The following is a 56,290-nucleotide window of genomic DNA, read 5'->3' as shown; positions in this document are numbered from 1 at the left end:
TACTGGTTATCTCCAGATTCAGCGGCAAACCGGCTTCGGCCAGTTGGGTTTGCGCGCGCAAATCCATGTCGACCGGACCGGAAAGGTTCACGCCAACGTCGAGTTGCTTACGCATTTCGCCGCCGACTTTCAGTTTCACCTTCTCGCCTTTCAGCGGATCGATATTCAGCGTGGTATTGAGCGTAATATCCACCGGCCAGGTATCACGCAACTGGGCGCTACCGGTGGCGCGCACCTGCCCCTGGTTGGAATCCACATCCAGCGCATCGAGCTTCATCTGTCCGTCGATACTGCTCACTTTCAGCAATAAGCTGCGCACCAGAATGTCGGTATCGCCGGTGAGACGCAGTTGTTCGCCGCGAAACTCTTCAATATTGAGGTTGAGCGGCAGGTGAACATCGGTCATTTCCGGCAGCAGCGGCTTTTCAAACAGCGCTTTCAGCGTTTCGCCGAGCGGTTTTTCCTGCGGCTGCGGATTCTGGATTTTCGGTTCAACGACCTCTTTTTGCGCCACATCGGCCACTTTCGGCAGGGCAATCAGCAGCCCTTGTAGCAACGTCGGTTTCAGCGTCAGGTTTTTCTCCTGCCAGTTCAAACCGGTGGTGAAATCCATTACCGAGACGGTGGTGTCGTCGATTTTGATGTTTACATTGTTGAGCGCCACCCGGCTAAGCGTTATCGGGTAGGGTGTAGAGAGGTTCAGCTGCCCGCTTTCTTCCTCTTTTACCGGTGCGGCGGGCGGCATTTTTTTGCTGTCGATAACGACATTGATATCTTTCAACGACAGATCATTCACGCACAGGCTGCTGTCGCGCAGGCAGCCGAGCTTAACCGCCAGATGTACTTCGCCGGCGTTAACCGCTACGCCCGGCTGGGTAAAACGGATATTTTTTAGCGTGAGATCGCGCCAGCCGCCGGTCACCTGGCTAATTTCCAGCCCCGGCACCCAGCGGTTGGCCGCTTTAAATAACAGATGCAACCCACTGGTGGTACCCACCAGAAAGACTACGGTGCCCAGCACCAGCAGGATAAACACCAGGACGCCGAGGCTGATTTTCTTCCATAAACTCATAATTCCGGCCCCAACCCGATGTAAAACTGTAATCCGTGCTCTTCTTTATCGCCGACCGGCACCGCGAAATCGAGCTTAATGGGCCCAACCGGCGATTCCCAGCGTACGCCGACGCCCGCGCCGGTTTTCACATTACTGCGGCGGATATCGCTCACCGCTTCGCCGCTATCAACAAATGCCGCGCCCCACCATTTGCCGGTAACGTTGTATTGATACTCCAGCGAACCGGTAGCCAGCTTGGACGCACCAATCAGCTTGCCGCTGTCATTTTTAGGGGCGATAGATTTGTATTTGTAGCCGCGAATACTGCGATCGCCCCCGGCGAAGAAGCGCAGATCCGGTGGCACGCGATCAAAATCCCCGGTTTCGATCCAGCCCAGATTGCCGCGCATCACAAAACGGTGGCGATCATAAAGGGTGCGGATCCAGACGTTTTGCGCCTGCAACACCAGGAAGTCGACATCCGATCCCCAGGCGGTGTTGGAGTAATCCACCGAGTAGCGCTGCGAATCACCCCAGGTGGGCATCAGACCGCCGCGCGAGCGGGTACGGCTGATCATCACGCCAGGGTAAAGCAGCATGGTGGTGTTGGTGACATTCGCCTGCGTAAAGTGATCGAGGCTCCAGCGCAGATTGATAGCGCGCTGCCAGCCGCTGGAGAGATCCCAATAGCGCGACAGCGCGAGCGTGGTGGAATCCGCTTCGGTGTCGTTCAGATCGGTACGTTTAAAGCCGCCCTGCACCAGGTAATATTGTTCAAGTGGGTTTTTCAGCAGCGGCATCTTATAGCTGAAATCGAGCTGCTGTTCCGGCGCGGAGATACTGGTGCTGGTGGTCAGGCTGTGACCGTAGGAGTTCATCCACGGCTTTTTCCATGTAGCCTTGACGCGCGGCCCGACGTCGGTCGAGTAACCCACCCCGGTTTCAATGGTGTTTTCCGTGCGCGGTGACACCACGCCTTTAAGCGGCAACACTTTGGTTTTTCGCGCTTTATCGAACTCTGGCGCAACAACCACCGAATTAAACCAGCCGGTGGCAGAAAGGCGGCGATTCAGCTCTGCCAGATCCTGCGTCTGGTAATAATCCCCTTCGTGGAAAGGCACCAGGTTTTGCAGATATTCGTCGCGGATTTGCGAGCCTTCAAACGTCACCGTACCAAAGCGGTAACGCTGGCCGCTGTCGTAATCGATATCCCAAAACGCCTGGCGGCGCTCAAGCGCGATACCCAACTGGCTTTTAATGAATTGACTGTCGAAGTAGCCTTTACGCAGCGCCACGCTGGTGAGCGATTTTTTGAAATTGTCGTAATCGTTATGGTGCAACACCGTGCCGATAGCGGGGCGTTTTTTGAGTAAGTCGAGGTAATCACTGTCCGTACGCGCGCCGCCGCGCAGGATCACGCTATTGCCGCCAATGCGCACCGGCTCACCGGCTTGCACACGCGCAATCAGCACCTGACGCCCTTTCGCCGGCGGTGGGCGCAGTTCGAAATCGATGGTGGGTTCGTAGTAGCCTAAGGCTTTTAACCCTTCACGAATGGCGTCATCCACACGCGCCTGGAAACGGCGGTCCGGGGTGACTTCATCGCTTTCAATGGTGGACAACTGGGCGCGCACATTTTTTTGTAGCTCCCCGGTGAGCCCTTCCAGTTGCAATCGCACATTGGCGGCGAAAGCCGTTTCACTCACCAGCAACAAAGCAGCAAAACATAACAGACGGATCTTTGGCACGTTCTCTCCTGAATATCCTTGTTCCCACCCCTGGAAGGAAACGTAAGCGCAGCTCCGCGCTGAGCCAGGTTTTGCCTTGCGACAGAACACAAGCCGATAAAAACCCGTTAACACAGGTTGAAAAGCAGACGACTACCCCAAAATTTCTTATGTTTAAATCTAGTCTGATTTATGGCGTTTATTGTGTTAAAACACAGGCCGCAACACAACCCTAACCGCAATTAGCCCCTCCGGGAGGTATTACCGTGAGTCTGTTCGATAAAAAAGAGCTTGTTTCTCAGTCAGATGCTTTGCCCGGACGCAACACGCCAATGCCGGTAGCCAGTTTACATGCTGTTAACGAGCATTCAATGAGTCATGTTCCGGAAGGGATGGAAGTCGCCTTGTTTGCCATGGGCTGTTTCTGGGGCGTGGAGCGCCTGTTCTGGCAACGAGAAGGCGTCTACAGTACTGCCGCTGGTTATACCGGGGGTTACACGCCGAACCCGACCTACCGCGAAGTGTGCTCCGGTCTGACCGGTCACGCGGAGGCGGTGCGCGTGGTATATGACCCGAATGTCGTGAGTTATGAAAAACTGCTGCAGGTTTTCTGGGAAAACCACGATCCGGCGCAGGGCATGCGCCAGGGCAATGATTCGGGTACCCAGTACCGTTCGGGGATTTACCCGCTGACGCAGGAACAAAGCGACGCCGCACAAGCCAGCCTCGCACGCTTCCAGGAGGCGATGCGCAGCGCAGGCGACGCGCGCCAGGTAACGACTGAGATCAAAACCGCGACGCCGTTTTATTACGCGGAAGATGAGCATCAACAATATCTGTATAAAAACCCGCACGGCTACTGCGGTATCGGCGGGATTGGTGTTTGTTTGCCACCGCAGCTTAACCTTTAAAAAGCAGCTGAGTTTATCACCGAAAAACGGCGCAAATTAAGCCTCTGGTAGCCTGCAACAGGCTTACGCTATACTACCCCTCGAAATTGCCGGTCCACTGCTTCGGGCCGGCTTTCATTGTGTTTACCACATGGATTTTCAAAAACCCTTCCGAGGATCCGGTTAATAACTGGATAAATTATGTTAAACAGTATCTTAGTCATACTCTGTCTGATCGCGGTAAGTGCGTTTTTCTCGTTGTCCGAGATCTCACTCGCCGCATCGCGAAAAATTAAACTCAAACTGCTTGCCGATGAAGGCAACATCAACGCCCAACGTATTTTGAAAATGCAGGAAACACCTGGCATGTTCTTTACGGTGGTGCAAATTGGCCTTAACGCCGTCGCCATCCTTGGCGGTATCGTCGGCGACGCGGCATTCTCCCCTGTTTTTCACAACATATTGATCAATGTGGTTTCCGCGGAGCTTGCCGAACAACTCAGCTTTATTATCTCTTTCTCGCTGGTGACCGGGTTATTCATTCTTTTCGCCGACCTGACACCGAAACGCATCGGTATGATTGCGCCTGAAGCCGTGGCTTTGCGTATCATCAACCCGATGCGCTTCTGCTTATTTGTTTTCCGCCCGCTGGTCTGGTTTTTCAACGGCCTGGCCAACGTCATTTTCCGCATCTTCAAACTGCCGATGGCGCGTAAAGATGACATCACCTCTGACGATATTTACGCGGTTGTGGAAGCCGGTGCGTTAGCCGGGGTGCTGCGTAAGCAGGAACACGAACTGATTGAGAACGTGTTTGAACTGGAATCGCGCACGGTGCCGTCGTCAATGACCTCGCGCGAAAACGTCATTTGGTTCGATCTGCATGAAGATGAGCAGAGCCTGAAAAATAAAGTGTCGGAGCATCCGCATTCGAAGTTTCTGGTCTGTAAAGATGATATCGACCATATCGTTGGCTATGTCGATTCCAAAGATCTGCTGAACCGCGTGCTGGCAAACCAGAGCATGGCACTTAACAGCGGCGTGCAGATCCGCAATACGCTGATTGTCCCGGACACGTTAACGCTCTCTGAAGCGCTGGAAAGTTTCAAAGCTGCCGGTGAAGACTTCGCGGTGATCATGAACGAATACGCGCTGGTAGTAGGCGTTATCACGCTTAACGATGTGATGACCACGCTGATGGGCGATCTGATCGGTCAGGGCCTGGAAGAGATGATCGTCGCGCGTGATGAAAACTCATGGCTAATTGATGGCGGTACGCCGATTGATGACGTGATGCGCGTGCTGGATATTGATGAATTCCCGCAGTCTGGCAATTATGAAACCATCGGCGGCTTTATGATGTTTATGCTGCGTAAAATCCCGAAACGCACCGATGCGGTGAAGTTTTCCGGCTACAAATTCGAAGTGGTGGACATTGATAACTACCGCATCGATCAGTTGCTGGTGACCCGTATTGATACCCGCGCTACGGTGCTGACACCGAAGCTGCCGGATGCCGACAATAAAGGCGCGGCGTAATCTGCTGCAGAAATGTCAACGGCCCCTTTGGGGCCGTTTTTTATAGTATTTAAACTACTGCATAGCACAACTATTAAGCCATCTCGGTTTGCAGACGCAGAACCTGGCGGTTAACTTCAGACATGACAGACAGATGCTGTTTGTCTTTCACTTTCGGGATAAGGATTTTGCCCTTGTCGAACTCGAAAGCGCCAACGTCCTTGATATACAACCGTCCACGAAACAGGATTTTTACGTATTTAGCCACCTGAAGTGGGTTGTAACGCTGGAAAATTTTCATTCTTGTATCTCCTGTGAAACATTACGCTCTTGCGGTTCCACAATCGGACCAACGTAGATGAGCGCAAATTTTAATGCCCAATGACTATAGTTCAGAACCTAACCGATACATAGTGTGAATAACTTTATTTACCTTTTGATGACAATTATTCAGAATATTCTTTTAAACACCTTACTCTGCGCAGTATAAGCCCACATTTTTTCACGGTTATGTGCGTTCGCCCGCAAACTGGCATCCAGATTGCGGGAAAAACGTATTGATCGCATTTATGATTAAAACGCGAGCCCAAGTGGTCGGATCACCTGCACAAACACAAGAGATAATAAGGAAACGCTATGACCCTACGTAACATCCTGGCAGCGACATGCCTGTTACTGCCGCTGGTTGCTTCAGCCCATAATTTTGAAAACAACCAACGCGTGCCGCCTGTGGGCATAGCCGACAGAGGGGAGTTGATACTGGATAACGACAAGTTTAGCTATAAAAAATGGAATAGCGCCCAACTTCCAGGCAAAGTGCGAGTGGTGCAGCATATTGCCGGTCGAACCTCGGCAAAAGAGAAGAATGCCGCGCTGATTGAAGCGATCAAATCCGCGAAACTGCCGCACGATAAGTACCAAACCACCACCATCGTTAACACCGACGACGCGATTCCCGGCAGCGCGATGTTTGTGCGCAGCAGCATCGAAAGCAATAAGAAGCTCTACCCGTGGTCACAATTTATTGTGGATAGCGAAGGCGTAACGCGTAAAGCCTGGAAACTGGACGAGGAGAGCTCGGCGATTGTAGTGCTGGATAAAGACGGGCGCGTACAGTACGCAAAAGATGGCGGTTTGAGTCAGCAAGAGGTGCAGCAGGTAATCGACCTGCTGCACAAGCTGCTCAATCAGTAGAGCGAAACCCGAAAGCCGGGGTTGAGGAAGGATTCACGCGGGGTGTAATCCAGTGTGCGCCCCTGCCAGTCGTGAACATGCGCCCCGGCGGCGACCGCCACCGCGTGGCCTGCGGCGGTGTCCCAGACGTTGGTCGGCCCAAAGCGCGGGTAAAGCTGCGCTTTGCCTTCCGCCACCAGACAAAACTTCAGCGAGGAGCCAATCGCGGTGGTCTGGTGTTCGCCAAGATGCTGCAAATACTCTTTCAGTTCATCGTCCGCATGCGAACGGCTGACGACCACCAGCGGCGGGCGCGCATCTCGCACCTGAATTTGCTGGTGATGACCTGCTTCCTCTTTCCAGGCTTTGCCTTCTGCGGCGGAATACATCACTTGCAGCACCGGGGCGTAAACCACGCCGAGCACCGGTTTTCCGTTCTCAACCAAGGCAATATTGACGGTAAACTCACCATTGCGCTTAATAAACTCTTTGGTGCCATCCAGCGGATCCACCAGCCAGTAACGCCCCCATGTTTGGCGAACCTCCCAGCCGGGTGGATCTTCTTCCGATAGCACCGGAATCTCCGGCGTCAGCGCCTGTAAGCCGCGCACAATCACTCCGTGCGCGGCAATATCTGCGGCCGTCACCGGCGAGTCATCGACTTTGCTGGTGACCTCCATCGGTTTATGACCATCATAAACCTGCATAATGGCGTCGCCCGCTTCGCGCGCGAGTTGGCAAATTGCATCTAACATTTTCCACCTCTTCTGTTCAGTGGTTTGTAACTCATTGTTTTACTTATATCGTATTGCTGCGGAATCTGCCATCTGTGATAGCGATTGCGTTTTCTTTGCGCGCTTTTATGGCAGTATTCACAATTCTGTAAGCAACAAAATGTACATAACACTTTCTTTTGTGGCTTAGATCGAAAAAGGATGCCTCTGATGATTAAGTTTAGTGCAACGCTTCTGGCCACGCTGATTGCGGCCAGCGTGCAGGCTGCAACGGTGGATTTACGTATTCTGGAAACCACTGATTTGCATAGCAACATGATGGATTTTGATTACTACAAAGACACGGCGACGGAAAAATTCGGACTGGTACGCACCGCCAGCTTAATCAACGCCGCCCGTCATGAAGTCAAAAACAGCGTGCTGGTGGATAACGGAGACTTAATCCAGGGCAGCCCGCTGGGCGATTATATGGCGGCGAAAGGGCTGAAAGCCGGGGAAGTTCACCCGGTCTATAAAGCGATGAACACCCTTGATTACGCCGTCGGTAACCTGGGCAACCACGAATTCAATTACGGTCTGGATTACCTGCACAAAGCACTGGCGGGCGCGAAATTCCCGTATGTGAACGCCAATATTATTGATGCGAAAAGCAAAAAGCCGCTGTTCACACCTTACTTAATCAAAGAGACGCCAGTCACCGACAGCGAAGGCAAAACGCACACGCTGCGCATCGGTTATATCGGCTTTGTGCCGCCGCAAATCATGGTCTGGGATAAAGCTAACCTGAGCGGCAAAGTGACGGTGAACGACATCACCGAAACCGCACGTAAATATGTGCCGGAAATGCGCGCCAAAGGGGCGGATTTGGTGGTCGTTGTCGCACACTCCGGGCTGTCGGCGGAGCCATATCAGTCGATGGCGGAAAACTCCGTTTATTACCTCAGCGAAGTGCCAGGCGTGGACGCGATCCTGTTTGGTCACGCCCATGCCGTCTTCCCGAGTAAAGATTTCGCATCGATAAAAGGCGCAGATATCAAAAAAGGAACATTGAATGGCATTCCTTCAGTGATGCCGGGCATGTGGGGCGATCATCTTGGCGTGGTCGATCTGGTGCTGAACAATGATTCTGGCAAATGGCAGGTGCGCGAATCCAAAGCCGAAGCGCGCCCTATTTATGACGCGGCGGCGAAAAAAGCTCTCGTTGGCGAAGACAGCAAGCTGGTGCAGATCCTCAAACACGATCATGACGCCACCCGAGAATTTGTCGGCAAACCGATCGGCAAATCCGCCGACAACATGTACAGCTATCTGGCGCTGGTGCAGGACGATCCGACCGTGCAAGTGGTGAACAACGCGCAGAAAGCCTATGTTGAACACTTTATTCAGGGCGATCCGGATCTGGCAAAACTGCCGGTGCTTTCCGCCGCCGCGCCGTTTAAAGTGGGTGGTCGCAAGAATGATCCCGCCAGTTATGTCGAAGTGGAAAAAGGCCAGCTCACCTTCCGCAATGCCGCCGATTTGTACCTCTACCCGAACACGCTGGTGGTGGTGAAAGCAACGGGCAAAGAGGTAAAAGAGTGGCTGGAGTGCTCCGCCGGTCAGTTTAACCAGATCGATCCACACAGCGACAAGCCGCAAAGCCTGATCAACTGGGATGGCTTTCGCACCTATAACTTCGATGTGATTGACGGCGTGAACTACCAGATTGATGTCACGCAGCCAGCGCGCTACGACGGCGAATGCCAGAGCGTTAACCCGCAGGCTGAGCGTATTAAAAATCTGACCTTTAACGGCAAACCGATTGATCCGAACGCGGTGTTCCTCGTTGCGACCAATAACTACCGCGCCTACGGCGGCAAATTTGCCGGTACGGGCGACAGCCATATTGCCTTTGCCTCGCCGGATGAAAACCGGGCCGTGCTGGCGAAATGGATAAGCGATGAAACCCAACGCGCGGGCGAAATTCATCCTGCCGCCGACAATAACTGGCAACTGGCACCGATCCACAGCGACACGAAGCTGGATATTCGTTTTGAAACTGCGCCTACAGACAAAGCCGCCGCGTTTATCAAAGACAAAGCCCGCTACCCGATGGCGAAAGTCGCTACCGACGAGATCGGATTTGCTATCTATAACCTTCAGTTAAACAAGTAGTTATTCAACCAACGCCTGCTGGCCTTCCCGTTCATCGCGGAAGGCCAGCACCTGCGGAATATTCAGTTCTATCCAGTCCGCCAGTGCGGCGACCTTCTCGCTCACCTGTTCACCCAGCGGGGTCAGGCTATACTCGACATGCGGCGGCACAACCGGGTAAGCGACGCGGTTGATAAAGCCATCCTGCTCCAGCCATTGCAGGCTCTGCGCCAGCATCTTTTCACTGACGCCACCCATTTTGCGGCGCAGATCGCTAAAACGGTGGGTGCCATCACGCAGCGCCACCAGGATCAATACGCCCCAGCGGCTGGTGACGTGTTTCAGAACATCCCGCGAGGGACACTGCTCGGCAAACAGGTTGCCGTTGCGAACCTGTTCACTCAATGTTTGCGGCCGGGATTGCGTTTTCATACTTACCTTTTTGTACGTACTTACTAAAAGTTAGTTAAGGTGTTAGCGTACCACAACACTCATCGAGCACCGAAGGAGAATACCCATGATCGCACTCACCGGCGCAACCGGCCAACTGGGCCAGTTTGTGGTAGAAGAACTGCTGAAAACCGTGGCGGCAAAAGAAATTGTCGCGATCGTTCGTAACCCGGCGAAAGCCGAAGCGCTCAGCAAACAAGGCGTGCTGGTACGCCAGGCTGATTATGGCGACCAGGCAGCGTTAACCCAGGCGCTGGCGGGCGTGAACAAACTGCTGCTGATCTCCAGCAGCGAAGTGGGCCAGCGCGCCACGCAACACCGCAATGTGATTAACGCCACCAAAGCCGCCGGAGTGAAATTCATCGCTTACACCAGCCTGCTGCACGCGGATAAATCCCCGCTTGGTCTGCATGTTGAGCACGTTGAAACCGAGAAAATGCTCGCCGATTCCGGCATTCCTTATGCTCTGCTGCGTAACGGCTGGTACAGCGAAAACTACCTGGCAAGCGCGCCAGCGGCACTGGCGCACGGGGTATTTATTGGCGCAGCCGGTGACGGCAAAATCGCCTCCGCCACCCGCGCCGATTACGCTGCCGCTGCCGCACGCGTGATAAGCGAAGAGGGGCATGCAGGTAAAGTCTATGAACTGGCCGGTGATAACGGCTGGACGCTCACTGAACTGGCCGCGCTACTCAGCAAAGCCAGCGGTAAAAACGTGGTTTACCAGAACCTGAGCGAAGACGATTTCGCCGCCGCGCTGAAAGAAGTTGGTCTGCCAGACTGGCTCGCCAACATGCTGGCGGATTCCGACGCGGGCGCCGCCAAAGGTGGCCTGTTTGATGACAGCAAAACGCTCAGCAAATTGATTGGTCGCCCGACGACGTCGATTGAGAAGAGCGTCAACGACCTTCTGTAAAGGTTACAAAGTGGTTAATTTTTGTAGCCTCCCGCCGGGCCATCCCTAATAATGAAGGGATGACCGGTGTGGAGAGAGACAGTGGAAGGCGTACCCGAGCAGTTTACTGATGAGCGAGATTGCGCGCGCTTTCGCCACCTGGCGTTACTGCCAGGGGTTGAGTTGTATCACGCGCATATCTCCCGCTATGCCTTTGAACCGCACACCCATGAAGCGTTTGGCATTGGCGCGATCGAAGCCGGAGCTGAACGCTTTCGTTATCGCGGCACACAGTATGTCGCGCCGGTGCATTCTGTGGTCACCATGAACCCTGACGAGCTGCACACCGGCGAAGCGGAAACCGCCGACGGCTGGCGCTATCGCATGGTCTATCTCGAACCGGATTTGCTGGAAGAGGTCACCGGGATCCGCCACTGGTGGTTTAGCGATGTCATGCGTCACGATCCGTTGCGCACCCGGCAAATCTGCACGCAGATCCACGGCTTGTGGCACACCGACGATCCGCTGGCGCAACAAGGGATTTTGCTGGATCTTATCGATACATTTCGCCCGCTGGCCCACCATGCGCCGCAGCGCCCGGAAGGCGCACACCGGTTTGAGCGCGTACGCGATTACCTGCATGACAACTATATGCACAGCCTGACGCTCGACGAACTGGCGAAAGTGGCGGCGCTCAGCCCGTACCATTTTCAACGCCAGTTCAAGGCGCATTTTCATGTCACCCCGCACCAGATGCTGATGGCGATCCGCCTGTGGCGCGCCAAATCATTCCTGACCCAGGGCATGCCCGCTGCCGATGTCGCCGCCGTTACCGGCCTTACCGATCAGTCACATCTGACCCGCGCGTTTACGCACCGCTACGGCATCACGCCGGTGCGCTACCAAAAGCAGGTCACGCGCCGTTAATGCGCAATCTCATACAATATTCCCACGCGTTGCTCTCCTACACTGTCCGCTGCCAATGTAAACGTAGGTGAAAAGATGATTAGTGGCGTGTTGTATGCCCTGCTTGCCGGGCTGTTGTGGGGGCTTATTTTTGTCGGCCCGTTAATCGTGCCGGATTACCCGGCGGCGCTGCAATCCACCGGGCGCTATCTGGCGCTGGGGATTATCGCCTTGCCGCTGGCGTGGCTGGGCCGCGCACGGCTGCGCCAGCTTACGCGCAGCGACTGGTTCACAGCCTTATGGCTGACAGTCATGGGTAACCTTATCTATTACGTCTGCCTGGCAAGCGCCATTCAGCGCACGGGCGCGCCGGTGTCGACGATGATTATCGCCACGCTGCCGGTGGTGATCCCGGTGTGCGCCAACCTGCTCTACAGCCAGCGTGACGGCAAACTCGCATGGCGAAAGCTTGCTCCCGCGTTACTGTGCATTGCGCTTGGCTTAGGCTGCGTGAATATCGTCGAACTACGCCAGGGCCTGCCCAATTTCAGCGGGTGGCGCTACGGTTCCGGTATTGTGCTGGCTTTCACCTCGGTCGCTTGCTGGGCCTGGTATGCGCTGCGCAATGCCCGCTGGCTGCGGGAAAACCCCGACAAAAACCCGATGATGTGGGCCACGGCGCAAGCGCTGGTGACGCTACCGGTTTCACTGGTGGGTTACCTTGCGGCGTGTCTGTGGCTTGGTGTGCAGCAACCCGATTTCACCCTGCCCTTCGGCCCACGTCCGCTGGTGTTTATCACGCTGATGTTCACCATTGCGGTGCTCTGCTCGTGGGTGGGTGCATTGTGCTGGAACATTGCCTGTCAGCGGCTTCCAACGGTAATTGTTGGCCCACTGATCGTCTTTGAAACGCTGGCCGGGCTGCTCTATACCTTTCTGCTGCGCCAAAGTCTGCCGCCGCTACTCACCTTCTGCGGCATTGTCTTATTGGTTGGCGGCGTGCTAATGGCAGTGCTGTCGAAGCCGGAAAAAGCCAGCGTCACCGCGCTGAGTGCAGAGTAAAAGCCGCCTTCACATGCGTTTCGCACCGACAAGTATGACAAAAACCGTAAAAAAGCGTCTACCCGTGCCGTGAGAGTGAATACTAAGACACCCAGACACAACCAAAACCCGCGAGAAAAACGTTTCAACATATGGTGTTCAGTGAGCCGTAAAAAACCATCTACATAGCAGATGGCAATGTCTGCGCCCGGCGAACGAAAAGCCTTAATAAACTGTCCAGGCCTGTTCTGAACGATTTAAATCCAAAGACAACAAAACCTGTTGCTGACCACCTCCACCGGAGGTGGTGTTCAAATGGGTATAAAAAAACCCGGCTTATGCCGGGTTTCAAGAGATCGGTTCAACCGTTATCAGAACGTTTCCCAGTTGGCTTCGCTGATGTTCTCGGTTGCTTTGGTCTGCGGTTTGCTGGCTGGCGTTATCAGCGCAGGACGGCGTGCGCTGCGCGTACGGTTGACCTTAAATACCGCCACCGTTTCAGTCAGGCGTGCGGCCTGCTCTTCCAGTGCCGCAGCCGCAGCGGCGGACTCTTCCACCAGTGAGGCGTTCTGCTGAGTAACGCGGTCCATCTCAGCAACGGCCTGGCCTACCTGATCGATACCACGGCTCTGCTCGTCAGACGCGGAAGAGATTTCGCCCATGATGTCGGTCACGCGCGTGACTGCGCTGACGATTTCAGCCATGGTTTCCCCGGCTTCATGCACCAGTGCTGCCCCTGCATTGACGCGATTACTTGAATCTTCAATCAGCCCTTTAATCTCTTTTGCTGCCTGCGCACTGCGCTGCGCCAGGGTACGCACTTCGCCCGCGACGACTGCAAAGCCACGGCCTTGTTCGCCCGCGCGTGCCGCTTCAACAGCGGCGTTCAGCGCCAGAATGTTGGTCTGGAAAGCGATACCGTCAATCACGTTAGTGATCTGCGCGATTTTGCTGGAACTGTTGGCAATCTCATCCATGGTACGCACCACACCATCAACCACGTCACCGCCTTTCTTCGCAGTACCGGATGCATTCAGTGCCAGTTGTGTCGCCTGGCGGGCGTTGTCGGCGTTCTGTTTCACCGTGGCGGTGAGCTGTTCCATGCTGGCGGCGGTCTCTTCCAGAGAAGCGGCCTGCTGCTCAGTGCGCGAAGAGAGATCGTTGCTGCCAGCGGAAATTTCACCCGCACCGGTGTAAATGGTGTCTGCGCCATCGCGCACTACACTCACGGTTTTCACCAGCGACTGCTGCATTTCCTGTACATTCTGCGCCAGCAGCGCCATTTCATTTTTGCCTTCAGCATCTATGTCATGCGTCAAATCACCGGTCGCGATATGACGAATATGCCCCATCACCTCATGCAACGGCTTCAACAGGACGCGCTGCATTGCAACCCAGCTCATGATAATCACCACCAGCACGACCAGCATCACGGTGCCGAGGATCCATAAAATACGCTGATAATCCTGTTCGTTCTGGCTGATCCCTTCGCTCGCCAGGACGGTTTGCGCATCACGCCACGCACGATAACTTTTCTGCATGGCAACTTGTTTCGCTTCGGCATTCTGACGGAACATATCTTCCAGGTTGCCCGCCAGCAGCAGGCGGTTCATTTCCGTCAACGTGGCATGGTAAACGCCGTACTGGGTTTCCAGATCTTTAGACAAGTTCGGATCCAACCCCGGTGTGTCCGGGATCGCTTTGTACTTCTCGAAATGCTTTTGCGCCTCGTTGAGCAAGTTGGTCGCATTGCTTGCCAGCTCGCTGAGTTGCCCACCATTAATCTGGCTGGCGGTGCTGCTTTGCAGACGTAACATGCCGCGGTTGAGCGTCACACGCGCCTGGTTGAGGCTGATCCAGGCATCGGTAAATTCGGAAACGTTCTGGCTGGAAACCTGGGAAACATTGAAGTTGTTTTTATCGTTATTAAGCGCACTGATGAACACGCCAGCGGAGATCAGCTGCATTGCACCAAGTACCAGTAAAACCATGATTAATAAAGTAATAACTTTTATTCTTTTAAACATTGTAAGCCTTTATAGCGTGCAGGATATTGTCTGGAGTTTTGGTATCGGCAGCAGCGCGGAGTTGTTTAATTGTGATGCAGGTCGCAATCCAGTAATTTCCAATAAAAACACCTGTATTCAACATGTTAAATCCGTAAGATTTTTTGTGATGAATATCACATTTTTTCGCAAAAGAAAGGAATAAGGCAATTCCCGCTGCCCCAAAAGGGGTATATCATCGCCTTAAAGATGTATTTAAAATACAACTTATAAATTCTACATGAGGTAACTGCTATGGCTTTCCGCGATCAACCCCTGGGTGAGCTGGCGCTCTCTATCCCCCGCGCCTCCGCACTGTTCCGTAAATATGATATGGATTACTGCTGCGGCGGTAAGCAGACACTGGGACGTTCTGCGGCACGCAAGGAGCTGGATATTGACGTCATCGAAGCCGAGCTGGCGACGCTTGCCGAGCAGCCGATTGAAAAAGACTGGCGCGTGGCGGGGCTGGCGGAAATCATTGACCACATTATCGTGCGTTACCATGACCGCCACCGCGAACAACTGCCGGAACTGATCCTGCAAGCCACCAAAGTTGAGCGCGTCCACGCCGATAAACCGAACGTGCCGCGCGGCCTAACCAAATACCTGACCATGCTGCACCAGGAGCTTTCCAGCCATATGATGAAAGAGGAGCAGATCCTGTTCCCGATGATCAAACAGGGCATGGGTTCGCAGGCAATGGGGCCGATAAGCGTCATGGAGAGTGAGCATGATGAAGCAGGCGAACTGCTGGAAGTGATCAAACACATCACCAATAACGTCACGCCGCCACCAGAAGCCTGCACCACCTGGAAGGCGATGTATAACGGTATCAATACGTTGATTGACGATCTAATGGAGCACATCAGTCTGGAAAACAACAATCTGTTCCCGCGTGCCCTCGCTGGTGAATAAATAAAGGCGCCCGAGAGCGCCTTGATTCATGGAAGTTTAGAGCCGCCGCGCGGCTCTTTTTTTATGGCTGGCGGTTAGCCAAACGCTTTTTGCCGGCGTACAGCCAACCTGCGCCCAACACCACAAACCACAACGGCGTCACGATCAGTGCCTGGCGGGTATCCGCTTCCAGCGTCAGCAGCACCAACACAAAGGCGAAGAACGCCATGCACACCCAGCACATCATTTTACCCAGCGGCATTTTATAGTTCGACTTTTCATGCAACTGCGGGCGCTGCTTACGGTACACCAGGTACGAGCAGAGGATGATCGTCCAGACGAACATAAACAGGATCGCCGACACGGTGGTGATCATGGTGAACGCAGCAATCGCGCTCGGATTGACGTACAGCATCACCACGCCACCCAGCAGGCAGATGCAGGAGAAGGTCAGCCCTTTTGCCGGTACCGCGCGTTTAGAGAGCTTGGCAAACGCTTTTGGCGCCACGCCATCCTGCGCCAGACCGAACAGCATCCGGCTGGTAGAGAATACGCCGCTGTTGGCGGAAGAAGCCGCCGATGTCAGCACCACGAAGTTAATAATGCTCGCCGCCGCCGGAATGCCAACCAGCACGAACAGCTCAACAAATGGGCTCTTATCCGGCACCACAGAGCGCCATGGCGTCACTGACATGATCACAATCAGCGCGAAAACGTAGAACATAATGATGCGCACCGGAATCGAGTTGATGGCGCGCGGCAGGGATTTCTCCGGATCTTTGGTCTCCGCTGCGGTCGTACCGACCAGCTCAATCCCCACAAAGGCAAACACCGCAATCTGGAAGCCAGCAAAGAACCCACTGATACCTTTCGGGAACCAGCCGCCGTCATTCCACAGATGCGAGAAAGAGGCCTCAACACCGGTCGGGGATTTAAAGTGCATCAACACCATCACCACACCCACGATAATCAGCGCGACAATAGCGACGATTTTGATCATCGCAAACCAGAACTCCATCTCGCCGAACATTTTTACCGTCGCGAGATTGAGGCTCAGCAGCACGACGACAACGGCCAGCGCCGCTACCCAATCGGCAAGTCCAGGGAACCAGAACTGCGCGTAAGCCGTGATGGCGACGACATCCGCCATACCGGTTACCACCCAGCAAAACCAGTATGTCCAGCCGGTAAAATACCCCGCCCACGGCCCTAACAGGTCGGCGGCGAAGTCGCTAAAGGATTTGTATTCGAGATTCGACAGCAGTAATTCACCCATGGCGCGCATGACGAAAAACAGCATAAAGCCGATGATCATATAAACAAAAATGATCGACGGACCGGCGAGGCTGATGGTTTTCCCGGAGCCCATAAACAACCCGGTACCGATGGCGCCGCCAATGGCGATGAGCTGAATATGCCGGTTTGTGAGATTTCGCCGTAGCGACTGTTCAGTCGAAGCCTGTTCGTCGGCCACGACTTTAACCTGATCTACCATGTTGTATTCCTGTCTGTGTTGTTGGGGCTCTACTGGCCTTTTTTAGTTGCGTGTTCCGCCCTTGTATGGACGCAAAGATATTAGGTAAGAATCGGCGGGATGAATACTCGGAATTAAAAACAATGTTAAATATTTGTTTAAAGTGAGTGTCATATCACTCAGGTAACGCGAAATAGCTCACAAAAATACACCCGATTGCGCCATTTGCAAGATAATCTATTGGTATTGGTTTTATTAACAAACGATCAGCGCAGCGGGCACAGCCTCTTCCCTGACGGGAAGAGGCATTCATGCGGGAAATTACAGGATTTCCAGCAGTTCCACTTCAAATACCAGCGTGCTGAACGGCGGAATAGATGCACCAGCGCCGCGCTCGCCATACGCGAGGTTATGAGGAATCGTCAGTTCCCATTTGGAACCCACCGGCATCAGCGTCAGGGCTTCGATCCAGCCAGCAATCACGCCGTTAACCGGGAACTCAGCCGGTTCGCCGCGCGCGACGGAGCTGTCGAACACGCTGCCATCAATCAGTTTACCGGTGTAATGCACGCGCACACGGTCGGTACGTGCCGGGATAGCGCCTTCGCCCTGGGTGATAACGCGGAATTGCAGACCGGATTCGGTGCTGTTCACGCCTTCACGCTCGCGGTTTTCTTCCAGATATTTCACGCCTTCCGCCGCCATCTCTTCGAAACGGGAACGACGCACTGCGTCGGCACGCTCGTGAATTTCACGCAGCGCGCGGTGGACAACATCTACCGGAACAGCGGGTTGTTTGCCTTCCAGTGCATCTGCAATACCTGCGACCAGCGCTTCCGGTAACAGCCCCTCTAACCCGGATTCGCTCAGCTGCTGTCCTACCTGCAAACCAATGCCGTAGCTGGCTTGCGCTTCGATCGTGTCAAAAGTTGGGGTTGTCATGGGTTTTCCTTTCATCGCTTTTTAAGGTAGCGCGCAGCATAACAGCCGCACTGCACCGGGTAAAACTTTGTCGCAGGAAAGATGACAAATCGCAGGGAAAGGGAAAGAATACAGCAAGTAAGATTTATCCCGAATTGCGGTCACAAAATGCAGCTTTTTGTCGACTTTCAGGCAGTTAAAAACAGCGCTCGCCGCGGTTGCGGGATAAAGTGTATATACTCAACGAGACAGGACTTTAAATGACGCGGAGCAGGAGGAAAGCCATGCCCGGGCGATTTGAACTGAAACCTACCCTGGTGAAAATCTGGCATGCCCCGGAGCATTTTCGCCTGATGGACCCGCTCCCGCCATTGCACCGTCGCGGCCTGATCCTCGCGACTTTGCTGGTGATTATCGGTTTTCTGTTACCGTCAACTGACGACAGCAACCGTTCAACAGCGCCAACCGGTACACGTGAAGCGCAACTCAATCTTCCCACCGCTTCACAGCCGCAACCTTCCGCAACTGAGCCAACGCCGCCGCAGGTGGTGAGTGAGCCGCAGCAGACCGCGCCGAGTGCGGAAGAGTCCGTACAACAGCAGCAACCAGTAGAGCAACAGCAACCGCGCCAGCATGTAGCGCAGAACACGCTGCCCTCTTCCAGCGGAATCGAACAGCAGTGGCGCGCTTACCGCGTTGAAGAGGGGAAAACGCTGGCGCAACTGTTCCGCGACCACAACCTGCCGCCAACCGATGTCTATGCAATGGCAAAAGTGGAAGGTGATGGTAAACCGCTCAGCAGCCTGCAAAGCGGCCAGATGGTGAAAATCCGCCAGAACGCCAACGGCGTAGTGACCGGGTTAACCATTGAAACCGGCGGTCAGCCGGTGCTGTTTACCCGCCAGCCGGACGGCAGCTTTATCCGCGCGCGTTGATGCACTGTGCCGGGTACACGTTACCCGGCTCGTTTGTTAACCCACCAGATCCCTGAGCAGACCAGCACCAGTGCGACCGCGTATTTGATATCGAGGATGTTCTCCCCAAGGAAAATAGCGGAGAGCACCGTACCGGCAACTGGTATCACGAAATTGAACGGCGCAATCATACTCACGCGATTCACTTTCAACAGCATGCTCCACAGGGCGAACGCCACCGACGACAGCAGCGTAAGATAGCCGAGGATCGCCACTGCGCTGAGGCTATGCACTTCCAGCGTTCCGCCCGATAGATAGCCGCCAACCAGCAGAGCAACACCGCCGATAGCCAGCTGCCAACCGGTCATCACCGTGGGATCGACCGTCTGGGAAATACGTTTGCCATACAGCGTGGCGGCAGAGAGGATAAACGCCGCCAGCACAATGAAACCGTCGCCGTTCCAGACAAAAACAAAATCACGCATACCGCTGTGGAAGTTCACCAGCATGACGCCGGCAAAGCCCAAAATGCAGCCGAGGCTTTTGTTGTAGCTGAGCTTGTCGTTTTGATAGATGAAATGCGCCAACAGCACGCTAAAGAAGGTGCCGGTCGCATTCATGATCGACCCGTTTACGCCAGTGGTATAAGCAAGACCGATATAGAAGAAGGTGTATTGCAGGGTCGTTTGCGTTAACCCGAGCACCGTCAGTTGCCCAAACTGCATAGCCGATAGTCTGCCGATCGGTTTGCGCTGCGCCAACGCGAACAGCAGCAACAACACGCCTGCGAACAGGAAACGATAACCGGCAAATACCACTTTTGAGGGGATGTCGTCGGTGGCAATGTGAAAGAGTTCGTAGCCGTTTTTAATGGCCGGGTAGGAGCTACCCCAGAGCAGACAACAGAGCGTGGCGCAGGCGTAAGCCACATTTCGGCGGGCAAAAACGGGTGTGGGCAAAGCGGTTTCCATGACAAATCTCAAAGATAAAATTGCGTTTCAATTATTATCTGAGGATGCCTAAGAAATATCCACCCTGCAAGGAACAATGACCATTTCTGGTAGTGCTAAAAAGCAAAACGCCGGCACAAAGCCGGCGTTTCATTTCCCGTCGTATTTCGAGTTACAGATGCGTTGGCTGCATTCGCTCATCCCAGTCACTTAGTTATCTAAGCTCCTGGGATTCACTCACTTGCCGCCTTCCTGCAAGCCCGAACTACTTAGGGACATCGCTGTGAGTAACGAATTACTCAGCAACAACGTTTACAGTCAGTTTAGCGAATACTTCGCTGTGAACCTGGAAGTCCACTTCGTGCTCACCGGTAGTACGCAGAACGCCGTTCGGCAGACGAACTTCGCTCTTCGCCACTTTAACGCCAGCTGCAGTTACAGCGTCAGCGATATCGCGGGTACCGATGGAACCGAACAGTTTACCTTCGTCGCCTGCTTTAGACGCGATGGTAACAGAGCCCAGTGCATTGATGCTTTCAGCGCGAGCGTTAGCAGCCGCCAGAACGTCAGCCAGTTTGGCTTCCAGTTCAGCGCGACGTGCTTCGAAATATTCAACGTTTTTCTTGGTAGCTGGAACAGCTTTGCCCTGCGGTACCAGGAAGTTACGAGCGTAACCCGCTTTAACGTTAACCTGATCGCCCAGGCTACCCAGGTTTGCTACTTTATCAAGCAGAATAACTTGCATTACCTTATCCTCTTAAAGTCGTTAATAGACAGCGGCCAATTACTGATGACGATCAGTGTATGGCAGCAGGGACAGGTAGCGAGCGCGCTTGATGCAGCGAGCCAGCTGACGCTGGTATTTCGCACGAGTACCGGTAATACGGCTCGGGACGATTTTACCGCTTTCGGTAATGTAGTTTTTCAACGTTGCGATATCTTTGTAATCAATCTCAACAACGCCTTCCGCTGTGAAACGGCAGAACTTGCGACGACGGAAATAACGTGCCATTTGGCTAGTCTCCAGAATCTATCAATTCAATCTGCTCGGCATGCAGAACCATTTTGCTCAAGCCGTTCTTTGCCTTGTGGCAACTGATGAACCCCTGAACAGTTACTGCGCTGCCGACCGTTATACTGTGAGTAATGGCCTGGTTCTCCTGCCCGCTGATTATTACAGGCATTTGGCACCACGCCTGCCGGTGAAAACCGGCTTCCTCCTGCACAGAACGGTGCTCAAGCACGAACTGGCAGTGAGGAATTCCTGACGGGCTGACCTTACGAAGCGGCGCCCTGCACACTGTGCCGGACAACACCAGGCGGTTGGCCATCAGTAATTACTCTTCAGAATCCCCAGCATCTGCATCATCTGAGGTTTCATTTGCGAAATCATCGCGACGTTCACGACGCTCGTCTTTCGCTTTAACCATCGGAGATGCTTCAGTAACAGCGTGTTTAGTACGCATAACCATGCTGCGGATAACGGCATCGTTGAAGCGGAAGTTTGTTTCCAGCTCATCGATAACTTCCTGCGGAGCTTCAACGTTCAGCAGAACGTAGTGTGCTTTGTGCAGTTTGTTAATCGGGTAAGCCAGCTGACGGCGGCCCCAGTCTTCCAGACGGTGGATCGTACCTTCTGCTGCAGTGATTGCACCAGTGTAACGTTCGATCATACCCGGAACCTGTTCGCTCTGGTCAGGATGGACCATAAAAACGATTTCGTAATGACGCATCGAATTGCTCCTTACGGATTATTCAGCCTCCTGTCTGGGTCAGCCGAATCCCGGGGAGGCAAGGAACGTGATTAAAGGTCGGCTGAAAAATTGACGCGCCATAATACTGGTCTACCCAAACAAACTCAAGGCTATTACGCAAATAATTCGCACTAAGCGCAAAGATAAGTGAGTAAGGCGAATTAAAATTAATCACAACGCATTACGGCATTTTTTTGAATGACTGCATCAGAAATGGTCGCGATACCTTCTCGGGCTAACGCGTAAACTTTAAACAGGCCTCAAATATAAGGAGGAGAGATGTTGAGAAATTAAAAAATGACGCATTATCGGAGCATAACATCATGAAATACATCGCAATATTATTAACAACCTTGCTGCTTAGCGCCAATGCCGCAGCGGCAATTAAACTCAACAACCAGCAAGCCCGCAACATGGACGATGTGCATAGCTTAGGCGTTATCTATATCAATCATAACTTCGCCACCGAGCATGAAGCGGACGAGGCGCTCAATGACGAGGCCGACGCGCGCAGCGCAAAATATTACCGTGCAGAACTTACTCATGAGCCGGGGAGCAACGGCAACCTGCACGTCAGCGCGTTTATCTACCGCTAATTACACGTTTTACAGGCCAGTCCCTCTTGCAATTGCGGCCCCGGCATTGGGGCCGCACTCCGACGTGAGAATTCTTTTCTTATTCCCCTTATCAAACTCCTTTCCGGCAGGTTTAATAGCGCTCTGGCTGCGGTGATGGAAAGTTACGAGGAAAGTCATGCTCAAGCGGTTTTCAACGTTAGGTCGCATACCTGCGGGGGTCTGGGTATTAGGCGGCGTCAGTATGTTGATGGATATTTCATCGGAGATGATCCACAGCCTGCTGCCGCTGTTTATGGCAACGACGCTCGGCACAAGCGTCGTGATTATTGGCCTGATTGAAGGGCTGGCGGAAGCGACGGCGCTAATGGTGAAAGTCTTTTCCGGCATGGTCAGCGACTACATCGGCAAACGTAAAGGGCTGGCGCTGCTGGGTTATGGCATGGGCGCATTAAGCAAGCCGCTGTTTGCGCTGGCCTCGACATCCGGCCTGGTGTTTGGCGCTCGCATGATGGACCGGCTTGGCAAAGGCATTCGCGGCGCGCCGCGCGATGCGCTGGTTGCCGATGTCACCCCGGCTGAAATCCGCGGTGCGGCGTTTGGGCTACGTCAGTCGCTGGACACCATTGGTGCATTCCTCGGGCCATTGCTGGCGGTCGCATTGATGCTGCTATGGAATGACAACTTCCAGGCCGTGTTCTGGATCGCGGTGATCCCCGGTGTTCTGGCGGTCGCGTTGCTGTTCTTTGGCCTGCACGAGCCGAAAACACCCATCACCCAAAAGCGCACCAATCCCATTCGCCGTGAAAATCTCAAACAGCTAAGCCGTGCATATTGGTGGGTGGTGGCGCTCGGCTTTATCTTCACCCTTGCCCGCTTTAGCGAAGCATTTTTGGTGCTGCGCGCCCAGCAGATGGAAATCCCACTGGCCACCATTCCGCTGGTGATGGTTGCCATGAACCTGGTCTACTCGGTCACCGCGTATCCGTTTGGCAAATTGTCGGACCGTATCAGCCATAGCCGGTTATTACAGTTAGGCCTGGTGGTGCTGATCTTCGCAGATATAGCGCTGGCGCTCAGCCAGCACTGGAGCACGCTGCTGCTCGGTGTCGCCTTGTGGGGCGTGCATATGGGCATGACGCAAGGCTTACTCGCGACCATGGTTGCCGATACCGCACCGGCAGAACTGCGCGGCACAGCATTCGGCATGTTCAATCTGATTAGCGGCGTTGCGCTGCTGCTGGCGAGCCTCGGCGCCGGGTTTTTGTGGGAAAGCCACGGCGCGGCGTCAACCTTCTGGGCGGGTGCCATCATCTGCGTTCTTGCGCTGGTGATTATCCGCCTTCGCCGAACGGCTTAAAGGTAACGACTAAAAAAGTCCGTTGTCGCACTCAAGGCTTGCGGGGTAATACGATGCGTTACCCCGGCTTCCCACTGATAAGTGAGATGCGCGTCCAGCCCCTCTTCTTGCAAAGCTTGCTGTAAACGGAACGATTCCGCCGCTGGCACCACATCATCCTGCTCGCCGTGCCACAGCAGCAGGGGGCGATCGGCAATGTGCGCCAGTTGCGTACTGACATCCCACCGTGAGAGCGGAGCAATTATTGTGTCGAATTCACGCTGCTGTTCCGGCGTCGTCACGGCCAACGGCGGGAAAAGCGTGCGCGCAAGCGAGGTGAAATAGCCGGACCCCATCAGGCTTGCGACGCAGCGCACTTCCGGATGCTGGGTCATAATGCCCAGCGCAGTCATTGCGCCCATCGACGCGCCGCCGACCGCCAGCCGCTGATTATCAATTAATTCAAGGTGCTCCAGCGCGTCGCGCAGCACGGTGAATTCTTCAATATTGCCCTGCAAAATTTGCCAAAACTGGTGTAAACGCCGTTCCACATCACCACTAAAGCGCGCGCCATGATCCGGTGCGTCTGGCATAACCACGCGAAAACCGGCTTGCGCCAGCGCCACGGCAAAGTAGCTGTAGACCAGCTTTGACGAGGTGAAGCCGTGATAAAACACGACACAAGGCAGCGGTTTGGCGCGTTTTCCCGCCGGGAAGGCATGCAGCGTTTCGACACCTGCAAATTGTTCAACCTGAAGTTCAATCATCACTCCCTCCTTGATCTATAGTGCTGGTATGCCACTGGCGACAAGGTGGCGCAAGTCCGATTTCGCATGAGCATCTGACGACGGTGAGAGATAGATTACGCTTTCAAAACACTTTCATTCGAAATTAGTGCTCGGGATAACATTTCGGGAACATTCCCCCAAACGGAAATTCACCAGGAACTACACTATGGCAATCAGGAGAGATGAGAAAACCATGCGTGCTTTACCGTGCTTACTGTTCGCCTTGTTATTAAGCGGCTGCGCAGTGCTGGAAGGTAAGCCGCAATCTGCACCGCCGGTTAGCGACCATCCGCAGGAAATCCGCCGTAATCAAACGCAGGATCTTCGCGAGATTGGTGCCGTTAGCGTAACGGTACTGGGTTCTCCCATGGACGTGGAAGACGCAATCAAAGCCAAAGCCGTGGCCGCCGGCGCCAATTATTACGTCATCATCATGATGGATGACACCATAATTCCCGGTCGTTGGTTCGGACGCGCCCTGCTGTACAAACAGTAGCGAGGCGTTGATTTTCAGGACATTTACATTGCTTTGCGTCCATTGATGTTCTCCTGTGCACAATAGGATTTTTCGAATCCGTTGCGCGAAAGGAAGCCCTGCAAACAATCGGGGTAACGTAAAATGGAGCTGACTATGAAACGATCTCTTGCCTTAAACTCACTGTTGCTTTCTACCGGTTTGCTAAATACAACAGCGCAGCCTGCAGAGTTCGCCAGCGCTGACTGCGTGACGGGATTAAACGAAATCGGTCTCATCTCCGTCAATAATGTCTCAGGGAGCCTACAGGATGTGGAGCGGGTTATCGCGTTAAAAGCAGATGAACAGGGAGCCTCCTGGTATCGCATTGTGCGAATGCAGGAAGATCAACAAGTTGACAACTGGCGAGTGCAGGCCATTTTGTACGCCTGAGCCGCTGGAAAAAGCCACCTAAATTGGGTGGCTTTTTTATGCCCCTACAATCATTAAGATTATGTTATCGTAAGGATACACCAATGTAACATTTTGTTACATTGACAAACTAAATGTTATCGTAATTGTGCCGTTGAAGGAGCCTCATACACAGAACAACGGACAAATTATGAGCGCCTTTTTTCGTCGCGCCGGTCTCGGTGCAAAATTGTCACTTCTGACTGGCGCAAGCGTTGCAACGCTTTTCCTTTTATTCACTTTTCTGATGAGCAATAAAGCCAGCCAACAGCTGGAAACGCTGGCCATGGAAGACTTGCACAGCCAATCCAGCGGAGTGGTGGATATGGTTGAAATGTTCAACAGTAGTCTCAGTGATGAGGTGGAGAGCTACACGCGCTTGTTCAGCAGTTTTCTGCCACAGCCGCTCGCGGTTGATCCCCAGCAGCGCCGTGAGATTAACGGTATTGATGTACCGCTCTTCAAAGGCGGCGATACCGAACTGCATAACAACAATGCTATCCCGGACGATTTCCTCAACCGTACAGGTGCTATCGCTACGCTATTCGTGCGCGGCGGTGACGACTTTGTGCGCGTCGCCACATCACTGCGCAAAGAGAATGGCGATCGCGCCATCGGCACTAAGCTGGATAAAGCCAGCCCGGCATTTGCGCCAGTAATGAAAGGTGAAGTCTATCGCGGGCTGGCGATGCTGTTTGGCAAACGCTACATCACCCAATACCAACCGGTAAAAGACGCCAGCGGCAACACCATTGCCATTCTGTTTGTTGGCGTCGATATCACCCGTTCGTGGGAGGTGATGCGCAATAAAATTCTGGGTCGAAAGCTGGGTGAAAGCGGCCATTTCTTCGTGCTTGATCGCAACGAAGGCAAGAACTACGGCAACTATCTGTTCCACGATACCGAGGAAGGCAAACGCCCGCAGTGGGATGAAAAAGATCTGCAAACCCTGCTGACAAACAACAGCGGTACGCTGGCGCGCCAGAGCGCAGACGGCCGCGAACTGCTGATGTCTTACACCGCACTGCCCGGCTGGAACTGGACAGTAGTGGGCGAAGTCGACAAAGCCGTACTGCTGCGCGATGTCACCACCATGCGTAACCAGTTCCTGCTGGCTGGCGTGGTAGTTTCCCTGCTGTTCGCCGTGCTGTTTGTCGTTATCATTCGCCGCTGGCTCAGCCGCCCGCTGCGTAACGTTATTGAACTCGCTCAGCAGTATTCGGCAGGCGACCTGCGCGCCACGCTGGTGGTTGATCGTCATGATGAAGTGGGTCAGTTGATCGAGGCCATTAACGGCATTGGCGATGGGTTACACAAGATTGTGTTACAGGTGCGCGAATCCGCCGCCGAAATTAACCTCGGCACCAACGCGTTGGCCGCTGACAGCGGCGAGATCAGCGAGCAGATCAATAAGCAGGCCAGCAGCGTGGAGGAAACCTCCGCCAGCATGGAGCAGCTTGCCGCCACCGTGCAGCAAAACGCAGCCAACATGGAACAGACGCAAAGCCTGGTGAATGAAACTACCGACGCGGTGCAAAAAGGCGGCAAAACCGTCGATCACTCAGTGGCGACAATGGAAGACATTCGCGCAGCATCGCAGCGTATTGCCGACATTACCCACGTGATTGAATCCATCGCTTTCCAGACCAATATCCTCGCGCTGAACGCCGCGGTGGAAGCTGCGCGTGCGGGCGAACACGGCAAAGGGTTTGCCGTGGTTGCTCAGGAAGTTCGTGCCCTGGCCGCGCGCAGTGCCAACGCGGTAAAAGAGATTGAAGCGCTGATTGGCGATACGCTGAAAAAAGTGGGCGAAGGACATTCCCAGTCAGAAGCCACGCGCGTTGCCATGCAATCGATCATCAGCCACATGGATCAGATCAACCAGTTGGTGCATGAAATCAACCATGCTTCCCGCGAACAATCAGCGGGAATCAACCAGGTTAACCTTGCGATGACGCACATTGGCGATGCCACGCATGTCAACGCCGGGCGCGTTTCGCAAAGTGAGGAAACCGCCCGCACGCTGCGGGAAAAAGGCGCACACCTGAGTGAGCTGGTAAGCCTGTTCCGCCTGAAGATGGATTAATTTGCCGCACCCGTGGCGCGTAGCAGCAGGTCGTTTTGTACCTGCTCGCCAATCGGCGACGTGCCACGGGTATCCAGCATCATCTGGCACCACGCCTGCGCCATCGGCGGCGACGCGTGGCGCAGCATTTGCGCCCCTGTTCCCAGCCGCCAGAGCAGCTGCGTTATCTCCCTTCCCTGCGTTTCATCTGGTCTGCGTAGCCGCTGTTGTAGCTGCCGCCATGCGCGATCAAAATGGCGATCCTGCCCTTTCACCGCCGCAAAATCGTTACTGAGCAAATCCACTATGCCCGGCTGTTTGCCCAGCACGCGCAGCACGTCCAGGCACATGACGTTGCCGGAGCCTTCCCAGATGCTATTGACCGGCATCTCGCGGTACAGGCGCGGTAATTCGCTCTCTTCGCAATAACCGATACCGCCAAGCACTTCCATCGCTTCGCCGACAAACGGGATCCCGCCCTTACAAACTGCAAATTTAGCCACCGGCGTAAACAGGCGTGCAAAGAGCGCTTCTTGCTCATTGCGGCGGCTGTCCCATGCGCGGGCAAGGCGAAACAGCATGGCGGTTTGCCCCTCCAGTTCCAGCGCCATCCGGCTCAGAACATGACGCATAAGCGGCTGATCGACCAGATTTTTGCCAAACGCCTGTCGCCGGTGCGCATGATACAGCGCAACGGAGAAAGCCCGGCGCATCAGCCCATGGCTCCCCAGCGCACAATCAAAGCGCGTCAGCCCGCCCATTTTGAGGATCTGCCGCACGCCATCGCCCTCTTCGCCAAGCAACCAGCCGCTGGCATCGCAAAACTCCGCTTCGCTACTGGCATTGGAGCGGTTACCGAGTTTCTCTTTCAGGCGTTCAAGCCGCACACCATTACGTTGGCCGTCAGGCAGAAAACGCGGCACAAAAAAGCAAGAGAGTCCGCCTTTGGCCTGCGCCAGCACCAAATGCGCATCGCTTTGCGGCACGGAAAAGAACCATTTGTGCCCCACCAGCCGATATTCATCACCGTTTTTTTCCGCTCGGGTGGTGTTGCTCAATACATCCGTTCCGCCCTGTTTTTCGGTCATTCCCATACCGATGAGCAGGCCGCGTTTCTGATTGCCCGGCGCTAAATGAGGATCGTAACGATCGCTTAGCAGCGGTTTTAACCATTCATGAAAAGGTTTCGGCAATGCCTGTTGCAGCAGTGGCGTCGCGGCGAAGGTCATGGTGATGGGGCACAGCGTGCCGGATTCTACCTGGGCGTGCAGCACAAACCGGGCTGCACGCGCGACAAAAGAACCGACGCGCGCCTCCTCTTCCCAGGCCAGGTTATGTACCCGGTTGGCGCACAACCCCTGCATCAACAAGTGCCAGGCAGGGTGGAAACGCACATCATCCAGCCGTTCGCCGGTGGTGTCATAGCGCAGCAGCTCCGGAGGATTGGCGTTGGCTAATCTTCCCAGCTCCAGCGATTCCGCCGCACCCAATTGTTGGCCAATGCTGGCGAGCAGCTCGGCGTCCCAGGCCGCGCCTTCGCGCATTACCGCCTCACACAGGGGACGATCAGAGAGAAAAAGATTGCTGTTTTTTAACGGGATCGGTTGGTTAAAAACGGTATGAGTCTGCCAGTGCATCGTGTGTCCCTCCTTCAATGGCAATGAAGATAAGTATGGACAGCCTGCGCGAACGCTGCATGGGAGTGGGCTCACAAGGCCGCGATTTGGCGACAATCATTCGTGAAACGGCTCACACAATATAAGAATAATATATTTCATGAATAAGATTATTGATGAATAATTTATTCTCACCTTGCCAAAGAGAATCCCAATGCCAGCTTCCCAACGTGCACCGAATGCGCACAAGCGCGCTTTAATTGCAGGCTCGATCGGCAACTTTATCGAGTGGTACGAATTCGCGGTCTACGGCTTTCTCGCGACCGTTATTGCGAAGAATTTCTTTCAACTCTCGGGCGAAACGGGGCTGACCAGCCTGATCCTGACTTACGCCTCCTTTGCCGTCGCCTTTTTCTTTCGCCCGCTGGGGGCAATGGTGTTCGGCCGTATCGGTGACCGGATTGGTCGCAAACCGACACTGATCATCGTGCTGGTGATGATGACGCTGGCTACTGCCGCAATTGGTCTTGTCCCGGTGTACGCCAGCATTGGCATCGCCGCGCCGCTCATCATCACCGGTTTGCGCATTTTGCAGGGTTTGTTTGCCGGGGGCGAATACGGTGGCGCAGTATCGCTGATGACGGAGTTCGCGCCGCGCGGCAAACGCGGGCTGTATGGCGCATGGCAATCTTTTACCGTGGCGCTGGGGCTGCTGGCAGGTGCCGGAATTGTGGCGCTGCTTTCCGCGTTGCTGACGCCAGAAGCACTGCATGACTGGGGCTGGCGCATCCCCTTCTTCCTTGCGCTGCCGATGGGCGTTGTCGCGCTGTGGCTTCGGGTGAGCATGGAAGAGACGCCTAGTTTTGTGCAACAGCAGGCGCACCCCGTTGCCGAACGCGCCCGGCTCAACGACACGTTTAAAGCCATCTTTATGGGTATTGGCCGGGTGATGGTGTGGTCTGCCGCCGGTTATACCTACCTTGTTATCATGCCCGCGTATTTACAGTCGGCGCTGCACACGGGCTTTAATCAGGCACTACTGATTGCGGTGATATCCAATATTGGCTTTGCGCTGACGATTATTCCCTCCGGCATCCTGAGCGATCGCATCGGGCGTCGCGCGGTGATGGTGATTGCCACTGCGCTGCTACTGATCCTGGCATTGCCGTTGCTGAAAATCTTGCAGGCGGAATCAAGCACGCTGGCGATAAAAGCGGTGGTGGTGCTAGTGGCAGGCGGGTTGGTCGGTATGCTGGCAGGGCCAGGTCCGGCGATGCTTGCGGAGATGTTTCCAACCCGCGTGCGCTATACCGGGCTTGGGCTGGCGTATTCGCTGTCGAACGCGCTTTTCTCCGGCTGCGCGGGGTTAATCATCACCGGTCTTATCAAAGAGACGGGCAATGTCGACATCCCGGCCTATTACGTAATGGCAACGGCGCTGGTCAGCATTGTGGCGCTGATGACGCTCAAAAAAGATGACCATTTGCGCTCGCTCGAAGAGTAACGTTCGTTGCCCGGCAGCGTTGCGCTTGCCGGGCGGTGCATTACCCGGCGATGTAATGCGGCACAAACCGCGACGTATCTTTGGTAATCAGGGTGCAATCTTCGCGGATGCCCATGCCAACGGCTTCATCGTCTACCACCCAACTGCCAATCAGCGTGTAGCTGTCGCCAAAGCGCGGCAGCGGCTGAAAAGCCTGGTAGATCATCGGTTCTTCACCGTAGTCGCCCTCTTCATGGTCAATCACGTTATGCGCCCCGTCGAAGAGGGTGACATTGCCACCTTCGCGGGAAAACAGCGGTTTGCGCACATAGCTCGTTCCCGCCGCGATTTGTGGTTTTTCCCCGTCAAACCAGGCGGGCAGTAGGTTCGGATGATTGGGGAAGTAACGCCACAGCAGCGGCAATAGCCCCTTATTGCTGAGCACGCTTTTCCACAACGGTTCCAGCCACTGCTCGCGGCGTTTACACAGCAATGGGCCGTTTTCGTCGCGCATCATCCATTCGAGTGGGTAGAGCTTAAACACCTGGCGAATGACGTTATCATCCAGATCCGTCAATACACCGCCCAGCCCCAACCCAACATCTTCGATATAAATAAACCGCGTATCGAGGCCAGCCTGGCGGGCGCAATCCTCAAGATAGAGCACCGTGCCGCGATCTTCCTCGGTTCCTTTACAGCAGCAGAAGTAGAGCGGATTACGGCTCTGGATTTCGGCGAAACGGGCAATCAACTTGTCCTGAATGGCATTGTACTGATCGGCGTCGCGCGGGAGCGTACCGTTACGCCGCGCATCCTCCATCCACAGCCACTGGAAGTAAGCCGATTCGTACAGCGACGTCGGCGTATCGGCGTTGTATTCGAGCAATTTCACCGGGTCTTTGCCGCACCAGACGAAATCCATCCGCCCGTAGAGCGACGGATCGCGGTTACGCCAGCTTTCGGCAATCGCATCCCAGTACAGCGGCGGGATCGCCAGTTGGCGAAGGATCGCCTCGTCCGCCACGGCGCGATCCACTACCTCAAGGCACATTTGATGCAGTTCAGCGGTCGGCTTTTCAATCTGCTCTTCAATCTGGCGCAGCGTAAAGCGGTAAGCGCGACTCTCATCCCAGTAAACTTCGTTATCAATGATATGGAAGTCAAAACCGTGGTCGTGGGCGATCCGCTCAAGGTCCGGGCGCACAGCAACATCATGACGCAGCATCGTTAGCCTCCCCAGCTTCCGCGCGCGCTGGAAGAGCGCCCAAAACCGCCACGTGATGAGGTGGTTGCCTTTTTGGTGGTGTAGCCATAATGGCTGCTCGCACTGCTGGTTCCACCGGAGCGCCAGCTGTAATCTCCGTCGCGGTTGCGCCACACCGGGCGGGAAGCGTAGGTACTTCCGCCGCTGCTGTAGCTGTATTGCTCATCCCGGTCTTTACGCAAGGCTTTACTGAGCAGAAAACCACTGAGCACTGGCATCCAGCGCTGGCCAATATTGTCGTAGTAGCAATTATCGTATTGCTGTACGCAATACGGCTGCGACATATTGCGCGGGATCTCTTGCTCAAAGTTCATGCGCGCATTATTCCACGCATCGTTACACACCTGCGCGGTGTTACCGTCGTCAACACAATCCTGCTGCGAGGTGTAATACACCCCGTCACCGTCGTTATCGTCTTTATGATCGTTGCAGCCTTTTAAAGCAAAAAAAGCTGCGCCACCCATAATCGCCAGCGTCAGGTACTGCCCGCTTTTACGCTCTTTCGGCTGGGTGAAAATGGGCCGCCGGGCGCGGTTCTGCGCAGGCGAAAGGATAGGATTTTTTTGCCGATTTGATCGCTTTCTGGCCATGATGTTCCATTACCACGTCATGCAGGCAGCATTAAAAATCCCGCCCGCCAGTGCCGCCGCACCCATAAATAACCCGGCGGCAGTATCGCTATTAATTATCTTGTCACTCAGTTTCGGCATATAAAGACGAACACCGCCGTAAACAAGTAATTGCACCACCAGCGCAATAACACCCCAGATGAGATAATCCGGAATACTCACCGAGTTAATGGCAGCACTCGAGAGCGGAATAATATAGCCCAGCAGCGAACCACTAAACGCTAACGAGGCGGCGACATTGTTCTCTTTAATTAATCGCCATTCATCGTGTGGGGTAATGCGCGTATAAACAAAAAGAAAACAGAGCACCATCGCAATGCCAATAAAGAAATAAGAGCAAAACGCCAGTAGCGATCCCAGAATATGCATGTCTACTCCCATAATTAACCAATGACCTTTAAGGATGTCAGGGGAATATCCACCCCCAGCGCGCGCGAGTAGATCCACTCCGGCTGGTTTTGCGCATTAAAGGTCTCTTCGCCGTTTAACAGCAAATATTCGAACACGTCAGTGGTGACTTCGCGCTGGTACGCCATCATAAAATTGTGCACTTCCCAGCTTGCGCCAGCGTGGTTGTTGACGGTTTCCAGCGTATAAACCGGTTCGATATCGCCCCGCTCTTCAGCGTTAAACACGCGCTGCCACTGGCAATCGCGCCAACGTAGCGCGGGCTGCCCCATCGCTTTTGCGCTCAGCATATCGCGCCAGGCTTTTTCACCGGAAACCCCCGCGCTCTCTTCATACACAAACAGTTTGATGTCATCAATGTTGTGCGTTTCCAGGCCACCGGAGGTGCTGATTTGCAGGAACTCATCGCCCGTTGTGTAGTAGCGATGAATCATGCATCCGGCGCCGAGATCGAACGACCCGCACGCGCCAATGGTGTACTCTTCGCCGGGAAGCTGAACCAGCAAATCGTCTTCGCACAGGCGGAACAGCAGCGTATCGATGGTGAAACCCGCGTGCAGATGCAACCCAAGCGGCCCTCTTACCGGGGCCGCCGCATCAGGCCGCCCCAGCAGATTTTTCAGAAAAGAGAGCATCACGGTTTTTGTTGCTGTTGCAGACGCGCCAGCACATCCTGTGCAGAGGTTTTATCACTGCCGCCAATACCTGCCTGCGCCAGTTTTTCATCAAGATCGCGCCCGTCTGCCACTTTCTCAAGCTGCGTTGCCGCGTCCAGTCGGGCCTGGCGTTCAGCCTGACGCGCCTGCAGGCGTTTCAGGGACTCTGCCGCCGTTGCCACATTGTTGGACGCGCCCACGGTAGAGGTGGTGACAGCCTGTTGTGCGCGCTGCATCGCATCGGTGGCTTTAATCACTTCCAGTTGCTGCTCAAACTGCTCAATACGTTGCGCGGTGGCGGTCACCGCTTTTTCAACGGCATCGCGCGACCTTTCAAGGTTCGCCAGCACTTGCTCTTCCGCCGCAAGGGTATTTTCCAGACGGGCGATTTCGCTGGCGACTTCATTCAGCAAACCGGCGTCCACATTTTTCGCCATCGCTTCCAGCGCGCGGGCTTCGAGGCTTTCCTTACGTTCGCGTAAATCGTTGAGTTTGTCGTTGCTCAACTTAACGCGTGCCAGCAGGTCGACGCGGGATTTACCTGCTTTATCCAGCTCAGCGCGCGCGTCGCGGATATGCTGCTCCAGCATGCGCACACCCTGCGTCTCTTCAATCGACTCTTCCGCCTGAGCAATAAAGGATTTACCCAGCGTAAACAGGCTTTTTAAAATTCCCATACAACCACTCCCTGACAATGTTATTGGGCAAAATCATCGGTTAATTCAGCAAGATCCAGCGCGTTTTGCGCAAGCGTGGAGATTTCCAGCAGGATATCGTCAAGCGAGGAGTTAAGCGACAGCGCGCCGAAGGCAACATAATACTCTTCCCCACCGACAGGCGAGATGCCAACAGAAGATAAAGGTAAGAGTTTTTGATTGCGCAGCAGGAAAACGTTAAAAGCATCCTGCTGTTTAATTTCACTTAAAGGACAAATATAGGTTTCAATAATTATCTGCCGGGAAGTCAGTAACAGATTTAATTGCAAATCGCCGTAGTCATCCAGCTTGATAATTAACGCATCGGCTTCATGTTGAATAGTTAAATTAAGCGTCGTTGATTGCAATAATGCCGCGCTCAGTGTCTCTACAGTCCATGCCATTATTTATACCCTGATTATTCCATCGCAATAAAAGTAAAAAAGAGAAAATATCTGCCGGCAAATTCTACCAGTCTTCAGAGCAAAAAAAACCACCCGAATAAGGGTGGTTTTACCGGTCGTTAGAAGCCTAAAGTGCGCGCTGGCGCACCGCTTCAAACAGGCAGATGCCGGTAGCTACCGAAACGTTGAGCGACGATACGCTGCCCGCCATTGGAATGCTGATCAACTCATCACAATGCTCACGCGTCAGACGGCGCATACCCTCGCCTTCCGCGCCCATGACCAGCGCCATGCGCCCGGTCATTTTGCTCTGGAACAGTGTATGATCCGCTTCGCCCGCCGTCCCGACAATCCAGATGTTTTCCTCCTGCAACACGCGCATGGTGCGCGCCAAGTTGGTCACGCGGATCAACGGTACGTTCTCTGCTGCACCGCAAGCGACTTTTTTCGCCGTGGCATTCAGTTGGGCGGATTTATCCTTCGGCACGATCACCGCATGCACACCCGCCGCGTCTGCGCTACGCAAACACGCGCCCAGGTTGTGCGGATCGGTTACACCGTCCAGGATCAAGAAGAAGGGTTGATCGAGGCTGGCTATCAGATCCGGCAGATCATTTTCCTGATACTGACGCCCCGGTTTCACGCGTGCAATGATCCCCTGGTGCACCGCGCCTTCGCTTTTTTCGTCCAGATACTGGCGGTTCGCCACCTGGATCACCACGCCTTGTGCTTCCAGCGCGTGGATCAGCGGCAGGAGACGTTTGTCTTCGCGGCCTTTAAGAATAAACACTTCCTGAAAACGCTCCGGGGCGCGCTCCAGCAGGGCCTGCACCGCATGGATGCCGTAAATCATTTCACTCATTGATGGTACTCATTTGGGGCGGTTTCGCCGCGTTATGTGGGCCGTGACACTCATCACTTGCGCTCATTATAACCGACACGCGCCGCAGAAAGTACCTCCGCTAACTCAGGTGCCGCTTTGCCTCCAGCCGGACGCGGTGCAGCACGTGTTGCTTGATCTCGCTGTATTGCGGATGACCCGCAATCGTTTCAATATCGCGTTCGCGACCAAACGGCAGCGTAATCTCTTCAACTATTTTGCCTGGGCGCGCCGACATAATCAGAATGCGGTCGGCGAGAAACAGCGCCTCTTCCACATCATGCGTGACGAAAAGCAGCGTGGTGCGGGTTTCCAGCCAGGCGTCACGCAGTAACTCCTGCATCATCAGGCGCGTTTGGGCATCAAGCGCGCCAAACGGTTCATCCAACAGCAGCACATCCGGCCCTGGCAGCCATGCGCGCGCCAGCGCCACACGCTGTTTCATGCCGCCGGAAAGCTGCCACGCCGCGTGGTGTTCAAACCCTTTCAGGCCAACTCGCGCCAGCCAGTCCAGCGCCTGAGCATTGACCTCTTCTTTGCGATGTTTGCCAAGCCGTGGACCGAAGGTGACGTTATCCAGCACCGATAACCACGGAAACAAATTCGGTTGCTGAAAAATCATCCCCCGTGATGGTCCGGGTTGCTGCACCGCTTTGCCGCCCGCCAGCACCTGCCCGCTATCCGGGCGAGTAAAACCAGCCACCAGGTTAAGAATGGTGGATTTACCGCAGCCCGACGGGCCAAGCAGTACGACAAATTCCCCCGGCGACAGCGCCAGCGAGATATCCTCCAGCACAGTAAACGGCTGCGGTTTTGCCGCGAAGGTTAGCGACACTTTTTCCAGTGCGATATGCGCAGTCATCACTCTTTTCCCGCCCAGGGCACCAACCAGCGTTGCAGCCCCAATAGTAGTAAATCCAGTAGATAGCCAATGCCGCCCAGCAGCAGAATGCCGAGCATGACGATATCCGTACGTAAGTAAGAACTGGCGTTTATTACCATCCAGCCCAGGCCTGAACTGGCGGCGACCATTTCGGCGGCAATCAACGACGTCCAGCCAATGCCGATAGAAAGCCGCACAGTGGTAAACAGTTCCGGCAGCGCATCCGGCAGCACCACTCGCAGGAAGATCTGCCCTTTTGATGCGCCGAGCGTTTGCGCCACACGAATTCGCGCGCGCCCAATGCGTTCCACCGCCGCGCTCGCGCCAACCACCACGCTCAAAAACGTGGCGATGAAAATCAGAAAGAATTTCGACGCTTCACCAATCCCCAGCCAGACAACTGCCAGCGGGATAAGGGCGATTTTCGGCAGCGGGCGCAGAAACTGCACAAACGGGTTAAGCACGGCGGAGAGACCCTCGGATAAGCCCATCAGCAAGCCCAGCGGAATGCCGATGATAATGGCGACCGAAAAAGCGCCAAGCGCGCGCGCCAGGCTAACCGCGATATGTTGCCACAGCGGTACCTGGCGGTAGCCATCGGCCAGTAACTCTTCGGCGGTCAACCCAATGTCCGTTAGCGATGGCAGCAGGAGCGGATCGACCCACTGCCGGGTGGCCGCTATCTGCCAGAGCGCAAAGAAAACCGCCACCGACAGCACGCTGATGGCGATATGTTGACGCAATTTCATTTTGCCGTTGCCGCCGCATCACGAATGTAACGGGAGTCGATAGCGTTGTCCCAGTTGGCTGGAATATCGCGTTTGCGGATTTCGCCGATCCCGGCAAGGAAGTTAGAAGTTTTGCTCAGCGCTTTGCCGATACCGCTGTCGCTGGTTTGCGTCCCGTTACCCAACCAGGCCGCCGTACCCTGCTCGCTCAGCGTCGGGTACTCCAGCCCGCCAAGCGTATTCGCTGCGGTTGTGACCGGCGCACCAACCTCTTTCGCCACAATGGCGGCGGCACGTTCCGGATCCTTTTTAAATTCATCCACTTTCTGCTGATGAACGCGCAGGAAGGCGGTCACCGCTTCTGGATACTGTTCAGCAAAGGCTTTACGCACGACGTAGTTGTTGTAAATCAGGTAGCCGTCTTTCTGGAGATCTTTGGTGGCGAAGACCTGATGCCCACCGGATGATTCCAGCTCTTGCGCAAACGGCGCCCAGACATAACCCGCATCGATGTCGCCACGTTTCCAGGCCGCCACCATTTCTGCCGGGCGCAGCGGCAGCAGCGTGATTTTGCTGCGGTCGAGTTTATTGACGCTGATCGCCGCTTCCAGCGCATACTGCGCCGTGGAATTCGGCGGGTAGGCTACGCGTTTGCCTTCGATATCGCGAAGTTGATGAATACCCTCTTTGCCAATTAAGCGTTCGTAACTGGCAATCACACCGGAAACGCCAATAATTTCGACGGGTAATTTCCGCACAATACCGGCGGTCGCCGGACTGGAACCGAAATTGGCAATATCGATGGCGTTGCTGGCGAAATAATTTAATGCATCCGCGCCGGAGGCGAATTGCACCCACTGCACTTTGCTGTTTAATGCTTTATCCAGTGAGCCGTCGGCTTTCGCCAGCATTAATACCTGCGAACCGCCGCTGTATGCGACGCGGACTTCTGTTGGTGTTGCTGCGAAGCTGGCGTTGGCCCATAAGCTACCCGCTGCCAGTAATAAGCAGAGACTTTTTTTCATTTTATTTAACCTTTGATTTAATTAGCGCTGAAACACTATATCGGGCGGTTGTCGTTTTATTTATTCAAATTATTGCATTAGGTATGCGTGAAATAAGAATCACGATATTCCAGCCAATAGTGGGCACAGCGTTGCGCCAGCAATTGCGCCGGATCGTGGGAAAGGTCAAGCACAGGAGAATTCACCGCACGCAGAGCCACCGGCACTTCAGTACAGGCCAACAGCAACTGCTCAGCACCACGCGCCAGCAATGCCTCGGCCAGAAGCGCAAGCCGTTCCCCGCCTTCGCTTACCGCTCCGCGTTTTACCGCGTAACAGCCAGGGACAAACCACTGCTGTAGTTCCTCTGTGGAAGGCTGCAGCACATCAATGCCCTGCGCCGCCAGCCCGCGCTGATACCAGCCGGCGTCCAGCGTGCCCTGGGTGGCAATCAGCCCTACTCGCTGCGGCTTTTTCGGCAGGCTCAGCAGATGCTCAACGGTGGCATCGACAATATGCAGTAGCGGCGCGGCGCTGGCGCGGCTCAACGCTTCAAACCAGTGATGCGCCGTATTACACGGGATGGCAATGTGGCTGGCTCCGGCCTGATTCAGCTTTTCGATGCCGTGCAATAACTGCGGCAGTGGCGAAGGACCAAGCCCGGCAAGGGCTTTTTGCCGATCGGCAACTTGCGGCACATTCCAGACCACCGAAGGCAATTGCTGCTGATCGCTCTGCGCCGGAGTTGCCACCAGCAATTGATGCTGAAAATCGAGGGTGGCGAGCGGCCCCATGCCGCCCAGCACACCGAGCAAAAAGGGCTTAGCCACGGTGATGCGCTTCCAGCACCTGACGATAGCCAAACAGCCCGGCAGAACCGCCAGTATGAACAAAGACCACGTTTTCATCACGACCAAAGTGGCCTTTATGGATCAGGTCGATAAGCCCGGCCGCACCTTTGCCGGAGTATACCGGGTCAAGCAAGATACCTTCGTGGCGGGCGAACAGCGTCAGCGCTTCCAGCATTCCTTCGGTTGGCAGACCGTAACCCTCCCCCACGTAATCGCTGTTAGCCACCACGGCTTCTCGCGGTAATTCACCGCTAACCCCCAGCAGTTCACGGGTGCGCGACGCCAGATTCCATACGTTCTCTTCCTGCTTCGCTTTTGGCGCGCGCACGCTGATACCGAGTACAGGGATCTGGCTATTAGTCGCCGTTAAACCGGCAACAAGCCCTGCTTGCGTGCCGGTGCTGCCGGTGGCATGCACCACGCTGTCGATGCGCAAGCGTAACTGGGATGACTGGAACAACAGTTCTTCGGCGCAGGCGACATAACCGAGCGCGCCGATGGGGTTGGAACCGCCGCCGGGAATGACATACGGGTTATGCCCCTGTTCGCGCAGCTGTTGCGCCAGCTCTTCCATCGCGTTCTGCATATCGGTGCCGCCCGGCAAATGGGCGATAATCTCACCGCCCAGCAGGTCATCCAGCAAAATATTGCCGGAACGCTGATACGCCTCGCCAAAATCAGGCACGCGCTTTTCCAGCAACACTTTGGTTGGCAAACCGAGCTTTGCTGCCCCGGCAATGGTCTGACGAACATGATTGGATTGTGTTGCACCCTGGGTGATGATCACATCGGCTTTTTTCGCCAACGCATCCGCCAGTAAAAATTCCAGTTTGCGCGTTTTATTTCCGCCGGTAGCAAGCCCGGTTGCGTCATCGCGTTTAATCCATAATTTAGGGCCGCCGAGTAAAGCGGTTAAATTTTCCAGCGGCTCTAATGGCGTGGGGAAATGCCCTAAAGACAGACGAGGGAAACGGGCCAGATGCATAATCGCTCCTTGCAAAATAGGCAGATGCCGAAGCGATAATGCTCCGGTTTTAATTGGATGAATTAAGGATGGATATTCACTATATAGATCTGCGTGCGCGGGCTAACGATAAATACCAAATATCAATGTGCAGGAAATAACTAAGACATATAAAAAAGCCCTTCACAAGGAAGGGCTTCGCAATACTACTGGTCGGTTTTCTTTTTCGCCGCGCGTTTTGCTTTGGTCGCGGCGGCGATTTTTTGTGTTTTCGCCGACGGCTTTTTGGCTTTTTTCGAATTCCCTTTTCCGCCTTCACTCCGGAAAGCACTGTCTGGCTCGAAATTCACTTTTTTGTTCATCTGGCGGCGCGGCGGCTTTTTAGCAGAGCCGTTTTTGCCTGGCGTACCTTTCTTCGCTTTTTCACGCTCGGTTTTACCCACGTTACGCGGGCTGCGTTCGCTGGAGATCAGCGAGAAGTCGATCTTACGCTCATCCATATTGACCGCTTCGACTTTCACCTGCACCCGGTCACCGAGGCGATAAGTTTGTCCACCGGATTCGCCAATCAGGCGCTGGCCGATCTGATCAAAGCGGTAATAGTCGTTATCCAGCGAGGAGACATGCACCAGCCCGTCGATAAACAGATCATCGAGACGTACGAAGAAACCAAAGCCAGTAACACTGGCGATAACGCCAGGGAAAGTGTTACCAACCTGATCCTGCATAAAGTCGCATTTCAGCCAGTCCGAAACATCACGAGTGGCTTCATCAGCGCGGCGTTCGGTCATCGAACAGTGTTGCCCCAGTTGCAGCACCTCTTCCATGCTGTAGTGCCAGCCGCCGGTTTCGGTGCTGTTGCCCTTCAGCCCCTGCTCTTTTGCCAGTAAATATTTAATGGCGCGGTGCAGCGATAAGTCCGGATAGCGGCGAATCGGCGAAGTGAAGTGCGCGTAAGATTGCAGCGCCAGGCCGAAGTGCCCACGGTTTTCCGGATCATAAATCGCCTGTTTCATCGAGCGCAGCAGCATGGTTTGCAGCATTTCGTGATCCGGACGATCGGCAATCGATTCCAGTAGCTCGGCGTAGTCGCGCGGCTCCGGTTTGTTACCGCCCGGCAGCTCCAGACCCAGCTCAGCAAGCACGGAACGGAACGCAGTGATCGCATCGGTGGTCGGTTTATCGTGAATACGGAACAGGGCCGGCTCGTTGGCTTTCTCCACAAAACGCGCCGCGGAGATGTTGGCGAGGATCATGCACTCTTCAATTAGCTTGTGCGCATCGTTACGCTGAGTCTGCTCAATACGCTCAATGCGACGCTCGGCGTTGAAGATAAACTTCGCTTCTTCGCTCTCAAACGAGATGCCACCGCGCTCAGCACGCGCCTGATCGAGCACTTTATACAGGTTATGCAGCTCTTCGATGTGTTTCACCAGCGGCGCATACTGCTCACGCAGTTCCTGATCGCCTTGCAGCATATGCCACACTTTGGTGTACGTCAGACGCGCATGGGAACTCATTACTGCTTCGTAGAATTTAAAGCCGGTTAAGCGCCCTTTTGTGGAAATGGTCATTTCACAGACCATGCACAGGCGATCCACTTGCGGGTTCAGCGAGCACAAGCCGTTCGACAACACTTCCGGCAACATCGGCACCACTTGCGACGGGAAATAAACCGACGTGCCACGGTTGCGGGCTTCGTTATCAAGTGCAGTGCCGTGACGCACGTAGTAGCTCACATCGGCAATCGCCACCCATAAGCGCCAGCCGCCACCGCGTTTCTTCTCGCAGAAAACGGCATCGTCAAAGTCGCGGGCGTCTTCGCCATCAATGGTCACCAGCGGTAGATCGCGCAAATCCACGCGTCCCACTTTGGCTTCTTCCGGCACTTGCTCTTTTAGTCCGGCGACCTGTTTCTCTACTTCTGGCGGCCACTGATACGGGATTTCATGGGTGCGCAGTGCCATATCGACAGCCATGCCGGTACCCATATTGTCGCCCAGCACCTCGACGACTTTACCGATCGCTTTGGTGCGGCGAGTTGGACGTTGCGTCAGCTCAACGACTACCACAAAGCCCATGCGCGCACCCATAACCTCTTCAGGCGGGATAAGAATATCGAAACTCATGCGGCTATCATCCGGCACGACAAAACCGACGCCTGCGTCAGTAAAGTAGCGGCCGACGATCTGCCCGGTTTTCGGCACCAGCACACGTACGATGCGCGCTTCACGGCGGCCTTTGCGATCGGCACCCAGCGGTTGCGCCAGCACCTGATCACCGTGAATACACATTTTCATCTGCTCGCTGGAGAGATAAAGATCGTCTTTGCGACCTTCAACGCGCAGAAAACCATAGCCGTCGCGGTGACCAATCACCACGCCTTTGAGTAGATCGAGACGTTCCGGTAAGGCGTAACATTGACGGCGGGTAAAGACTAATTGCCCGTCGCGCTCCATGGCGCGCAGACGGCGGCGCAGCGCTTCTTGCTGCTCTTCACCTTCGATATTGAGTTCGATAGCCAGTTCGTCCCGGTTGGCAGGTTTTTCGCGTTTGGCTAAGTGATCGAGGATGAATTCGCGGCTGGGAATGGGGTTGGTATATTTTTCAGATTCGCGTTCGAGGAAAGGATCTTGTGACATTGCGGTTCCTCCATTGTCAGCTCTGGTGGAAATTTTCGTCATTCCACCAGCAATAATTTGTAAAGCGGTTGATTCTCTTCAACCAAATCGGCCAGCGTATAGTTATCCAGCTCTTTGAGAAAACTTTGCACGGCTTTAGCAAGCGCCTTTTTCAGGCGACAGGCACTGGTAATGTGACAAAACTCGCTGCTGCAATTGACCAGCGCCAACGGCTCCAGCGAGCGGACAACATCACCGATACGAATATCCTGCGCGGGTTTCCCCAAGCGGATCCCACCGTTTTTCCCCCGCACGGCCGCGACGTAGCCTTCACGGCTCAGCTGATTGATTATCTTGACCATATGATTACGGGACACGCCATACGTTTCTGTGACTTCAGTAATGTTGGTCATTTGTCCTGCCGGCAGCGACGCCATGTAAATCAAGGCCCGCAAACCGTAATCGGTAAAGCTTGTTAACTGCACATCAACCTCATAAAAGGGAAAAGATGAGATACCCGCAGGTATTGACACTATTGATGATAAACCAGCCACCAGTCAGGTCGCTAATTTATTTGAATGGAAGGGTGAAAAAAGCGAAGAAAAAGGGCGCGATTTACGCGCCCTTGAACACTATTACGCGTCGAACGGATCGCGCAGGATCATGGTTTCAGTACGATCCGGCCCGGTGGAGATAATGTCGATCGGCACACCGGTAAGTTCTTCAATGCGTTTGATGTAATTCAGCGCCGCCTGCGGCAGACCGCTGCGATCTTTTACACCAAAGGTCGATTCAGACCAGCCAGGCATGGTTTCGTAAATCGGCTCGATACCTTCCCAGTTATCAGCCGCCAGCGGCGTGGTGGTCACTTCGCGGCCATCCGGCATGCGGTAAGCAACGCAGATTTTCACCTCTTTCAGACCGTCCAGCACGTCCAGCTTGGTCAGGCAGAAGCCAGACAGGGAGTTGATCTGCACTGCGCGGCGCACAGCAACCGCGTCCAGCCAGCCAGTACGACGACGACGACCAGTCGTTGCGCCATATTCGTTACCCTGCTTGCAGAGGAACTCACCGATATCATCGAACAACTCGGTCGGGAACGGGCCTGCGCCCACACGCGTGGAGTAAGCTTTGATGATGCCGAGTACGTAATCCACGTAACGCGGGCCAAGACCAGAACCGGTCGCTACACCACCAGCGGTAGTGTTGGAGGAGGTCACGTACGGATAGGTACCGTGATCGATATCCAGCAGCGTACCCTGTGCGCCTTCGAACATCACGAAATCGCCGCGTTTACGCGCTTGATCCAGCAGATCGGAAACGTCCACAACCATTGCCGTCAGGATGTCGGCAATCGCCATGACATCATCCAGCACTTTCTGGTAGTCAACCGCTTCCACTTTGTAGAAATTCACCAACTGGAAGTTGTGATATTCCATCACTTCTTTCAGTTTGTCGGCGAAAGTGGCTTTATCGAACAAATCTCCAACGCGCAGACCGCGACGAGCAACTTTATCTTCGTATGCCGGGCCAATACCGCGACCGGTAGTACCGATAGCTTTCGCACCGCGCGCTTTTTCACGCGCCACGTCCAGCGCCACATGATAATCAAGGATTAACGGGCATGCTTCAGAGAGCAGCAGACGTTCGCGAACCGGGATACCACGGTCTTCCAGTTCTTTCATCTCTTTCATCAGCGCAGCGGGAGACAGCACAACGCCGTTACCGATAATGCTGGTGACGTTTTCGCGAAGAATGCCTGATGGAATAAGATGGAGGACGGTTTTTTCACCGTTGATTACGAGAGTATGGCCTGCGTTGTGACCGCCCTGGTAACGTACAACATATTTAGCCCGTTCAGTCAGAAGATCAACGATCTTCCCTTTACCTTCGTCACCCCATTGGGTGCCCAGTACGACGACGTTGTTACCCATTTTTCAAAATCACCGTTTGCTTAAAAATGGATTCTACCACCGCTTTTTTTCAGATTCAGCACTTTTTCTGTGCAAAAATGCCCAAAGAACGCCTGATTTCCCTCAGCCAATCGTTTTCCTCAACATGTAGTAGATAACGACACCCGCGACCACAAGCCCACCGCCAAATCGACGCAAAAGATGGTCCGGCAACAGGCTCAGAGAGGCAATCATACGCCGCCAGGCACGCGGATAAAGCATCGGCCCAAGCCCTTCCAGTACCAAAACCAGCGCCAGAGCGAGCCAGATTGTCGAATTCATTGCTGATCCTTATAAACACAAAACCACCGCCGGGAAAGGCGGTGGTTTTTACGATGAAAACCGCAGGTTATCTTAACGGGTCGCGGAAGTCGGCGTCTTCATGTAGCGGAAGAAATCGCTATCCGGGCTGAGCACCATCACATCCTGGTTGCTCTGGAAGCTGCTTTCATATGCACGCAGGCTGCGAATAAAGGCATAGAAGTCCGGATCCTGGCTGAATGCATCAGCAAACAGTTTCGCCGCTTCAGCATCACCCTCACCGCGCAGAATACGTCCCTGGCGCTCAGATTCTGCGAGCGTTTTAGTAACTTCGTAATCCGCTGTGGCACGGAGTTTTTCCGCTTCTTCCTGACCCTGTGAACGGTGGCGACGGGCAACCGCTTCACGCTCGGCGCGCATACGGTTGTAAATCGCATCCGACACTTCAGTCGGCAGGTTGATCTGCTTAATACGCACATCAACCACTTCAATACCTAACGCCGCCATACTGTTCGGGTTGATAACCGGCACTTTACCGTTGGTTTCAGCCTGAACTCGCTCAGCCGCTTTCGCGATGGCGTCATCGGCAGCAGGCGTCGACACTTCGTCTTCTGTACCCGCAGAACCCGAATTCAGCGCATCGCGTACTTCGAGCGTCAAACGACCGCGAGAATCGGTAACGATGTCTTTTACGTCCAGACGACCGATTTCAGAGCGCAGACGGTCAGAGAACTTACGTTTCAGCAGAACTTCCGCCTGGGAGACGTCACCGCCGCCGGTCGCCAGATAATAACGACTGAAATCGCTGATACGCCATTTGATGTAGGAGTCGACGATCAGGTCTTTTTTCTCTTTGGTCACAAAGCGGTCTGCCTGGTTATCCATCGTCTGGATACGCGCGTCAAGCAGCTTAACCGACTCAATAAACGGCAATTTGAAATGCAGGCCCGGCGCATAAACCAACGGCTTGTTTTCATCATCACGCAGCACTTTACCAAAGCGCAGCGAGATCCCGCGCTCGCCTTCTTTCACCACAAAAATAGAGGTGTAGAGCACTACCAGCACGATGATGATGATCGCGATAACTGATTTACGCATCGTTATTCCCCCTGACGCTGGTAGTCGTTACGCTGCGCGTTCACGCGGCGTTGGTCCATGATATCTCCCGCAGACGTTGCGGGGGCGCTGTTTGCGCTGCTACCGGAGCTGGACGCTGGCGGCAGGCGCAGCAAGTTATTTGCGCCACTGTTGTCACTCTTTGCCGCAGGCGCGGCGTTGCCGCCTTTCAGCATCTGATCCAGCGGCAGAACCATCAGGTTGCCACCTTTATCGTTAACCAGCACTTTGCGGGTATGGCTCAGCACTTTTTCCATGGTTTCGATATACAGACGCTCACGGGTAATTTCCGGTGCAGCTTTGTATTCCGGCAGGAGCTTAGCAAAGCGCGCCACTTCACCCTGTGCTTCCAGGATAGTTTGCGTTTTATACGCGCGCGCCTCTTCGAGGATACGCTGCGCCTGACCGTTCGCGCGCGGCTGAACTTCGTTGGTATAAGCTTCGGCTTCACGGATGTACTGCTGCTCGTTTTCACGGGCGGCAATTGCATCATCAAACGCAGCTTTCACCTCTTCCGGCGGACGAGCAGCCTGGAAGTTAACGTCTAACAAGGTAATCCCCATGTTATACGGACGAATGGTCTCTTCCAGCTCACGCTGGGTATCGCTACGAATAACGGTACGGCCTTCGGTCAGAATACGATCCATAGTGTATTTACCGATAACGCCGCGCAGCGCGCTGTCCGTGGCCTGACGCAGGCTGTCGTCGGCGCTGGTAACGCTAAACAGATAGCGCTCAGGATCGGTGACGCGGTACTGCACGTTCATTTCAACGCGCACGACGTTTTCATCAGACGTCAACATCACGCCAGATGCCGCCAGTTCACGAACGGATTCCACGTTTACTGGGGTCACGTTATCGATAAAGGTCGGTTTCCAGTTCAAACCCGGTTCGACCAAATGGCTGAACTTGCCAAAGCGAGTTACAACACCACGTTCCGCTTCTTTAATGGTGTAGAACCCGGTCGCAGCCCATATAATAACGATCGCGGCGGCAACGATACCCACAACGCGCCCGCCAACCTGGCCGCGCGGGCCTGAGGAACCTGGATTACCACCGGTTCCTTTACCACCGCCCAGACCACCGAGTTTCTTACTCAGTTTACGGAAAATATCATCCAGATCAGGTGGCCCCTGATCGCGACCGCCTTTGTTTCCATTTCCCTCAGAGTTGCCGCCTGGTTTGCTGCTTCCCCACGGGTCGCGGTCCTGTCCGTTGTTACCGGGCTGATTCCACGCCATGTATGTGCTCCATATTTATTTGCGGTGTATACCCGGCCTTTGGCGGGCACCCCCAAAGGGGAAAAACCTTCAGACTGCCGGTCAAACGACGTACTCTTCGAGTGCCGGTTCTTGTTTACAGAGTCGACGCCAGTCGACGATCGGCATACGCACCTGCATACCTACGCTGCCATCGTCTTCCATCCACTCTTTTTCTATTGCCTGAAGCTGGTAAAACCGACTTCTCAGACGCCCTTCCTGCGGAGGTAATCGCAGCGTATGCTGCGCCACCTCACCCGCAAGGCGCTCCGTCAAAGCCTGGAATAACAGTGGTACACCAACCCCTGTCTGCGCAGAAAGCCAGACACGGATCGGTTTGTTTTCTTCATCCCGGTCGATACGCGGTTCAAAATCGTCCAGCACATCGATTTTGTTCATCACCAACAGCGTTGAGATATCGTGCGCGTCGATCTCTTCCAGCACGGTGTTCACTGCCTCGATGTTTTCCTGCACTCGCACATCGGCGGCATCAATCACATGCAGCAATAGTGTCGCCTGGCGCGTCTCCTGCAAGGTTGCTTTAAACGCGGCAACCAAATCGTGTGGCAAGTGGCGAATAAACCCTACCGTATCTGCCAGTACCGTTTCGCCGACATCTGCGACATCAATACGACGCAGGGTCGGATCGAGGGTGGCGAACAATTGATCGGCCGCGTAAACCTGCGCTTCCGTTATCTGGTTAAACAGCGTGGATTTACCGGCGTTGGTGTATCCCACCAGCGAGACCGTTGGAATATCGGCTTTCGTGCGAGAACGACGCCCCTGCTCACGCTGCTTTTCAACCTTTTCGAGGCGCGAAAGGATCTGAGTAATGCGATTACGCAACAAACGACGGTCGGTTTCGAGCTGGGTTTCACCCGGACCGCGCAAACCAATGCCGCCCTTTTGTCGTTCAAGGTGGGTCCAGCCACGCACAAGGCGTGTCGCCAGATGGCGCAACTGCGCCAGCTCAACTTGCAATTTCCCCTCATGCGTACGCGCACGTTGGGCAAAAATATCTAATATCAAACCCGTGCGATCGATTACACGACATTCGCACAGTCTCTCCAGGTTACGTTCCTGGGCTGGGGTTAGCGCATGATCAAAGAGCACAACAGAAGCACCCGCAGATTTTACGGCATCCGCAATTTCAACTGCTTTACCTTCACCAACAAAATATTTTGGATGCGGTGCTTTACGGCTACCGGTAATCACCTGCATTGCTTCGACACCGGCGGAAGAGACCAGAGATTCAAACTCCTGGAGGTCTTCCATATCTTTGTCTTGCGAAAAATAGATGTGTACCAGTACCGCCTGCTCACCGGCGTCATAACGGTCAAACAAGCGTAAACCCTCATAAAATACCAGCGGGGAACACAGCTTTACTGGCTCCCCGATCTGGAAAATCAGCCGTCAACCTTACTCGGTCTCTTCGCCTTCCTGCTGTGCAGAGCCCTGCGCGTTGCTACCGTGATGGTAGTTACTGCTGGTACCGCCGCCGGCATTGTTGCTGTGATGAGAAACCGGACGAGATGGAACAACAGTTGAAATCGCGTGCTTATAGACCATCTGACTGACCGTGTTTTTCAACAGGATCACGAACTGATCGAAAGACTCAATTTGCCCTTGCAGCTTAATACCATTCACCAAATAAATTGAAACTGGAACACGTTCCCGACGCAGTGCGTTCAGGAACGGATCTTGTAAAGATTGCCCCTTAGCCATTCTATCTTTTCCTTATATGCTTGTTTTGTACTTAGAACCCGTAAGTTCTGAAAACTGCGTAAAAATTTGCGCGCCATACGACTTAATTGTACACATTCACCCTGCGATAGCACTAACAACCTGTAGCACGTCACGGTAAGACTTTTCTGGCTTTTCACTCTCTAGCCAGTGAACGCCATCCCAGCCCCGCAACCAGGTTATCTGCCGCTTGGCTAACTGCCTCGTCGCGCAAATACCTCGATAAACCATTTCATCGTATGAAATTTCGCCTTCAATGTATGACCACATCTGGCGGTATCCCACACAACGAATGGAAGGCATATCCGTATGCAAATCACCGCGAGCAAAAAGCGCCCGCACTTCTGCTTCAAAACCTGAAGCCAACATCTGATGAAAACGCTGCTCGATTCGTTGATGGAGCAGTTCACGGCTCGCCGGGGCGATGGCGAACTGATGCACCTGGTAAGGCAGAGCGTCTCCTGACGTTTGCGTCAGATCCGTTAAAGTTTTACCCGAAATGAAAAAAACTTCCAGTGCCCGGGAAAGCCTTTGCGGATCATTTGGATGAATCCGCGCTGCCGCAACGGGGTCGATCTCCCGTAACTGCTGATGCAACGCTTCCCATCCACGCTCTGCCGCCTGTTTTTCAATATCTGCTCGCACTTGCGCGTCTGCTGACGGCAGGGGCGATAAACCTTCCAGCAGCGCCTTAAAATAGAGCATCGTACCGCCAACCAGCAGAGGAATACGCCCTGCATCGGTTATCTCTTTCATCTGGACCAGCGCATCGCGGCGAAAATCAGCAGCGGAATACGCTAACGCCGGATCGAGAATATCCAACAACCGATGTGGCGCAGCTTGTAGCTCTTCCGCGCTCGGCTTGGCGGTACCAATATCCATTCCACGATAAATAAGGGCTGAATCTACGCTTATCAACTCTACTGGCAAAACTTTACGAAGCTCAATAGCTAATGCAGTTTTGCCGGAGGCCGTCGGCCCCATCAAAAAAATAGCCTTCGGCAGGCCAGCCTTACTCACTTCACTCATTTTTCAGGGCGTTCATCGCCGTTTGTAAATCAACAGGTTGTAATAAACCATCCGGCGGGGTCTTCACCAGATGCGGACAAAGCCGTTCAACATCGGCAAGCAGGGTTATCGCCTGCGCCACACTCCATTGGGGATGTTCACTCGCCAGTTGGCGCGCCAGCCAGTGAGCAATATTCACCGCATCAATGCTTGTCTGCTGCGCCAGGTAGCCTATCAGAGCGGGAATCAAGATTTGTAAATTTTGTTGGCGCAAGGGTAAAGGCACTGCGCGAATGGTCACGTGTTGGCCATCGGGAACAAATTCGATGCCCATTTCCGCAAGCACTGTCTGGGCACGCTTCAATACCGCGCTCTCTTGCGCTGAGATTTTTAAACGCACCGGAATTAACAACGGCTGACCGCAGGCAGGCGCGTGGTCAGGCGACAGCTGTGCATGGCGCAACCAGCGTTCAGCAACCGGCAGCGCCAGTAACGCCAGTTTTCCGTCACGCTCAAGTAGCGCGAAGTGCGGTGCAATAAGCGTCAATACACGACCGAAACTCTGGCTGTGCCCGTCCAATGCCGGAGCTGCGGGCTTCGATTTTTCAGCTTTACGCTCAGCAACGGGAGTTTCCAGCAATTGCCGATAGAGCGCCCCTTGCTGTTTCTGATAACCCGGCTGCGCGTTTGGCCACGGCTGAGCACCTGCGGTACTGTTACGCGCGCCCTCAGACGGGGCAGGAGAAGATGTTGAAAAACGCGGCGCTTGCGGCTCGCGAGCAATTAAAGGTTCGGCAAACTGGTTACGCCCTGCCGCCACGCGATTTTCCGGCAGCGCCCTTGGGCCAGGATCTTCAGAAAGCGGTAGCGGTGTTTCCATCTGCTGTTGCAGCACACTCACCACGCCCTGGTAGATGAAATCATGCACCAGGCGCGACTGATGAAAACGCACTTCATGTTTTGCTGGATGCACATTCACATCCACTTGATGCGGATCGATTTCCAGATAGAGCACAAACGCTGGCTGCTGATCCGCACCCAGCTTATCTTCACACGCTTGGCGAATGGCGTGATTGATCAGCCGATCGCGCATCATGCGGCCATTGACATAGCAATATTGGATTTCAGCGAAAGCACTGGAAGTCGTTTTGGGATCGGCCACCCAGCCGCGTAACGCTAAGTCACCATGCTGCCACTCAATGGCCAGCGCCTGCTCTAAAAATGCCGTACCGCAAATAGCGCCAAGGCGGCGCTCTTTCTGTCCCCCTTCAGCAACGGCACGGTACTGACGCACCAGTTTACCGTTGTGGTTGAGGTTAAGGGTGACATCAAAACGCGCTAGCGCGATGCGGCGGATCACTTCATCAATATGGCCGAACTCGGTTTTTTCCGTGCGCATAAATTTGCGCCGCGCCGGCGTGTTGTAAAACAGATCCAACACTTCGAGCGTCGTGCCCACCGGGTGCGCAGCGGGTTTCACCGTCACCGCCATCTCGCGCCCTTCGGCGTAAGCCTGCCAGGCTTCTTGCTGTTCGGCCGTGCGGGAAGTCAATGTTAAGCGGGAAACAGAGCTGATACTCGCCAGCGCTTCACCGCGAAAACCGAGGCTAATGATCGCTTCCAGGTCATCCAGAGAAGCGATTTTGCTGGTAGCGTGACGCGCCAGCGCCAGCGCCAGCTCCTCTTTTTTGATGCCAACACCGTTATCACGGATACGAATCAATTTTGCGCCGCCGCGTTCGATATCGATATCAATACGCGTAGCGCCAGCATCAAGGCTGTTTTCCACTAACTCTTTCACCACCGACGCAGGGCGCTCAACCACTTCGCCCGCAGCGATCTGGTTCGCAAGCTGTGGCGGTAAAACCTGTATCGGCATGAAAAAATCCTTAGTTGAGCAGCCCGTTAGCAGATGAGCCCGCGCTGGCAGTTTGCCCGCCGCTCTGCGGTGCGGATTGCAACGGATGTGCGAGGAAATAGTTACGCAACCCACCGTAAATCGCTTCGGCAATTTGCTGCTGGTAGTCATCGCTTCCCAGTAGCCGCTCTTCGCTACTGTTACTGATAAAACCGGTTTCTACCAGCACAGACGGAATATCCGGCGAGCGTAGAACGCCAAGGCTGGCATGTTCCGGGCGGCGTTTATGCAATGCACCGATGCGCTGAAGCTGGCTGAGCATACTGGTGGCGACATCATAGCCGACACGCTGGGAATGGCCGAACTGTAAATCCAGCACCGCCTGGCTCAGATAAGGGTCAGACTGGCTATTTGCCAGTACATCACCCGCACCGCCGAGCAGCTCGGACTGTTTCTCATGCTGCTCCAGCCAGCCTGCCATTTCACTGTTTGCACGGCGGTTCGACAGCACCCATACCGACGCACCCGTCGCATCACGGTTAGGCGCAGCATCTGCATGAATCGAAACAAGAAAGTTTGCATTCTGCTTACGCGCCACGTCTGAGCGGCCCATCACCGAAATAAAGTAATCACCATCGCGCGTCATGACCGGTTTGAACATGGGATCACCATTCAGTAACGCCCGCAGTTTCCGTGCGATAGAGATAGTGACGTTTTTCTCCTGCGTTCCACCTGCGCCAATCGCGCCGGGATCCTGGCCGCCGTGCCCGGCATCGATGGCAATCACTACTTTATCGCCAGAAGCCGCACGCGACTGCACCGCAGGCCGCGTGATGGTGTTACTGCTGGTGACGCTGGTGATGCGATCGTTTTCGCCTTTAAACGGATTACGCCCCGGAGCCGTTTGTTGCGGCATAGCCGCCGGGGTTTCGGCTCGTTTCACCACTACTTTTGGCGGCGGTGGAGGCGGAGGAACGTCGGCGTCGATAGTAAAGACCACCGTGTAGCCCGCACCGCTTTGCTGTTTCACGGCGCGAGTTTTACCGTTCTGCGTCAGATCCACCACCAACCGAATCGACTGGTTATCCTGCGCGGTACCGGCCCGAATGCTTCTCACCAGATTGTTGCCACTGAACTGCAGCGGCAATCCCTGAATCACGCCGGTCTGTTTAATATCCAGCGCAACGCTGCGTTTACCCTGCTGAGAAAACGAATAGTCAGGATCGCCCATGAAACTGAAGGTAATACGCGCCTGGCTATCGCCATTCGACACCTGAATATCCGCTAAACTCGCCGCACTCACCTGCGTACACAACAGTAACAACGCGAGTGCCAACCAACTTTTCACGCGACAGATCATTCCGTCATCCTTCCGGTTAACCGGCCATACGTGCCAGTAACGAATCGCCAGATGAGGATACAGCGCTAATGCGCGCCTCACGCCCCTGCGCCTGATAATCTAAATGGATTTCGACATCCGGGTCAGGCAGTACACCCGCACCTTGTTGCGGCCACTCGACCAGGCAAATCGCATCGTTGGCAAAATAATCACGGATCCCCATAAATTCCAGCTCCTCCGGGTCCGCAAGGCGGTACAAATCGAAGTGATACACCATTAATTTATCGAGCGTGTAAGGTTCAACCAGTGTGTAAGTCGGGCTTTTGACGTTGCCGTTATGGCCTAAAGCCTGCAGAAATCCCCGGCTAAAGGTGGTTTTACCTGCACCAAGATCGCCATATAAATAAATCACTGTCGCGCCGTCGCAGGCCTGCGCCACACGCTTGCCGAGATCCAGTGTTGATTGCTCGTCAGGTAAAGGAATAACTCGATTAATCATCTTCTGTTTCAATTACATCCGGGTTAACAACACGCAACAGCGTGCTAAAAAGATCGGTTGCCAGCATACCGCGCTGGCCGTACTGTGCCGCGAGGCGGTCGGCTGCCGCGCCGTGCGCGACACATCCGGCGCAGGCCGCATCATACAGACTCAATTTTTGCCCCAGTAGCGAACCAATAATGCCTGACAGCACATCGCCCATTCCGCCACTTGCCATCCCGGCGTTACCGGCATCAATAATGCCCGTTTCGCCTTCGTCGCTCGCGATAACCGTACCCGCACCTTTCAGCACGACAACACCTGCGTAACGTTGTACCAGACGCCGGGCGGAAAGTAAGCGGTCGCTTTCAATTTCCGCCACGCTACAGTTAAGCAAGCGAGCGGCTTCGCCGGGGTGTGGCGTTAAAACGCGATTGTGACGTTTATCGGGATTGATTGCCAGAAGGTTCAGCGCATCCGCATCCCATAACATCGGTTTGCGAAAATTTTCCACTTTCTGTAGCGCCTTTTTACCCCACTCCTGTTGCCCAAGACCGGGGCCGATGACCACCACATCCGCCCATTCAAGGCTCTCATCCAGTGACTCGGCGGTGAGTTCGTGCACCATCAACTCCGGGCGCGCGGTAATAATGGGCGGGATATTCTCACTACGCGTCAGTACCCGCACCAGGCCTGCGCCTGCGCGCAACGCGGCCTCTCCCGCCATGCGCACCGCGCCTGCCGTTCCGCGATCGCCGCCGATAATCACCAGCCGCCCGAAATCGCCTTTATGCGAAGTAGGACGCCGTGGCGTAAACCACTGGGTAAGCAGGCTGGCATCAAAACGGGAAATAGACGTTTGCTGGGCTGAAAGCCAGGCGTCCAACCCCAGCGCATGGTGATGTAATTGACCAACCACATCACGCGCTTTGCCCGTTAGCAAACCGGGTTTAAGGGCGATAAACGTTACCGTATGACGCGCCTGCATCACCGCACCAGCGGCCGCACCGGTTTGCGCATTCAGGCCAGAGGGAATATCCAGCGCCAGCACGGGAGCCAGGTGAGCATTGGCATGATCAATAAGCGCCGCCACATCATCGCGCGGCGCACTGGTAAGCCCGGTACCAAGCAGCCCATCAATAATGAGATCAACCTGTTCCGGCCACAAAACGTCAGCCGCATGGATCTCGCCGCCCGCGTTCAGCCATGCATCGCGTGCCTGTGCTGCCTCTTCCGGCAGCGGTTTGTTGCCTTCCAGCGCCAGCAACGTCACGGAAAGCCCCGCCGCTGCGGCTAAACGCGCCACCACATAGCCGTCGCCACCGTTATTGCCGTGGCCGCAAAGCACGAGCCAGCAGCGCGCATCAGGAAACTGTTCCCGCGCAATGTTGAACGCCGCTTCTCCCGCGCGCTGCATCAGTTCATAAAGCGTAATGCCGAGGCTATCTGCCGCCTCTTTTTCAGCGCACCTGAGGTCCTCAGCAGGCCAGACAGAGTGTGGTATACTTGCTGCGATTTTCTTCATTGTATGGTCCGTCATGTCAGAACCCCTCGATCTCAATCATTTAGCGCAACAAATCAAACAGTGGGGCACTGAACTGGGTTTTCAGCAGGTCGGTATTACCGATACCGATCTCAGCGCCAGCGAACCTGCGCTACAGGCATGGCTGGATAAACAATATCACGGTGAGATGGAGTGGATGGCGCGTCACGATATGATGCGCGCCCGCCCCCACGAGCTTCTCCCCGGCACGCTGCGCGTTATCAGCGTGCGAATGAACTACCTTCCCGCACAAGCGGCCTTTGCCAGCACGTTGAAAAACCCGGCGCTCGGGTATGTCAGCCGTTATGCGCTGGGTCGCGATTACCATAAGCTGCTGCGTAATCGATTAAAAAAACTCGGCGAGATGATCCAGCAGCAATGTGCTTCGCTGAATTTTAGACCTTTTGTCGATTCTGCGCCCATTCTTGAACGCCCGCTGGCGGAAAAAGCCGGGCTTGGCTGGACAGGTAAGCACTCACTCATCTTGAGCCGAGACGCAGGCTCGTTCTTTTTCCTCGGCGAGTTATTGGTCGATTTACCGCTGCCCATCGACCAACCGGTAGAAGAAGGCTGTGGCCGCTGTGTGGCCTGCATGACCATCTGCCCGACCGGCGCGATTGTCGAACCTTACACGGTTGATGCCCGGCGCTGCATTTCTTATCTCACCATTGAACTGGAAGGCGCTATCCCTGAAGAGTTTCGTCCGCTGATAGGCAACCGTATCTACGGCTGCGACGATTGTCAGTTGATCTGCCCGTGGAACCGCTTCTCTCAGCTAACCGACGAAGAGGATTTTAGCCCGCGTAAAGCGCTACACGCCCCAGAGTTGATTGAACTGTTCAGCTGGACCGAGGCGTATTTTTTGAAAGTCACTGAGGGTTCGGCCATCCGCCGCATTGGTCATTTGCGCTGGCTGAGAAATATCGCCGTTGCGCTGGGGAATGCGCCGTGGGATGCAGCCAATATTCAGGCACTGGAGCAACGAATTGGTGAGCACCCACTTCTCGACGAACACATACAGTGGGCGATTGCGCAGCAAATTGAGAAGCGTAATGCCTGCAAAGTGGAAGTACAAACGTCGAAAAAACAACGGCTGGTGCGGGTGGTTGAAAAAGGGCTGCCGCGCGATGCCTGAGCCATCCACAGCTTGTGTATAAAATTAAAAACACATTACGATTCAACGTTCACAAAATCGTCAAGCGATCGCGTTAACAGTTTGAAATGTTATTTTCTTATTTATTTTCAATAAATTAAAATAAAACCGTTTGCTTATTGAAGTAATCGTTGTATTGCGAATGAAAGGCTCGCCTGTGGATAAGTCTGTTCACAAACGTTTAGCGAAGACAATAAAAAACGTCCCCAACGAGGAAACCCGCTGTGGATAATTTATTGGATTTGAAAATTTGGAGCGGGAAACGAGACTCGAACTCGCGACCCCGACCTTGGCAAGGTCGTGCTCTACCAACTGAGCTATTCCCG

The 56,290-nt window shown here is 54.5% G+C and carries 56 protein-coding genes (1 of these 56 cut by a window edge); 16 read left to right on the top strand and 40 right to left on the bottom strand.

Annotation, left to right across the window (positions count from 1 at the left end):
* Both tamB and tamA read right to left on the bottom strand, forming a co-directional pair.
* On the bottom strand, window positions 1–1,072 hold the 5' end (the start) of the coding sequence (tamB, locus tag ACFX4O_RS20895) for an autotransporter assembly complex protein TamB (RefSeq protein WP_380211035.1). Its footprint begins 2,705 nt before the window's first position; the window shows 1,072 of its 3,777 coding nt (coding positions 1–1,072); its start codon is at window positions 1,070–1,072; the stop codon falls past the left edge of the window.
* Window positions 1,069–2,802, bottom strand: a complete 1,734-nt coding sequence (gene tamA / locus ACFX4O_RS20890) for an autotransporter assembly complex protein TamA (protein WP_131407294.1) — start codon at window positions 2,800–2,802, stop codon at window positions 1,069–1,071. Before tamA ends, tamB begins: the two co-directional genes overlap by 4 nt.
* A gap of 245 nt (window positions 2,803–3,047) precedes the next feature.
* On the opposite strand from tamA, the gene msrA reads away from it, so the two are divergent.
* Both msrA and ACFX4O_RS20880 read left to right on the top strand, forming a co-directional pair.
* Window positions 3,048–3,692, top strand: a complete 645-nt coding sequence (gene msrA / locus ACFX4O_RS20885; RefSeq protein WP_380211032.1) for a peptide-methionine (S)-S-oxide reductase MsrA — start codon at window positions 3,048–3,050, stop codon at window positions 3,690–3,692.
* A gap of 180 nt (window positions 3,693–3,872) precedes the next feature.
* Window positions 3,873–5,210 carry a hemolysin family protein gene (locus tag ACFX4O_RS20880; RefSeq protein WP_380211030.1) on the top strand — a complete coding sequence of 446 codons (1,338 nt, stop codon included), beginning with the start codon at window positions 3,873–3,875 and terminating at the stop codon, window positions 5,208–5,210.
* 73 nt (window positions 5,211–5,283) lie between these two features.
* On the opposite strand, the gene ACFX4O_RS20875 is transcribed toward ACFX4O_RS20880, so the two are convergent.
* Window positions 5,284–5,490: a DUF1107 domain-containing protein gene (locus tag ACFX4O_RS20875; protein ID WP_004857160.1), complete on the bottom strand. Its 207-nt coding sequence runs from the start codon at window positions 5,488–5,490 to the stop codon at window positions 5,284–5,286.
* Window positions 5,491–5,825: 335 nt separating this feature from the next.
* Here ACFX4O_RS20875 and ACFX4O_RS20870 point away from each other — a divergent pair, with 335 nt between their 5' ends.
* Window positions 5,826–6,383 carry a YtfJ family protein gene (locus ACFX4O_RS20870; protein WP_017459133.1) on the top strand — a complete coding sequence of 186 codons (558 nt, stop codon included), beginning with the start codon at window positions 5,826–5,828 and terminating at the stop codon, window positions 6,381–6,383.
* Here ACFX4O_RS20870 and cysQ read toward each other — a convergent pair.
* Window positions 6,377–7,117, bottom strand: a complete 741-nt coding sequence (gene cysQ / locus ACFX4O_RS20865) for a 3'(2'),5'-bisphosphate nucleotidase CysQ (protein WP_380211028.1) — start codon at window positions 7,115–7,117, stop codon at window positions 6,377–6,379. The genes ACFX4O_RS20870 and cysQ overlap by 7 nt on opposite strands.
* A 189-nt stretch (window positions 7,118–7,306) precedes the next feature.
* Between cysQ and ACFX4O_RS20860 the strand changes: the two genes are divergently transcribed.
* Entirely contained in the window at window positions 7,307–9,250 is a 1,944-nt protein-coding gene (locus ACFX4O_RS20860) for a bifunctional 2',3'-cyclic-nucleotide 2'-phosphodiesterase/3'-nucleotidase (RefSeq protein WP_380211026.1), read from the top strand.
* On the opposite strand, the gene ACFX4O_RS20855 is transcribed toward ACFX4O_RS20860, so the two are convergent.
* Window positions 9,251–9,661: a winged helix-turn-helix transcriptional regulator gene (locus tag ACFX4O_RS20855; RefSeq protein WP_380211024.1), complete on the bottom strand. Its 411-nt coding sequence runs from the start codon at window positions 9,659–9,661 to the stop codon at window positions 9,251–9,253.
* A gap of 85 nt (window positions 9,662–9,746) precedes the next feature.
* Between ACFX4O_RS20855 and ACFX4O_RS20850 the strand changes: the two genes are divergently transcribed.
* The 3 genes from ACFX4O_RS20850 to ACFX4O_RS20840 all read left to right on the top strand — a co-directional run bounded on the left by ACFX4O_RS20850 (window position 9,747) and on the right by ACFX4O_RS20840 (window position 12,542).
* Entirely contained in the window at window positions 9,747–10,595 is an 849-nt protein-coding gene (locus tag ACFX4O_RS20850; RefSeq protein ID WP_380211022.1) for an SDR family oxidoreductase, read from the top strand.
* 81 nt (window positions 10,596–10,676) lie between these two features.
* Complete coding sequence (locus tag ACFX4O_RS20845; protein WP_380211099.1) at window positions 10,677–11,501, top strand: AraC family ligand binding domain-containing protein; 825 nt, start codon at window positions 10,677–10,679, stop codon at window positions 11,499–11,501.
* Window positions 11,502–11,576: 75 nt separating this feature from the next.
* Window positions 11,577–12,542, top strand: a complete 966-nt coding sequence (locus ACFX4O_RS20840; RefSeq protein WP_380211020.1) for a DMT family transporter — start codon at window positions 11,577–11,579, stop codon at window positions 12,540–12,542.
* Between the two features lie 350 nt (window positions 12,543–12,892).
* Here ACFX4O_RS20840 and ACFX4O_RS20835 read toward each other — a convergent pair whose 3' ends face one another.
* Window positions 12,893–14,548, bottom strand: coding sequence for a methyl-accepting chemotaxis protein (locus ACFX4O_RS20835; RefSeq protein ID WP_380211018.1), 1,656 nt, complete (start codon window positions 14,546–14,548; stop codon window positions 12,893–12,895).
* A 273-nt stretch (window positions 14,549–14,821) separates the two neighbouring features.
* Between ACFX4O_RS20835 and ytfE the strand changes: the two genes are divergently transcribed.
* Window positions 14,822–15,484, top strand: coding sequence for an iron-sulfur cluster repair protein YtfE (ytfE, locus tag ACFX4O_RS20830; RefSeq protein WP_131407274.1), 663 nt, complete (start codon window positions 14,822–14,824; stop codon window positions 15,482–15,484).
* 61 nt (window positions 15,485–15,545) lie between these two features.
* On the opposite strand, the gene cycA is transcribed toward ytfE, so the two are convergent.
* Window positions 15,546–16,958, bottom strand: coding sequence for a D-serine/D-alanine/glycine transporter (gene cycA, locus ACFX4O_RS20825; RefSeq protein WP_131407272.1), 1,413 nt, complete (start codon window positions 16,956–16,958; stop codon window positions 15,546–15,548).
* Window positions 16,959–17,258: 300 nt separating this feature from the next.
* Window positions 17,259–17,879 carry an FKBP-type peptidyl-prolyl cis-trans isomerase gene (fklB, locus tag ACFX4O_RS20820; protein WP_020456255.1) on the bottom strand — a complete coding sequence of 207 codons (621 nt, stop codon included), beginning with the start codon at window positions 17,877–17,879 and terminating at the stop codon, window positions 17,259–17,261.
* Between the two features lie 263 nt (window positions 17,880–18,142).
* On the opposite strand from fklB, the gene ACFX4O_RS20815 reads away from it, so the two are divergent.
* Window positions 18,143–18,793, top strand: coding sequence for a LysM-like peptidoglycan-binding domain-containing protein (locus tag ACFX4O_RS20815; protein WP_380211015.1), 651 nt, complete (start codon window positions 18,143–18,145; stop codon window positions 18,791–18,793).
* 20 nt (window positions 18,794–18,813) lie between these two features.
* On the opposite strand, the gene ACFX4O_RS20810 is transcribed toward ACFX4O_RS20815, so the two are convergent.
* From ACFX4O_RS20810 to rpsF, 5 genes are all read right to left on the bottom strand, one after another.
* Window positions 18,814–19,743: a DMT family transporter gene (locus ACFX4O_RS20810; RefSeq protein WP_131407268.1), complete on the bottom strand. Its 930-nt coding sequence runs from the start codon at window positions 19,741–19,743 to the stop codon at window positions 18,814–18,816.
* A 274-nt stretch (window positions 19,744–20,017) separates the two neighbouring features.
* A complete protein-coding gene (rplI, locus tag ACFX4O_RS20805) occupies window positions 20,018–20,467 on the bottom strand; it encodes a 50S ribosomal protein L9 (protein WP_131407267.1) in 450 nt (149 codons plus the stop codon).
* Window positions 20,468–20,506: 39 nt separating this feature from the next.
* On the bottom strand, window positions 20,507–20,734 hold the full coding sequence (gene rpsR / locus ACFX4O_RS20800) for a 30S ribosomal protein S18 (RefSeq protein ID WP_002210155.1): 228 nt from the start codon (window positions 20,732–20,734) through the stop codon (window positions 20,507–20,509).
* 4 nt (window positions 20,735–20,738) lie between these two features.
* Window positions 20,739–21,053, bottom strand: coding sequence for a primosomal replication protein N (gene priB / locus ACFX4O_RS20795; RefSeq protein WP_017459147.1), 315 nt, complete (start codon window positions 21,051–21,053; stop codon window positions 20,739–20,741).
* A gap of 6 nt (window positions 21,054–21,059) precedes the next feature.
* The gene (gene rpsF / locus ACFX4O_RS20790) at window positions 21,060–21,455 is read right to left on the bottom strand and encodes a 30S ribosomal protein S6 (RefSeq protein ID WP_131407265.1); all 396 of its coding nucleotides are present in this window, start codon (window positions 21,453–21,455) and stop codon (window positions 21,060–21,062) included.
* Between the two features lie 344 nt (window positions 21,456–21,799).
* Between rpsF and ACFX4O_RS20785 the strand changes: the two genes are divergently transcribed.
* Together ACFX4O_RS20785 and ACFX4O_RS20780 are read left to right on the top strand one after the other, a co-directional pair.
* Window positions 21,800–22,072, top strand: a complete 273-nt coding sequence (locus ACFX4O_RS20785; protein ID WP_380211011.1) for a DUF1471 domain-containing protein — start codon at window positions 21,800–21,802, stop codon at window positions 22,070–22,072.
* Window positions 22,073–22,229: 157 nt separating this feature from the next.
* Window positions 22,230–23,411, top strand: a complete 1,182-nt coding sequence (locus ACFX4O_RS20780; RefSeq protein WP_380211009.1) for an MFS transporter — start codon at window positions 22,230–22,232, stop codon at window positions 23,409–23,411.
* Here the strand turns inward: ACFX4O_RS20780 and yjfP are convergent.
* A complete protein-coding gene (gene yjfP / locus ACFX4O_RS20775; RefSeq protein ID WP_380211007.1) occupies window positions 23,408–24,157 on the bottom strand; it encodes an esterase in 750 nt (249 codons plus the stop codon). The two genes, ACFX4O_RS20780 and yjfP, sit on opposite strands and share 4 nt — an antisense overlap.
* A gap of 187 nt (window positions 24,158–24,344) precedes the next feature.
* Between yjfP and bsmA the strand changes: the two genes are divergently transcribed.
* The 3 genes from bsmA (at window position 24,345) to ACFX4O_RS20760 (ending at window position 27,189) form a co-directional block, all read left to right on the top strand.
* On the top strand, window positions 24,345–24,674 hold the full coding sequence (gene bsmA / locus ACFX4O_RS20770; RefSeq protein ID WP_044489546.1) for a biofilm peroxide resistance protein BsmA: 330 nt from the start codon (window positions 24,345–24,347) through the stop codon (window positions 24,672–24,674).
* A 123-nt stretch (window positions 24,675–24,797) separates the two neighbouring features.
* Window positions 24,798–25,085 (top strand): DUF1471 family protease activator YjfN, encoded by a 288-nt coding sequence (gene yjfN / locus ACFX4O_RS20765; RefSeq protein WP_020456246.1) that lies wholly within the window; start codon window positions 24,798–24,800, stop codon window positions 25,083–25,085.
* 169 nt (window positions 25,086–25,254) lie between these two features.
* Entirely contained in the window at window positions 25,255–27,189 is a 1,935-nt protein-coding gene (locus ACFX4O_RS20760) for a methyl-accepting chemotaxis protein (RefSeq protein WP_380211004.1), read from the top strand.
* On the opposite strand, the gene ACFX4O_RS20755 is transcribed toward ACFX4O_RS20760, so the two are convergent.
* Window positions 27,186–28,805 (bottom strand): isovaleryl-CoA dehydrogenase, encoded by a 1,620-nt coding sequence (locus ACFX4O_RS20755; protein WP_380211002.1) that lies wholly within the window; start codon window positions 28,803–28,805, stop codon window positions 27,186–27,188. The two genes, ACFX4O_RS20760 and ACFX4O_RS20755, sit on opposite strands and share 4 nt — an antisense overlap.
* A 193-nt stretch (window positions 28,806–28,998) precedes the next feature.
* On the opposite strand from ACFX4O_RS20755, the gene ACFX4O_RS20750 reads away from it, so the two are divergent.
* Window positions 28,999–30,288, top strand: a complete 1,290-nt coding sequence (locus ACFX4O_RS20750; protein WP_380211000.1) for an MFS transporter — start codon at window positions 28,999–29,001, stop codon at window positions 30,286–30,288.
* A 40-nt stretch (window positions 30,289–30,328) separates the two neighbouring features.
* Here ACFX4O_RS20750 and ACFX4O_RS20745 read toward each other — a convergent pair whose 3' ends face one another.
* The 25 genes from ACFX4O_RS20745 to nnr all read right to left on the bottom strand — a co-directional run bounded on the left by ACFX4O_RS20745 (window position 30,329) and on the right by nnr (window position 54,808).
* Window positions 30,329–31,492 (bottom strand): glutathionylspermidine synthase family protein, encoded by a 1,164-nt coding sequence (locus ACFX4O_RS20745; protein WP_380210999.1) that lies wholly within the window; start codon window positions 31,490–31,492, stop codon window positions 30,329–30,331.
* A gap of 2 nt (window positions 31,493–31,494) precedes the next feature.
* A complete protein-coding gene (locus ACFX4O_RS20740) occupies window positions 31,495–32,121 on the bottom strand; it encodes a DUF1190 domain-containing protein (RefSeq protein ID WP_380210997.1) in 627 nt (208 codons plus the stop codon).
* A gap of 9 nt (window positions 32,122–32,130) precedes the next feature.
* Window positions 32,131–32,529, bottom strand: coding sequence for a DUF350 domain-containing protein (locus ACFX4O_RS20735; protein WP_380210995.1), 399 nt, complete (start codon window positions 32,527–32,529; stop codon window positions 32,131–32,133).
* Between the two features lie 14 nt (window positions 32,530–32,543).
* A complete protein-coding gene (locus ACFX4O_RS20730; protein ID WP_380211097.1) occupies window positions 32,544–33,203 on the bottom strand; it encodes a DUF2491 family protein in 660 nt (219 codons plus the stop codon).
* A complete protein-coding gene (locus ACFX4O_RS20725) occupies window positions 33,203–33,901 on the bottom strand; it encodes a PspA/IM30 family protein (RefSeq protein ID WP_380210993.1) in 699 nt (232 codons plus the stop codon). The genes ACFX4O_RS20730 and ACFX4O_RS20725 overlap by 1 nt, the downstream gene beginning before the upstream one ends.
* 20 nt (window positions 33,902–33,921) lie before the next feature.
* A complete protein-coding gene (locus ACFX4O_RS20720) occupies window positions 33,922–34,323 on the bottom strand; it encodes a YjfI family protein (RefSeq protein ID WP_380210991.1) in 402 nt (133 codons plus the stop codon).
* Between the two features lie 127 nt (window positions 34,324–34,450).
* Window positions 34,451–35,185: a 23S rRNA (guanosine(2251)-2'-O)-methyltransferase RlmB gene (rlmB, locus tag ACFX4O_RS20715; RefSeq protein ID WP_131407243.1), complete on the bottom strand. Its 735-nt coding sequence runs from the start codon at window positions 35,183–35,185 to the stop codon at window positions 34,451–34,453.
* A 100-nt stretch (window positions 35,186–35,285) separates the two neighbouring features.
* A complete protein-coding gene (locus tag ACFX4O_RS20710; protein WP_380210989.1) occupies window positions 35,286–36,065 on the bottom strand; it encodes an ABC transporter ATP-binding protein in 780 nt (259 codons plus the stop codon).
* On the bottom strand, window positions 36,065–36,835 hold the full coding sequence (locus ACFX4O_RS20705) for an ABC transporter permease (RefSeq protein WP_131407239.1): 771 nt from the start codon (window positions 36,833–36,835) through the stop codon (window positions 36,065–36,067). Before ACFX4O_RS20705 ends, ACFX4O_RS20710 begins: the two co-directional genes overlap by 1 nt.
* Window positions 36,832–37,839, bottom strand: a complete 1,008-nt coding sequence (locus ACFX4O_RS20700; RefSeq protein WP_380210987.1) for a glycine betaine ABC transporter substrate-binding protein — start codon at window positions 37,837–37,839, stop codon at window positions 36,832–36,834. The genes ACFX4O_RS20705 and ACFX4O_RS20700 overlap by 4 nt, the downstream gene beginning before the upstream one ends.
* A gap of 77 nt (window positions 37,840–37,916) precedes the next feature.
* Window positions 37,917–38,648: an aspartate/glutamate racemase family protein gene (locus tag ACFX4O_RS20695; RefSeq protein WP_131407235.1), complete on the bottom strand. Its 732-nt coding sequence runs from the start codon at window positions 38,646–38,648 to the stop codon at window positions 37,917–37,919.
* Window positions 38,641–39,654 (bottom strand): D-cysteine desulfhydrase, encoded by a 1,014-nt coding sequence (locus tag ACFX4O_RS20690; RefSeq protein ID WP_380210985.1) that lies wholly within the window; start codon window positions 39,652–39,654, stop codon window positions 38,641–38,643. Before ACFX4O_RS20690 ends, ACFX4O_RS20695 begins: the two co-directional genes overlap by 8 nt.
* A 185-nt stretch (window positions 39,655–39,839) precedes the next feature.
* Window positions 39,840–42,275, bottom strand: coding sequence for a ribonuclease R (gene rnr, locus ACFX4O_RS20685; RefSeq protein ID WP_131407231.1), 2,436 nt, complete (start codon window positions 42,273–42,275; stop codon window positions 39,840–39,842).
* Between the two features lie 38 nt (window positions 42,276–42,313).
* The gene (nsrR, locus tag ACFX4O_RS20680) at window positions 42,314–42,739 is read right to left on the bottom strand and encodes a nitric oxide-sensing transcriptional repressor NsrR (RefSeq protein ID WP_017459165.1); all 426 of its coding nucleotides are present in this window, start codon (window positions 42,737–42,739) and stop codon (window positions 42,314–42,316) included.
* A 150-nt stretch (window positions 42,740–42,889) separates the two neighbouring features.
* On the bottom strand, window positions 42,890–44,188 hold the full coding sequence (gene purA / locus ACFX4O_RS20675) for an adenylosuccinate synthase (RefSeq protein WP_017459166.1): 1,299 nt from the start codon (window positions 44,186–44,188) through the stop codon (window positions 42,890–42,892).
* 102 nt (window positions 44,189–44,290) lie between these two features.
* Entirely contained in the window at window positions 44,291–44,488 is a 198-nt protein-coding gene (locus tag ACFX4O_RS20670; protein WP_017459167.1) for a DUF2065 family protein, read from the bottom strand.
* 72 nt (window positions 44,489–44,560) lie between these two features.
* Complete coding sequence (gene hflC, locus ACFX4O_RS20665; protein ID WP_131407225.1) at window positions 44,561–45,565, bottom strand: protease modulator HflC; 1,005 nt, start codon at window positions 45,563–45,565, stop codon at window positions 44,561–44,563.
* Window positions 45,566–45,567: 2 nt separating this feature from the next.
* A complete protein-coding gene (hflK, locus tag ACFX4O_RS20660) occupies window positions 45,568–46,824 on the bottom strand; it encodes an FtsH protease activity modulator HflK (protein WP_131407223.1) in 1,257 nt (418 codons plus the stop codon).
* 81 nt (window positions 46,825–46,905) lie between these two features.
* Entirely contained in the window at window positions 46,906–48,186 is a 1,281-nt protein-coding gene (gene hflX, locus ACFX4O_RS20655) for a ribosome rescue GTPase HflX (RefSeq protein WP_131407221.1), read from the bottom strand.
* 75 nt (window positions 48,187–48,261) lie between these two features.
* Complete coding sequence (gene hfq, locus ACFX4O_RS20650) at window positions 48,262–48,567, bottom strand: RNA chaperone Hfq (protein ID WP_017459171.1); 306 nt, start codon at window positions 48,565–48,567, stop codon at window positions 48,262–48,264.
* Window positions 48,568–48,663: 96 nt separating this feature from the next.
* Window positions 48,664–49,614: a tRNA (adenosine(37)-N6)-dimethylallyltransferase MiaA gene (miaA, locus tag ACFX4O_RS20645; RefSeq protein ID WP_131407219.1), complete on the bottom strand. Its 951-nt coding sequence runs from the start codon at window positions 49,612–49,614 to the stop codon at window positions 48,664–48,666.
* Window positions 49,607–51,472, bottom strand: a complete 1,866-nt coding sequence (gene mutL, locus ACFX4O_RS20640) for a DNA mismatch repair endonuclease MutL (RefSeq protein ID WP_380210981.1) — start codon at window positions 51,470–51,472, stop codon at window positions 49,607–49,609. Before mutL ends, miaA begins: the two co-directional genes overlap by 8 nt.
* Before the next feature lie 10 nt (window positions 51,473–51,482).
* Window positions 51,483–52,811: an N-acetylmuramoyl-L-alanine amidase AmiB gene (gene amiB, locus ACFX4O_RS20635; RefSeq protein ID WP_380210979.1), complete on the bottom strand. Its 1,329-nt coding sequence runs from the start codon at window positions 52,809–52,811 to the stop codon at window positions 51,483–51,485.
* A 16-nt stretch (window positions 52,812–52,827) separates the two neighbouring features.
* Complete coding sequence (tsaE, locus tag ACFX4O_RS20630; RefSeq protein WP_017459175.1) at window positions 52,828–53,289, bottom strand: tRNA (adenosine(37)-N6)-threonylcarbamoyltransferase complex ATPase subunit type 1 TsaE; 462 nt, start codon at window positions 53,287–53,289, stop codon at window positions 52,828–52,830.
* Complete coding sequence (gene nnr, locus ACFX4O_RS20625) at window positions 53,282–54,808, bottom strand: bifunctional ADP-dependent NAD(P)H-hydrate dehydratase/NAD(P)H-hydrate epimerase (protein WP_380210977.1); 1,527 nt, start codon at window positions 54,806–54,808, stop codon at window positions 53,282–53,284. Before nnr ends, tsaE begins: the two co-directional genes overlap by 8 nt.
* Here nnr and queG point away from each other — a divergent pair.
* The gene (queG, locus tag ACFX4O_RS20620) at window positions 54,807–55,946 is read left to right on the top strand and encodes a tRNA epoxyqueuosine(34) reductase QueG (protein ID WP_380210975.1); all 1,140 of its coding nucleotides are present in this window, start codon (window positions 54,807–54,809) and stop codon (window positions 55,944–55,946) included. The two genes, nnr and queG, sit on opposite strands and share 2 nt — an antisense overlap.
* Window positions 55,947–56,290 lie beyond the last annotated feature (344 nt).

Source organism: Kosakonia sp. YIM B13571, assembly GCF_042788095.1.
Taxonomy (GTDB): domain Bacteria; phylum Pseudomonadota; class Gammaproteobacteria; order Enterobacterales; family Enterobacteriaceae; genus Kosakonia; species Kosakonia quasisacchari.
Note: the sequence above shows the minus strand (reverse complement) of the source record. Positions and strands in the feature narration are given on the sequence as shown.

What these genes read in the sequence shown, in the direction of transcription:
- ACFX4O_RS20760 (WP_380211004.1), top strand. Translation starts at nt 25,255, where the DNA reads ATGAGCGCCTTTTTTCGTCGCGCCGGTCTCGGTGCAAAATTGTCACTT.
- mutL (WP_380210981.1), bottom strand. Translation starts at nt 51,472, where the DNA reads ATGCCGATACAGGTTTTACCGCCACAGCTTGCGAACCAGATCGCTGCG.
- ACFX4O_RS20750 (WP_380211000.1), top strand. Translation starts at nt 28,999, where the DNA reads ATGCCAGCTTCCCAACGTGCACCGAATGCGCACAAGCGCGCTTTAATT.
- ACFX4O_RS20840 (WP_380211020.1), top strand. Translation starts at nt 11,577, where the DNA reads ATGATTAGTGGCGTGTTGTATGCCCTGCTTGCCGGGCTGTTGTGGGGG.
- ACFX4O_RS20690 (WP_380210985.1), bottom strand. Translation starts at nt 39,654, where the DNA reads ATGCATCTGGCCCGTTTCCCTCGTCTGTCTTTAGGGCATTTCCCCACG.
- ACFX4O_RS20730 (WP_380211097.1), bottom strand. Translation starts at nt 33,203, where the DNA reads ATGCTCTCTTTTCTGAAAAATCTGCTGGGGCGGCCTGATGCGGCGGCC.
- hfq (WP_017459171.1), bottom strand. Translation starts at nt 48,567, where the DNA reads ATGGCTAAGGGGCAATCTTTACAAGATCCGTTCCTGAACGCACTGCGT.
- ACFX4O_RS20745 (WP_380210999.1), bottom strand. Translation starts at nt 31,492, where the DNA reads ATGCTGCGTCATGATGTTGCTGTGCGCCCGGACCTTGAGCGGATCGCC.
- ACFX4O_RS20855 (WP_380211024.1), bottom strand. Translation starts at nt 9,661, where the DNA reads ATGAAAACGCAATCCCGGCCGCAAACATTGAGTGAACAGGTTCGCAAC.
- ACFX4O_RS20870 (WP_017459133.1), top strand. Translation starts at nt 5,826, where the DNA reads ATGACCCTACGTAACATCCTGGCAGCGACATGCCTGTTACTGCCGCTG.
- ACFX4O_RS20755 (WP_380211002.1), bottom strand. Translation starts at nt 28,805, where the DNA reads ATGCACTGGCAGACTCATACCGTTTTTAACCAACCGATCCCGTTAAAA.
- hflC (WP_131407225.1), bottom strand. Translation starts at nt 45,565, where the DNA reads ATGCGTAAATCAGTTATCGCGATCATCATCATCGTGCTGGTAGTGCTC.
- nnr (WP_380210977.1), bottom strand. Translation starts at nt 54,808, where the DNA reads ATGACGGACCATACAATGAAGAAAATCGCAGCAAGTATACCACACTCT.
- ACFX4O_RS20860 (WP_380211026.1), top strand. Translation starts at nt 7,307, where the DNA reads ATGATTAAGTTTAGTGCAACGCTTCTGGCCACGCTGATTGCGGCCAGC.
- fklB (WP_020456255.1), bottom strand. Translation starts at nt 17,879, where the DNA reads ATGACAACCCCAACTTTTGACACGATCGAAGCGCAAGCCAGCTACGGC.
- cycA (WP_131407272.1), bottom strand. Translation starts at nt 16,958, where the DNA reads ATGGTAGATCAGGTTAAAGTCGTGGCCGACGAACAGGCTTCGACTGAA.
- ACFX4O_RS20670 (WP_017459167.1), bottom strand. Translation starts at nt 44,488, where the DNA reads ATGAATTCGACAATCTGGCTCGCTCTGGCGCTGGTTTTGGTACTGGAA.
- ACFX4O_RS20880 (WP_380211030.1), top strand. Translation starts at nt 3,873, where the DNA reads ATGTTAAACAGTATCTTAGTCATACTCTGTCTGATCGCGGTAAGTGCG.
- priB (WP_017459147.1), bottom strand. Translation starts at nt 21,053, where the DNA reads ATGGCCAACCGCCTGGTGTTGTCCGGCACAGTGTGCAGGGCGCCGCTT.
- ACFX4O_RS20835 (WP_380211018.1), bottom strand. Translation starts at nt 14,548, where the DNA reads ATGTTTAAAAGAATAAAAGTTATTACTTTATTAATCATGGTTTTACTG.
- ACFX4O_RS20815 (WP_380211015.1), top strand. Translation starts at nt 18,143, where the DNA reads ATGCCCGGGCGATTTGAACTGAAACCTACCCTGGTGAAAATCTGGCAT.
- ACFX4O_RS20725 (WP_380210993.1), bottom strand. Translation starts at nt 33,901, where the DNA reads ATGGGAATTTTAAAAAGCCTGTTTACGCTGGGTAAATCCTTTATTGCT.
- ACFX4O_RS20810 (WP_131407268.1), bottom strand. Translation starts at nt 19,743, where the DNA reads ATGGAAACCGCTTTGCCCACACCCGTTTTTGCCCGCCGAAATGTGGCT.
- rpsR (WP_002210155.1), bottom strand. Translation starts at nt 20,734, where the DNA reads ATGGCACGTTATTTCCGTCGTCGCAAGTTCTGCCGTTTCACAGCGGAA.
- queG (WP_380210975.1), top strand. Translation starts at nt 54,807, where the DNA reads ATGTCAGAACCCCTCGATCTCAATCATTTAGCGCAACAAATCAAACAG.
- ACFX4O_RS20740 (WP_380210997.1), bottom strand. Translation starts at nt 32,121, where the DNA reads ATGGCCAGAAAGCGATCAAATCGGCAAAAAAATCCTATCCTTTCGCCT.
- hflK (WP_131407223.1), bottom strand. Translation starts at nt 46,824, where the DNA reads ATGGCGTGGAATCAGCCCGGTAACAACGGACAGGACCGCGACCCGTGG.
- ACFX4O_RS20710 (WP_380210989.1), bottom strand. Translation starts at nt 36,065, where the DNA reads ATGACTGCGCATATCGCACTGGAAAAAGTGTCGCTAACCTTCGCGGCA.
- yjfP (WP_380211007.1), bottom strand. Translation starts at nt 24,157, where the DNA reads ATGATTGAACTTCAGGTTGAACAATTTGCAGGTGTCGAAACGCTGCAT.
- cysQ (WP_380211028.1), bottom strand. Translation starts at nt 7,117, where the DNA reads ATGTTAGATGCAATTTGCCAACTCGCGCGCGAAGCGGGCGACGCCATT.
- rpsF (WP_131407265.1), bottom strand. Translation starts at nt 21,455, where the DNA reads ATGCGTCATTACGAAATCGTTTTTATGGTCCATCCTGACCAGAGCGAA.
- yjfN (WP_020456246.1), top strand. Translation starts at nt 24,798, where the DNA reads ATGGAGCTGACTATGAAACGATCTCTTGCCTTAAACTCACTGTTGCTT.
- purA (WP_017459166.1), bottom strand. Translation starts at nt 44,188, where the DNA reads ATGGGTAACAACGTCGTCGTACTGGGCACCCAATGGGGTGACGAAGGT.
- ACFX4O_RS20720 (WP_380210991.1), bottom strand. Translation starts at nt 34,323, where the DNA reads ATGGCATGGACTGTAGAGACACTGAGCGCGGCATTATTGCAATCAACG.
- bsmA (WP_044489546.1), top strand. Translation starts at nt 24,345, where the DNA reads ATGGCAATCAGGAGAGATGAGAAAACCATGCGTGCTTTACCGTGCTTA.
- amiB (WP_380210979.1), bottom strand. Translation starts at nt 52,811, where the DNA reads ATGATCTGTCGCGTGAAAAGTTGGTTGGCACTCGCGTTGTTACTGTTG.
- miaA (WP_131407219.1), bottom strand. Translation starts at nt 49,614, where the DNA reads ATGAGTGAAGTGAGTAAGGCTGGCCTGCCGAAGGCTATTTTTTTGATG.
- rplI (WP_131407267.1), bottom strand. Translation starts at nt 20,467, where the DNA reads ATGCAAGTTATTCTGCTTGATAAAGTAGCAAACCTGGGTAGCCTGGGC.
- rlmB (WP_131407243.1), bottom strand. Translation starts at nt 35,185, where the DNA reads ATGAGTGAAATGATTTACGGCATCCATGCGGTGCAGGCCCTGCTGGAG.
- ACFX4O_RS20875 (WP_004857160.1), bottom strand. Translation starts at nt 5,490, where the DNA reads ATGAAAATTTTCCAGCGTTACAACCCACTTCAGGTGGCTAAATACGTA.
- ACFX4O_RS20850 (WP_380211022.1), top strand. Translation starts at nt 9,747, where the DNA reads ATGATCGCACTCACCGGCGCAACCGGCCAACTGGGCCAGTTTGTGGTA.
- rnr (WP_131407231.1), bottom strand. Translation starts at nt 42,275, where the DNA reads ATGTCACAAGATCCTTTCCTCGAACGCGAATCTGAAAAATATACCAAC.
- ACFX4O_RS20735 (WP_380210995.1), bottom strand. Translation starts at nt 32,529, where the DNA reads ATGCATATTCTGGGATCGCTACTGGCGTTTTGCTCTTATTTCTTTATT.
- ACFX4O_RS20700 (WP_380210987.1), bottom strand. Translation starts at nt 37,839, where the DNA reads ATGAAAAAAAGTCTCTGCTTATTACTGGCAGCGGGTAGCTTATGGGCC.
- tsaE (WP_017459175.1), bottom strand. Translation starts at nt 53,289, where the DNA reads ATGATTAATCGAGTTATTCCTTTACCTGACGAGCAATCAACACTGGAT.
- ACFX4O_RS20705 (WP_131407239.1), bottom strand. Translation starts at nt 36,835, where the DNA reads ATGAAATTGCGTCAACATATCGCCATCAGCGTGCTGTCGGTGGCGGTT.
- ytfE (WP_131407274.1), top strand. Translation starts at nt 14,822, where the DNA reads ATGGCTTTCCGCGATCAACCCCTGGGTGAGCTGGCGCTCTCTATCCCC.
- ACFX4O_RS20780 (WP_380211009.1), top strand. Translation starts at nt 22,230, where the DNA reads ATGCTCAAGCGGTTTTCAACGTTAGGTCGCATACCTGCGGGGGTCTGG.
- ACFX4O_RS20785 (WP_380211011.1), top strand. Translation starts at nt 21,800, where the DNA reads ATGAAATACATCGCAATATTATTAACAACCTTGCTGCTTAGCGCCAAT.